The organism is Variovorax sp. AC194 (genome assembly GCF_979257995.1).
Window position 1 is genome coordinate 3,086,606 of the sequence record NZ_OZ409823.1, and the last position, 55,964, is coordinate 3,142,569.

General features: G+C 68.1%; 50 protein-coding genes (2 of these 50 running past the window's edge). 35 read left to right on the forward strand and 15 right to left on the reverse strand.

The window, feature by feature from the left end:
* On the reverse strand, positions 1–151 hold the 5' portion of the coding sequence (locus ACZYRS_RS14850; protein ID WP_463419864.1) for a tannase/feruloyl esterase family alpha/beta hydrolase. 1,553 nt of this gene lie to the left of the window's left edge; the window shows 151 of its 1,704 coding nt (coding positions 1–151); it begins with the start codon at positions 149–151; its stop codon lies off the left edge, out of view.
* A 208-nt stretch (positions 152–359) separates the two neighbouring features.
* Between ACZYRS_RS14850 and ACZYRS_RS14855 the strand changes: the two genes are divergently transcribed.
* Entirely contained in the window at positions 360–1,001 is a 642-nt protein-coding gene (locus ACZYRS_RS14855) for a TetR/AcrR family transcriptional regulator (protein ID WP_463419865.1), read from the forward strand.
* A gap of 27 nt (positions 1,002–1,028) precedes the next feature.
* Here ACZYRS_RS14855 and ACZYRS_RS14860 read toward each other — a convergent pair whose 3' ends face one another.
* Positions 1,029–2,609, reverse strand: a complete 1,581-nt coding sequence (locus ACZYRS_RS14860) for a class I adenylate-forming enzyme family protein (protein ID WP_463419866.1) — start codon at positions 2,607–2,609, stop codon at positions 1,029–1,031.
* Between the two features lie 29 nt (positions 2,610–2,638).
* Positions 2,639–3,460, reverse strand: coding sequence for an SDR family oxidoreductase (locus ACZYRS_RS14865; RefSeq protein ID WP_463419867.1), 822 nt, complete (start codon positions 3,458–3,460; stop codon positions 2,639–2,641).
* Between the two features lie 179 nt (positions 3,461–3,639).
* On the opposite strand from ACZYRS_RS14865, the gene ACZYRS_RS14870 reads away from it, so the two are divergent.
* Positions 3,640–4,332, forward strand: coding sequence for a glutathione S-transferase family protein (locus tag ACZYRS_RS14870; protein WP_463419868.1), 693 nt, complete (start codon positions 3,640–3,642; stop codon positions 4,330–4,332).
* A 91-nt stretch (positions 4,333–4,423) separates the two neighbouring features.
* On the opposite strand, the gene ACZYRS_RS14875 is transcribed toward ACZYRS_RS14870, so the two are convergent.
* Genes ACZYRS_RS14875 through ACZYRS_RS14885 form a run of 3 tightly spaced genes read right to left on the reverse strand, consistent with a single transcriptional unit; the run spans position 4,424 to position 6,734 of the window.
* Positions 4,424–5,461 carry a threonine aldolase family protein gene (locus tag ACZYRS_RS14875; protein ID WP_463419869.1) on the reverse strand — a complete coding sequence of 346 codons (1,038 nt, stop codon included), beginning with the start codon at positions 5,459–5,461 and terminating at the stop codon, positions 4,424–4,426.
* Between the two features lie 59 nt (positions 5,462–5,520).
* Positions 5,521–6,495 carry a helix-turn-helix transcriptional regulator gene (locus ACZYRS_RS14880; protein ID WP_463419870.1) on the reverse strand — a complete coding sequence of 325 codons (975 nt, stop codon included), beginning with the start codon at positions 6,493–6,495 and terminating at the stop codon, positions 5,521–5,523.
* Positions 6,438–6,734: a hypothetical protein gene (locus ACZYRS_RS14885; RefSeq protein WP_463419871.1), complete on the reverse strand. Its 297-nt coding sequence runs from the start codon at positions 6,732–6,734 to the stop codon at positions 6,438–6,440. Before ACZYRS_RS14885 ends, ACZYRS_RS14880 begins: the two co-directional genes overlap by 58 nt.
* A gap of 621 nt (positions 6,735–7,355) precedes the next feature.
* Between ACZYRS_RS14885 and ACZYRS_RS14890 the strand changes: the two genes are divergently transcribed.
* The 3 genes from ACZYRS_RS14890 (at position 7,356) to ACZYRS_RS14900 (ending at position 9,199) form a co-directional block, all read left to right on the forward strand.
* Positions 7,356–7,685, forward strand: coding sequence for a hypothetical protein (locus tag ACZYRS_RS14890; protein WP_463419872.1), 330 nt, complete (start codon positions 7,356–7,358; stop codon positions 7,683–7,685).
* 499 nt (positions 7,686–8,184) lie between these two features.
* Entirely contained in the window at positions 8,185–8,469 is a 285-nt protein-coding gene (locus tag ACZYRS_RS14895) for a hypothetical protein (protein WP_093433487.1), read from the forward strand.
* Positions 8,470–8,980: 511 nt separating this feature from the next.
* The gene (locus ACZYRS_RS14900) at positions 8,981–9,199 is read left to right on the forward strand and encodes a hypothetical protein (RefSeq protein WP_198788632.1); all 219 of its coding nucleotides are present in this window, start codon (positions 8,981–8,983) and stop codon (positions 9,197–9,199) included.
* A gap of 12 nt (positions 9,200–9,211) precedes the next feature.
* Here ACZYRS_RS14900 and ACZYRS_RS14905 read toward each other — a convergent pair whose 3' ends face one another.
* From ACZYRS_RS14905 to ACZYRS_RS14915, 3 genes are all read right to left on the reverse strand, one after another.
* A complete protein-coding gene (locus ACZYRS_RS14905; RefSeq protein ID WP_463419873.1) occupies positions 9,212–10,783 on the reverse strand; it encodes a hybrid sensor histidine kinase/response regulator in 1,572 nt (523 codons plus the stop codon).
* Positions 10,780–12,282: an ATPase domain-containing protein gene (locus ACZYRS_RS14910; protein ID WP_198788633.1), complete on the reverse strand. Its 1,503-nt coding sequence runs from the start codon at positions 12,280–12,282 to the stop codon at positions 10,780–10,782. The genes ACZYRS_RS14905 and ACZYRS_RS14910 overlap by 4 nt, the downstream gene beginning before the upstream one ends.
* Before the next feature lie 159 nt (positions 12,283–12,441).
* Positions 12,442–13,263 carry a ferritin-like domain-containing protein gene (locus tag ACZYRS_RS14915; RefSeq protein ID WP_463419874.1) on the reverse strand — a complete coding sequence of 274 codons (822 nt, stop codon included), beginning with the start codon at positions 13,261–13,263 and terminating at the stop codon, positions 12,442–12,444.
* A gap of 255 nt (positions 13,264–13,518) precedes the next feature.
* Here ACZYRS_RS14915 and alaS point away from each other — a divergent pair, with 255 nt between their 5' ends.
* From alaS to ACZYRS_RS15025, 22 genes are all read left to right on the forward strand, one after another.
* A complete protein-coding gene (alaS, locus tag ACZYRS_RS14920; protein ID WP_463419875.1) occupies positions 13,519–16,143 on the forward strand; it encodes an alanine--tRNA ligase in 2,625 nt (874 codons plus the stop codon).
* Positions 16,143–17,183, forward strand: coding sequence for a 2-dehydropantoate 2-reductase (locus ACZYRS_RS14925; protein WP_463419876.1), 1,041 nt, complete (start codon positions 16,143–16,145; stop codon positions 17,181–17,183). The genes alaS and ACZYRS_RS14925 overlap by 1 nt, the downstream gene beginning before the upstream one ends.
* Positions 17,184–17,243: 60 nt before the next feature.
* A complete protein-coding gene (locus ACZYRS_RS14930; protein ID WP_463419877.1) occupies positions 17,244–18,503 on the forward strand; it encodes a D-amino acid dehydrogenase in 1,260 nt (419 codons plus the stop codon).
* 178 nt (positions 18,504–18,681) lie between these two features.
* Complete coding sequence (locus ACZYRS_RS14935; RefSeq protein WP_463419878.1) at positions 18,682–19,668, forward strand: Bug family tripartite tricarboxylate transporter substrate binding protein; 987 nt, start codon at positions 18,682–18,684, stop codon at positions 19,666–19,668.
* Between the two features lie 6 nt (positions 19,669–19,674).
* Entirely contained in the window at positions 19,675–20,490 is an 816-nt protein-coding gene (locus ACZYRS_RS14940; RefSeq protein ID WP_463419879.1) for an SDR family oxidoreductase, read from the forward strand.
* 26 nt (positions 20,491–20,516) lie between these two features.
* On the forward strand, positions 20,517–21,065 hold the full coding sequence (locus tag ACZYRS_RS14945) for a cupin domain-containing protein (RefSeq protein WP_463419880.1): 549 nt from the start codon (positions 20,517–20,519) through the stop codon (positions 21,063–21,065).
* A gap of 7 nt (positions 21,066–21,072) precedes the next feature.
* Positions 21,073–21,945, forward strand: coding sequence for an alpha/beta fold hydrolase (locus ACZYRS_RS14950; protein ID WP_463419881.1), 873 nt, complete (start codon positions 21,073–21,075; stop codon positions 21,943–21,945).
* Positions 21,946–21,986: 41 nt separating this feature from the next.
* Positions 21,987–22,823: an IclR family transcriptional regulator gene (locus ACZYRS_RS14955; protein WP_198788642.1), complete on the forward strand. Its 837-nt coding sequence runs from the start codon at positions 21,987–21,989 to the stop codon at positions 22,821–22,823.
* Between the two features lie 11 nt (positions 22,824–22,834).
* A complete protein-coding gene (locus ACZYRS_RS14960) occupies positions 22,835–23,665 on the forward strand; it encodes an SDR family oxidoreductase (protein ID WP_463419882.1) in 831 nt (276 codons plus the stop codon).
* Positions 23,658–25,355, forward strand: a complete 1,698-nt coding sequence (locus ACZYRS_RS14965) for a thiamine pyrophosphate-binding protein (protein WP_463419883.1) — start codon at positions 23,658–23,660, stop codon at positions 25,353–25,355. Before ACZYRS_RS14960 ends, ACZYRS_RS14965 begins: the two co-directional genes overlap by 8 nt.
* Before the next feature lie 20 nt (positions 25,356–25,375).
* On the forward strand, positions 25,376–26,173 hold the full coding sequence (locus tag ACZYRS_RS14970; protein WP_463419884.1) for an aspartate dehydrogenase: 798 nt from the start codon (positions 25,376–25,378) through the stop codon (positions 26,171–26,173).
* A gap of 15 nt (positions 26,174–26,188) precedes the next feature.
* Complete coding sequence (locus ACZYRS_RS14975; protein ID WP_463419885.1) at positions 26,189–27,664, forward strand: aldehyde dehydrogenase; 1,476 nt, start codon at positions 26,189–26,191, stop codon at positions 27,662–27,664.
* A gap of 13 nt (positions 27,665–27,677) precedes the next feature.
* Positions 27,678–28,649 (forward strand): VOC family protein, encoded by a 972-nt coding sequence (locus ACZYRS_RS14980; protein ID WP_198788646.1) that lies wholly within the window; start codon positions 27,678–27,680, stop codon positions 28,647–28,649.
* A gap of 14 nt (positions 28,650–28,663) precedes the next feature.
* Positions 28,664–29,650, forward strand: coding sequence for a Bug family tripartite tricarboxylate transporter substrate binding protein (locus tag ACZYRS_RS14985; protein ID WP_463422490.1), 987 nt, complete (start codon positions 28,664–28,666; stop codon positions 29,648–29,650).
* Between the two features lie 31 nt (positions 29,651–29,681).
* Positions 29,682–30,839 carry an FAD-dependent monooxygenase gene (locus ACZYRS_RS14990; RefSeq protein ID WP_463419886.1) on the forward strand — a complete coding sequence of 386 codons (1,158 nt, stop codon included), beginning with the start codon at positions 29,682–29,684 and terminating at the stop codon, positions 30,837–30,839.
* Positions 30,840–30,870: 31 nt separating this feature from the next.
* Positions 30,871–31,092, forward strand: a complete 222-nt coding sequence (locus ACZYRS_RS14995; protein ID WP_463419887.1) for a recombinase-like helix-turn-helix domain-containing protein — start codon at positions 30,871–30,873, stop codon at positions 31,090–31,092.
* Positions 31,093–31,103: 11 nt separating this feature from the next.
* Positions 31,104–32,150 carry an aromatic ring-hydroxylating oxygenase subunit alpha gene (locus ACZYRS_RS15000; protein ID WP_198788649.1) on the forward strand — a complete coding sequence of 349 codons (1,047 nt, stop codon included), beginning with the start codon at positions 31,104–31,106 and terminating at the stop codon, positions 32,148–32,150.
* A 19-nt stretch (positions 32,151–32,169) separates the two neighbouring features.
* Positions 32,170–33,138, forward strand: a complete 969-nt coding sequence (locus ACZYRS_RS15005) for a PDR/VanB family oxidoreductase (RefSeq protein ID WP_463419888.1) — start codon at positions 32,170–32,172, stop codon at positions 33,136–33,138.
* Positions 33,139–33,183: 45 nt separating this feature from the next.
* Entirely contained in the window at positions 33,184–34,290 is a 1,107-nt protein-coding gene (locus ACZYRS_RS15010) for a porin (RefSeq protein WP_463419889.1), read from the forward strand.
* 54 nt (positions 34,291–34,344) lie between these two features.
* A complete protein-coding gene (locus ACZYRS_RS15015; protein ID WP_463419890.1) occupies positions 34,345–35,661 on the forward strand; it encodes an MFS transporter in 1,317 nt (438 codons plus the stop codon).
* 722 nt (positions 35,662–36,383) lie between these two features.
* The gene (locus ACZYRS_RS15020) at positions 36,384–38,603 is read left to right on the forward strand and encodes a M1 family metallopeptidase (protein ID WP_463419891.1); all 2,220 of its coding nucleotides are present in this window, start codon (positions 36,384–36,386) and stop codon (positions 38,601–38,603) included.
* An 81-nt stretch (positions 38,604–38,684) separates the two neighbouring features.
* Positions 38,685–39,101, forward strand: coding sequence for a hypothetical protein (locus ACZYRS_RS15025; protein ID WP_463419892.1), 417 nt, complete (start codon positions 38,685–38,687; stop codon positions 39,099–39,101).
* A 4-nt stretch (positions 39,102–39,105) separates the two neighbouring features.
* On the opposite strand, the gene ACZYRS_RS15030 is transcribed toward ACZYRS_RS15025, so the two are convergent.
* Complete coding sequence (locus tag ACZYRS_RS15030) at positions 39,106–39,837, reverse strand: transporter substrate-binding domain-containing protein (protein ID WP_463419893.1); 732 nt, start codon at positions 39,835–39,837, stop codon at positions 39,106–39,108.
* A gap of 179 nt (positions 39,838–40,016) precedes the next feature.
* Here ACZYRS_RS15030 and ACZYRS_RS15035 point away from each other — a divergent pair, with 179 nt between their 5' ends.
* From ACZYRS_RS15035 to ACZYRS_RS15050, 4 genes are all read left to right on the forward strand, one after another.
* A complete protein-coding gene (locus ACZYRS_RS15035) occupies positions 40,017–40,634 on the forward strand; it encodes a biliverdin-producing heme oxygenase (RefSeq protein ID WP_463419894.1) in 618 nt (205 codons plus the stop codon).
* A 223-nt stretch (positions 40,635–40,857) separates the two neighbouring features.
* The gene (locus ACZYRS_RS15040) at positions 40,858–43,131 is read left to right on the forward strand and encodes an ATP-binding protein (RefSeq protein ID WP_463419895.1); all 2,274 of its coding nucleotides are present in this window, start codon (positions 40,858–40,860) and stop codon (positions 43,129–43,131) included.
* Positions 43,124–43,582, forward strand: a complete 459-nt coding sequence (locus ACZYRS_RS15045; RefSeq protein WP_198789566.1) for a response regulator — start codon at positions 43,124–43,126, stop codon at positions 43,580–43,582. Before ACZYRS_RS15040 ends, ACZYRS_RS15045 begins: the two co-directional genes overlap by 8 nt.
* Complete coding sequence (locus ACZYRS_RS15050) at positions 43,575–45,890, forward strand: response regulator (protein WP_463419896.1); 2,316 nt, start codon at positions 43,575–43,577, stop codon at positions 45,888–45,890. Before ACZYRS_RS15045 ends, ACZYRS_RS15050 begins: the two co-directional genes overlap by 8 nt.
* Before the next feature lie 26 nt (positions 45,891–45,916).
* Here ACZYRS_RS15050 and ACZYRS_RS15055 read toward each other — a convergent pair whose 3' ends face one another.
* Complete coding sequence (locus tag ACZYRS_RS15055; protein WP_463419897.1) at positions 45,917–46,735, reverse strand: substrate-binding domain-containing protein; 819 nt, start codon at positions 46,733–46,735, stop codon at positions 45,917–45,919.
* A gap of 270 nt (positions 46,736–47,005) precedes the next feature.
* On the opposite strand from ACZYRS_RS15055, the gene ACZYRS_RS15060 reads away from it, so the two are divergent.
* Together ACZYRS_RS15060 and ACZYRS_RS15065 are read left to right on the forward strand one after the other, a co-directional pair.
* Positions 47,006–47,710 carry a CC0125/CC1285 family lipoprotein gene (locus ACZYRS_RS15060; RefSeq protein WP_463419898.1) on the forward strand — a complete coding sequence of 235 codons (705 nt, stop codon included), beginning with the start codon at positions 47,006–47,008 and terminating at the stop codon, positions 47,708–47,710.
* Positions 47,711–47,746: 36 nt separating this feature from the next.
* Positions 47,747–48,691, forward strand: a complete 945-nt coding sequence (locus ACZYRS_RS15065) for a S1C family serine protease (RefSeq protein WP_463419899.1) — start codon at positions 47,747–47,749, stop codon at positions 48,689–48,691.
* Between the two features lie 110 nt (positions 48,692–48,801).
* Here ACZYRS_RS15065 and ACZYRS_RS15070 read toward each other — a convergent pair whose 3' ends face one another.
* Positions 48,802–49,698, reverse strand: a complete 897-nt coding sequence (locus ACZYRS_RS15070) for a LysR family transcriptional regulator (RefSeq protein WP_463419900.1) — start codon at positions 49,696–49,698, stop codon at positions 48,802–48,804.
* A gap of 114 nt (positions 49,699–49,812) precedes the next feature.
* Here ACZYRS_RS15070 and ACZYRS_RS15075 point away from each other — a divergent pair, with 114 nt between their 5' ends.
* Positions 49,813–50,244 carry a VOC family protein gene (locus ACZYRS_RS15075; RefSeq protein ID WP_093433445.1) on the forward strand — a complete coding sequence of 144 codons (432 nt, stop codon included), beginning with the start codon at positions 49,813–49,815 and terminating at the stop codon, positions 50,242–50,244.
* Between the two features lie 30 nt (positions 50,245–50,274).
* Here the strand turns inward: ACZYRS_RS15075 and ACZYRS_RS15080 are convergent, their stop codons facing one another.
* The 3 genes from ACZYRS_RS15080 to ACZYRS_RS15090 all read right to left on the reverse strand — a co-directional run bounded on the left by ACZYRS_RS15080 (position 50,275) and on the right by ACZYRS_RS15090 (position 55,438).
* Positions 50,275–51,066, reverse strand: coding sequence for a TIGR04325 family methyltransferase (locus ACZYRS_RS15080; RefSeq protein WP_463419901.1), 792 nt, complete (start codon positions 51,064–51,066; stop codon positions 50,275–50,277).
* 63 nt (positions 51,067–51,129) lie between these two features.
* A complete protein-coding gene (locus tag ACZYRS_RS15085) occupies positions 51,130–52,068 on the reverse strand; it encodes a response regulator (protein ID WP_463419902.1) in 939 nt (312 codons plus the stop codon).
* Positions 52,031–55,438, reverse strand: coding sequence for a hybrid sensor histidine kinase/response regulator (locus ACZYRS_RS15090; protein WP_463419903.1), 3,408 nt, complete (start codon positions 55,436–55,438; stop codon positions 52,031–52,033). The genes ACZYRS_RS15085 and ACZYRS_RS15090 overlap by 38 nt, the downstream gene beginning before the upstream one ends.
* 252 nt (positions 55,439–55,690) lie before the next feature.
* On the opposite strand from ACZYRS_RS15090, the gene urtA reads away from it, so the two are divergent.
* Positions 55,691–55,964, forward strand: partial view of an urea ABC transporter substrate-binding protein gene (gene urtA / locus ACZYRS_RS15095; RefSeq protein WP_198789574.1) — the beginning only. Its footprint extends 992 nt past the window's final position; 274 of the gene's 1,266 nt are visible here — the first part of the coding sequence; it begins with the start codon at positions 55,691–55,693; the stop codon falls past the right edge of the window.

A 55,964-nucleotide genomic window follows, 5' to 3' on the forward strand; every position in this document is an offset into this window, starting at 1 on the left:
GGGGCGCCGGTGCGGGTGCGGGCGGAGGAACGATCGGCAGGAAGCCACTGCCTCCACCACCACCGCCTCCGCAGGCTTGCAGGGCCAGGCCTGCGGCCAGCAGCAGGCCCTTCGACAGCAGGGCTCGAGGTTTATGTTTTTCGTTGCGCATGGGTTGTCTCCAGTGTTTGAGTGGTGCGCCGGATGCCCGGCAAATCTCTCTCGATGTCTGCCGATCTGGCTACCGACCGGTCGGTCGGTATGAAAGCAGGGCGAGGCTAACGCATGAGCCCGAACCCAGGCAAGCGGCGAAAGCTCGGGACTAACCCCTAAGATCCACGATCGCGCCGCCTGGCGCAGGGCCTGTTCCTCTCGAACCCATGACCGTTGACCTTCCTTCTCCCCGCCCGGGCGACCAGCGCAGCCTGATCGCCCGAAGCGCCGCCGAGCTGTTCGCCCGCAAGGGCTATGCGGCGACGTCGATGAACGAGATCGCCGAGGCCAGCCACCTCTCCAAGCCCGGCCTGTACCACCACTTCAAGGACAAGGCCGAGGTGCTGCTGCACATCGCCGACGGCCATGTCTCGCGGCTGGTCGACATCGTGACGGGGGTGGAAGCGCTGGACCTCGCCGCGGAGCAGCGCCTGCCCGAGCTCATCGAGGCGTTCATGCGCGAGTACGCGGAGGCGCAGAACGAGCACCGCGTGCTCACCGAAGACGTGCGCTTCCTCGCCCCCGAGGCGCAGGCGCGCGTGCTCGACAAGGAACGCACGGTGGTGCAGGTGTTCGCCAACGCCATCGCCGCGACGCGCCCCGACCTGCACGACGCGCAGCTTCACAAGCTGCTGACGATGTTCCTCTTCGGCATGCTCAACTGGATGTTCACCTGGTTCCGGCCCGGCGGACGGTTCACCTACGAAGAGATGGCGCCGATCGCGACGCAGCTGTTCGTGAACGGCATCTCGGGCCTGGAGATCGCGCCGAAAAAGAAGACCGAGGCGACGCGCGGCAGGCGCCGGTGAAGTCGCCCTGACCGGCTGCGCGCGCGCCTATCCCTCTTCGGCCGCAAAGAGCCCTAGATGCGCGGTGCGCAGCTGGAACTTCTGCACCTTCCCCGTCGGCGTCATCGGCAGCCCGCCGACGAAGCGGACCGACTTGGGCACCTCGAAGCGGCCCAGGCGCTCCCTGCAGAACGCGAGCAGTTCGTCCTCGCCGCACGCGTCGGCCGTTGGGCGCAGCACCACGAACGCCGCGACCGCCTCGCCCCAGTGCGGATGCGGCAGCCCCACCACGGCCGCGCCGGCGACCGCGGGGTGGGCCAGCAGCACGGCTTCGAGCTTGATGCTGGAGACGTTCTCGCCGCCGGACTTGATCATGTCCTTCTTGCGGTCGAGGAACAGCATCTGCCCGTCGGCGTCGAACATGCCGATGTCGCCCGTGTGGTGCCAGCCGAAGCGGCGCGCCGCGGCGGTGGCCTTGGGGTCCTTGAGGTAACCCAGAAAGACGTTGGGGCCGCGGTGCACGATCTCTCCGACCTCGCCCGGCCCGAGCAGCCGGCCGTCGTCGTCCATCACAGCGGTCTCCACGCCCGCGACCGAAACGCCCCAGCAGTTGCCGTCCTTGTCCGGATGCTCGCTCGCGCGGTAGACCATGGTCGGCGGGTACATCTCGGTCTGGCCGGTGCCCAGGCGCACGTCGGCGCACATCTCGCGGCGCACCTCTGCGAGCAGGTTCTTCGGCATCGGCGCGAGGCCGTACATGCACATGCGCAGCGAGGAGACATCGGTGCGCGGGCGCTCGGGGTGTTTCATCAATGCATCGAACATCATCGGCAGGCACGAGAGCCAGCTGATGCGTTCGCGCGCGATCGCCGCCAGCATGGCCGCGGGGTCGAAGCCGTTGGCCAGCCAGATCGTGGCCCCCACCATCAACGCCCCCATGCTGATGGTGTGCTGCGCGCAGTGAAAAAGCGGCAGCACCGAGCCGACGACGTCGCGCTCGGTGGCTTCGAAGCTCTGCGCGCAGCTCAGCAGCGCGCCGTGGATCGCGCGGTGCGAATGCATCACACCCTTCTGCTTTCCCGTGGTGCCGCTGGTGTACATGACGAGCGCGAGGTCGTCGTCGCCCTGGTCAACGGCCAGCGGTTGCGCCGGCGGGCGCGATGCGAGCGCATCGAACTGCAGCGTGCCGGCGATGGGCTCGTGCGCGCCGATCACGACCGCGCGCAGCCCCAGCCGCTCGACCAGCGCGCGCAGCGCCGGCACCGCGAACAGCGTGGCGTCGATGAAGACGCCGCTGGCTTCGGCGTGGCTGAGCACATGTTCGATCGAGGCCGCATCGAGCTGCACATTCACCGGCACCCAGACGTTGCCCGACTTGTGGATGGCCTGGATGGCCGCGAGGTGCTCGATCGAGTTGACGCACATCGTCGCGATGCGGCGGCCGGTGAGCCCCTGGTCGCGCAGCGCCTCGCCGACGCGTTCGCTCGCCGCATCGAGCGCCGAGAAGCTGATGCGCCGCTCGCCTTGGATGACGGCGGTCTTGTCGGGGTTGCGGCGGGCGCTGCGCCGCACGATGTCGGCGAGCGAGATGCGGGCGATGCGGGTGCGTTCGGCGTCGGCTGTCTGCATGAGGGCTCCTGGAGGGCTCGCTGGCCCGGTCACGGTTCGACGAAGAAATCGATCAGCGGCTCGACGCCCGGCGTCACCAGGTACGGCGCGAAATCGGCGACGCCGGCATCGCGCAGCACCTGCTCGTCGATCAGCAACTGGCCGGTGAGCTCGCGGCTCGGGCGCGTCAGGATGTGCCACGCGGCGTCGGCCATGATGGCCGGCAGGCGCGCCTGTCCGGCCACGTCGGGCGCGGCGATGCGCAGGGCGCTGGTGGCGATCACGGTGCGCGGCCACAGCGAGTTGCTCGCGATGCCGCGCCCGCGCAGCTCCTCGGCCAGGCCGCGGCTGAGCATGCTCATCGCGTACTTCGAGGTGGTGTAGGCCGCATGGCGCGCGAACCACTTGGGGTTCATGTCCAGCGGCGGCGACAGCGTCAAGATGTGCGGATTGGCCGCTTTCTCCAGGTGCGGCAGGCAGGCCTGCGCGCACAGGTAGCTGCCCCGCGCGTTGATCTCGAACATGAGGTCGTAGCGCTTCATCGGCGTGCGCTCGACGGTCTCCAGGTGGATCGCGCTGGCGTTGTTGACCAGGATGTCGATGCCGCCGAAGCGCGCCACCGCCGCATCGACGGCGGCGCGCACCTGGGCTTCGTCGCGCACGTCGACCACCACCGCGAGCGCCTGTCCGCCGGCCGCGACGATTTCCTCGGCGGCGCTGTGGATGGTGCCGGGCAGGCGCGGATCGGGCGTTGCCGTCTTGGCCGCGACCACGATATTTGCGCCGTCGCGCGCGGCCCGCAGCGCGATGGCCTTGCCGATGCCGCGGCTCGCGCCGGTGATGAAGAGTGTTTTCGATTTCAGGGACTGCATGCAGGCTTTCGGAAATCGCGATGCGCGATCGCAGGAGCCCGCAGGCTATGCGCCGGTGCGGCAAAAGACTTGCGCAGACTGGCTGCGGCGGATGCGGCCAACGCAGCCAATCGACGCAAGGTGCCGGGGCGGGGGCGTGCGACCATCGGCGCAACTCCCGGCGTCGAGCCCTTCATTCGATGATCACGCTCTACCACTGCGCGAATGCACGCTCGTTCCGCGTCCTCTGGATGCTCGAGGAACTCGGCGCGGCCTACCGGCTGGAGATGCTCCCGTTTCCGCCGCGGGTGCTGCACCCCGCGTACCTGGAGATCAACCCGCAGGGCACGGTGCCGCTGCTGGTCGATGGCCAGACGCGCATGACCGAGTCGGCCGCGATCTGCCAGTACCTGGCCAGCCTGCACGCGCCGACCTCGCTGGACGTGGAGCGCGGCGAGGCGGGCTACGGCGACTACCTGAACTGGCTCCACTTCGGCGAGGCCTCGCTGACCTTTCCGCAGACCCTGGTGCTGCGCTACACCCTGCTGGAGCCCGAGGAGCGCCGCCAGCCCCAGGCCGCGGAGGACTACGCCCGGTTCTTCTTCGTGCGCCTGCGGGCGCTCGAACAGCGGATCGAGGCGCAGGACTTTGCGTGCGCCGGGCGCTTCACGGCAGCCGACATTTCCATTGGCTACGCCTTGCTGCTGGCCCGCGTGCTGGGCCACCACGAGCGCTTCGGGCCGGCGGTGCGGCGGTACTGGGAGCGCCTGAGTTCGCGCGCAGGTTTCGTGCGTGCGATGGCGGTGCAGGACGACGCGGCTGCGCGCCAGGGCCTTGCGCTGTTGCCGACGGCCGGCGTGGGGCTCGGGAAGCGGTCGCAGGTGCGCGAATGAGTGTGGCCATCAAACGGGCCCTGGGCAATCGCTCCGCGATGGCACTGGAGATCCTTGTCGCGGCTGGCGTGCTAGCGGCGCCGCGGCAGCGTCAGTCCGTCGCAAGACGGGACAGGAAGGCGTCGACCTGGTCCTCGGCAGTGGCCCATGAGCTGACCAGGCGAATCACCGAATGTTCTTCGTCCGGTCGGCCCCACACGTAGAACGCGAAGTCCTTCTGCAGCGCGGCGACGACGGCGTTCGGAAAAATGGGGAACACCTGGTTCGTCTCGGTCGCCGCAGCGAATCCGTAGCCGCCCGCGGCGATGCCGGCCGCCAGCCTTGCCGCCATGGCATTCGCGTGCCGCGCCATGGCGAAGAACAGATTGCCATCGCCGAACAATTCACGGAACTGGATGCCGAGCAACCGCCCCTTGGCCAGCATGCCGCCGCGCTGCTTGAGGTGAAAGGCGAAGTCCTCTGCAAGCGCCGGGTTGCACACCACGATGGCCTCGCCCAGCAGCGCGCCCACCTTGGTCCCGCCGATCCAGAACAGGTCGACCAGCGAAGCGATGTCGGCCAGCGTCGCATCGTTCCTGTGCGAAGCCAGCGCGGCCCCGAGGCGGGCGCCATCGAGAAACAGGATGAGCCCCCGCCGCCTCGCGAGCGCGGAGATGCTGCGCAATTCGGCCAGCGTGTAGACCGTGCCCGTTTCCGTCGCATTCGACAGGTAGATGAGCCGCGGCCGGGCCATGTGGGGAAAGTGCGAGTTGGTCTCGAGCGCCTCCTCGATGTTCTCGGGCGTGATCTTTCCATCGACCGCGGGAACGAGGATGAGCTTGTGTCCCGTGGCCTCGATCGCGCCGGCTTCCCGCACGACGATATGGCCGGAGCTCACGGCGATCACGGCTTCGTGCGGGCGCAGGCAACTGGAGATCGAAGCGATGTTGGCCATGGTGCCGCTGGCAACGAAGTGGATGGCGCCTTCGAACGCGCCGCCCAGGTGCGCCTTGATCCTCGATGCCGCATCGGCCGAGTAGGCGTCGTCGCCGTAGGGCGCCTGCTGCGCGAGGTTGGTCTGCGCGAGCGCGCGCAGGATGTCGGGGTGCGCGCCCTCGCTGTAGTCGTCGAGAAAACTGAAGGTGGTCATTCGGTGCCGTCGTGTGTGGGCGCCCGGCCCGGAACCGGGCGGGCATCGAGCACCGCAGGCTACCGAGCGGAACCGCGATCGCCTTGTAAAAAGTTGCCGGCAGGGCGCTGGAAGCGGGCCGGCGTCACGCTGTAGGCGTCGCTGAACGCGCGCGTGAAGTGGCTCTGGTCGAAGAAACCGACGGCGTGCGCCACGTCGGTGATCGGCATGTCGCGGTTCGTCTTGATCAGCTCGACCGCTCGCTCGAGCCGCAACCGCAGCAACCACGCATGGGGCGTCATGCCGACCGTGCGCTTGAAGAGCTTGAGAAACCGGAACCGGTCGAGGCCCAGCAAAAACGCGAGATCTTCCAGCACGACCTTGTCGCACAGGCGCGCTTCCATGAAGTCGCGCACGCGCATGAGTTGCCGCGGCGTCAACGTACCGGAGATAACCTGGGGCGATGGCTTCAGCAGCCGCGCGAACAGGGACTCGAAGAGCTCCATGACGTGCGCCTCTTGCAGCAGCGGATCGTCCGACGCGTTCCGCAGCGCGGTGTGCATGCCGATCAGTCGTTCGGCCAGCCGCGTGTCGCGCAGCACCACGGCCGCTTGCGAGGGGAAGTGGTGCTTGCCGGTGATCTCTTCGCCCAGGCCCGCCAGCAGTTCGGGAGAAAGCCGGAACGTCTGCAGCGTGTAGGCCTCGTTGGCGCCCGCGACGCCGTCGTGCACCTCGCCGGGCGGCATCAGCTGGATCGCGCCGCGGGTGAGCAACAGCGATTCGCCCTTGAACTGCTGGCGTTGCACGCCATCGGCCACGAGCGCGACGTGGCAGTCCAGGTGGTAATGGGGCTTGAAGCGAAAGGCGGAAAACCGGGCCGTGCTCAGGACAAGGCCGGGTACCTCGATCGCGCGGCTGTAATGAACCTCTTCACGCAAAGACGCGGCTCCTGCAGGTGGGCGGATTTCTCGCATGGTAGATGCAACCGCATGCAGCCCTACAGCATCGATTCGGGAATCATGAGCAACTGCCATTGCAGCTTGAAGCGCATCCATGGACTGCTCCGGGCTCGCTGTCCGTCACCCTGGCCGGCGTTGCGGCGCAGGCCCTCGAGCGCGACGGGGCTGGGCACGAAGTAGGGCGAAGAGGTGAGGATTTCGGTCTGCGCCTGCTGCGCTGCTTCGCCGAGGAGGCGGCGGCTTGTGTCGATCAGCGCGCCGCTGGCGAGCCGACGCGTTTCCGACAGGCCCCACATCAGCCGGAAGCCGCTGGCGCCCGGGGGAGCGCTGGCCATCGAGGTCGTGACGCTGCGCGGGCCTTCGTCCCGGAGGCTCGCGTATGCGAAGGATCCCGCCGCGGGACCAGGCAAAAAAATACCCGCCGAAGCGGGTTCGAGGAGCCCGTGCAGGGCGCTCTAAGGACGAAACAGAGAGCTCTTCTTTTATGCGGCCCTGTTGCGTGACAACCCCTCGATCGTCGGTGGGGTGGCTGCAATCGGCTGTAAGCCAAAATTAGGCTGTCAGCGTAGGACACACTTAAAAACGTGAAGTATTTGGCAGGCTGCAAACGTTGCTGCCCGGCCATGGCGCTCGAAGTGTCGGTCTCGTCTGACAAGACTGATCTGCGCGAAGCCCTAGATTTTGCGAACTCGCTTCGAAGTGCGAGTTCTCTGTGTGTGACAGCACCTAAAGAGATTCAACCCAGCCTGGTGCTGGGTTTTTTTTGCGCCCGACGTTCTTGGATGCGTGAATTAATGCCACTTCAAGCCATGAAGTTTGTGTAATTGTGTCCTGTTGTGCCTTATGTCGCAGGCCAGCCATTCCCAACGTGCGGATCGCTGCAGCACACTCTTCGCAACAAAAAGAGGTGTCTCATGGGAGTTATGAATGAACTGTCACCTGAGGTGGACACATTCGTGTGCCGCTTCAGCATTCCGATCCGGCTCGACGAAGAGCGGTTCCAGTATTTCCCCGTGGTCGGGGTGTTTCGCAGCATGCCGTTCGACCAGGTCGATCGATGGGTGATGCGACCCGACGGTCGGGCGCGCACCGATCGCGAGTTGGCGGCCGAAGTTCTTCTCGAACTGCGCCGGCCGCTCGGCGCCACGGGCAAGACGGCGTTGCTTCAGTTCGGCATCACCGATGTGCTCGAAGTGGATCGGGCCGCGGCCATCATCGTGGCGACGTTCCTGTCCGAGCTTCCGCGCGGCGCGCAGCGCGAACTCGAGAGCGAAGTCGTGGGCTAGGACGGGAAGGCCAACGAAAAAGCCCGCACGAGGCGGGCTTTGGAATGTGGTCGTGAACTCTCACGCGGTCCACGTTACGGCAAATGTTCAATTGCGGAAGCCACCTGTTGTTTTTCTCGTCGTAGTGACTTCGACGCGCCGGTGTGAGATTCGGCTTGCCTGGCCAGGCAACACTCAGAGTGAATCTGAGCGAGGGGCGATTGTACCAGACGACGTTTTTGTGCCCGCCAAGGAACGGAATCCGGGCCGAGCCCAAATATTTTTCGCAGGCTGCCGCTTTTGCAGGCACCGTGTTGCAGGCCACGCCAGGCAACGATCCTGAACTCTTCACACATGGTTTTCCACAACATTGTCCCCATTGAAAATGGAAAACATGACATGGCCATGTGTTAGGTAAAAACAGTTGTTGCACAAACCGGGGTAGGCGCGCGCTGACAGACTTCCCAGGGCTCGCGGGAGGAACATCTCCTGACCGCAATGTTGCGGCAAGGAGCATGAAATGACCTTCGACTTCTTGTTTCGTCCCAGCCATACCGCCTACCTCAAAAGGGCGTCGGCGTTGCTGGAAGAAGCGCAGATGGCACGCATCGAGCACCAGGCCGCCGCGGAGCATCACAGTGCACTGGCGCGGATGTACGCCGAGCGCGTTCGGCGGCTCGAGAGCGAGCTCTACCGGCAGCCGCGCGGCGCGGAACACGGGCCTGCCGATGTCTTGGCCGAGGATCGGCCGCAGTTGTATTCGCTGGATGGCACTCGCAAGCCGGGGCTGACATCAGCGACCTGAGCGCCTGCCGAAGCACGCAAGCCGGCCATCGCTATCCCGGACATGAATATTGCCAAACCTGTGGCGCGGGCAGACACGGCACCATCAAGGCTCATTCTTGGAGAGCCGCATGAAGATGTTCAGAAAAGTCGTTGGTGGGGTCATCTCGTTGGCCGGTGCCGTGGTGATCGTTGCTCAGCACTTCTGAAGGAAGGCGCCAACCCGGCGAAACGTGACGTGGTGCCCATGCGGGCAAGCCAGGAACGGACGAATGACTTTCGACACTGGCGGACGCTCCGGCATGGCAATAGCCTCGTGACCCGGATGACAGGGCAGGCGGCTGGTTTTCAGTTCGGCTTAAGGTTGGAGAACGATACTGAATCTTGACGGTCTTCCGGCGTTGGTAGAGGTTGCTTCTGCACCCGCTTTTGCACCCGCTCTTTGCAGCGGTTCCTCGAGGCTGAAGGTCGTCAAGATTTCTTTCTCCGCGCCTGATGCGATCCCTGTCGTTCATCCAGGACCTTCAAGAAGCATGCGCCACTCGCTGTTGCACTACCTCTCCACGCAGCCATTGCCCGCCACCGTCGCAGGTGCGCAGGGCATTGCCGCCGTTCAGGCCCTGTTGCAGGAGGGCTGCGTGAAGGCCATCTTTCCGCAGCCTCGCTCCCCCGAAGTCGATATGCCCGTGGCAACGGTGACCGAACTCACCCGGCTCGGCCACCGCGCATTGCGCCGGTTCAGCGGCGCCTGAAACGCCCTTCGACTAGCGCTGCGCCAGCCGCCGCAGCGCCATCGACAGTTCCTCCATATCGACGGGTTTGAGCAAGTGATGGTCGAAGCCGGCCTGGGCAATGCGCACCCTGTCGTCCGGCTGGCCCCATCCCGTCAGTGCGATCAGCGTCAGCCCGCTGTGCGCGGGGTCGGCCCGAAGCCTGCGGGCCAGTTCGCAGCCATCCATGCCGGGCATGCCGATGTCCAGGATCGCCAGCGAGGGACGAAAGCCGTCCGCCGTCTTCAGCGCTTCGGTGCCGCTGAACGCCACGGCGGTGCGCGCCCCGAGAAGGCCCAGCAGCGCCGCCAGCGATTCCGCCGCATCGCGGTTGTCATCGACGACCAGGATGCTGTGCCGCGCGATGACCGCTTCAGTGGAGGGGGCCGCGCGCTTCTCGCCCCCCGCATCGTGCGCGATCGCCAACGGCAGCGTCACCACGAATTCGCTGCCCTGGCCGAGGCCGGCGCTCTTCGCGCTGACAGTGCCCCCGTGCAGTTCCACCAGGCTCTTCACCAGCGTGAGCCCGATGCCCAGGCCCCCCTGGGCGGCCCTGGCCGTGCCGCTCACCTGCACGAACATGTCGAAGATCGACGCCAGCATGTCAGGCGGAAGGCCGGCGCCGTTGTCGAGGACGCGGACCACCGCATTCGCGCCGTCGCGCTCGACGAACACATCGATCCGGCCGCCTTCGGGCGTGTACTTGGCGGCGTTGTTCAACAGGTTGGAGAACACCTGCGTGAGCCGCACCCCGTCTCCTTCGACAGCCAATGAGGCATCTGCCGCATGCACCTGCAGCTGGTGCCGGCCGGCGTCCATCAGCGGCCGGCTGAGCTCCACGGCATCGCGGATCACCTGGTCGACCATCAGCTCGCCGAGCTGGAGTTCGATCTTTCCGCGGGTGATGCGCGACACCTCCATCAGGTCGTTCACCAGGCGCACCATGTGATCGATCTGGCGGCCCATGAGCTGGTAGTAGGGCTGCGCGGCTTCGGGCGTGAGCGGCTTGCGCGTGAGGATGGCCAGCGCCGTGCTCAGCGGCGCCATCGGGTTGCGAAGCTCGTGCGCCAGCGTGGCGAGGAATTCGGTCTTGCGCTTGTCCGCTTCGCCCAGGTCGTCCAGGATGCGGCGCAGTTCGTACTGCCGGCGCCGGGCCCGCAAGGCGCTTCGCAGCGCGCTCACCAGGGCCGCCACGCGGATCGGCCGCTCCAGCACCGTGACGTTGGCCATGCCCTCCATGGCCACGGCGATGGCGCGCGAATCGGCGCCCTGGCGGGCCAGCACCAGCACCGGCAGGTCCGACCACGGCGGCTGCGTCGACACCGCGTCGGACAGGTCGGCCGCATCGTTGCCCGAGAGCATTTCCTCGGACACGAGGATGGCGCCCGCGCCCTGGCCGATTTCCAGTACCAGTTCGTGCAGCGTGGCGCAGACCCGGGTGGCGATGCCGGCGCGCTCGAGCACGGCGGTCGCCATCACGGCGTCCTTCGAGGTGGCCGTCCTGAGCAGGACGCGCAGTTGCGTGTCTTCGTGCGTGATCGTGGCGCCTGGCGTGTTCGTCGTCACGGCCGGGTGGCGGTGACGCCATCGATGGGCACCGGAATGCCGCTCAGGATGCCCCGGAAGTGGCGCAGGGGCTCGCCCACGTGCAGCCCGCTGCCATCCATCGAGAAATCGCGGATGGTCCGCTCGTGCGCGCTGCCGCGTTTCTTGAGCACCGAGATGGCCTGCCGGACCTCGCCCTCGAATTCGAAGTAGCGCAGCAACACGACCGCGTCCGCAAGGTAGCTGGCATCGACCGGCGTCTGCATCTGCATGCCGATGAGCCCGTGCTGCGCGCCGACCAGCAGCGTGGCCACGCCGGCCTGCCCGAGGTAGGTCAGCAGTTCGTGCAGCTGCACGATGAGAAAGCGCTCATCGGGCATGGCGTTGAGATAGCCGTTGAGGCTGTCGATGACGACGACCGTTGCGGCGTGCTCGGTCACGGCCAGGCGGATCTCGTGGACCAGCTCGCCCGGAGACAGCTCGGCGGGGTCGACCTGCTTGATACGCAGGTGCCCCGACGCGAGGTAGGGCTCCAGGTCCATCCCGAGGCCGGCGCAGCGCGTGCGCAGCGTGTTGACGCTCTCGTCGAAGATGAAAAGCGCGGCGCATTCGCCCCGCCGGGCGGCGGAAACGGCGAACTGCACGGCCACCGACGATTTGCCCGTGCCCGGCGCGCCGACGAAGAGGGTGCTCGTTCCCTTCTCGAGGCCGCCCCCGAGCAGGTCGTCCAGTTCGGCGATGCCGCTGGGCATCTTGGTGAGCGGTGCGCTGGTCGCGTGCTCGGAGGCCACAAGCCGCGGAAACACCTGCAGGCCCCCGCGATGGATCTTGTAGTCGTGAAAGCCGCCGCGATAGGCCTGTCCGCGGTACTTGACTACCAGGAGGCGCCGCCGCGCCGAGCCGTAGTCGGAATTGAGCTGCTCCAGCCGCAGCACGGCGTGCGCGATGCTCTGCACCTGCAGGTCGTGCTCCGTGGCGGTCATGTCGTCCAGCAGCAGCACGGTGCATTGCCGGCCCGCGAAGAACTGCTTCAACGCCAGGATCTGCCGGCGGTACCGCAGCGACGTGCCCGACAGCAGCCGCAACTCGGACAGCGAGTCGAAGACGATGCGAGAGGGCTTGAGCGTGTCCACGTCGCTGAGGATGCGCAACGTGGTTTCGCTCAGCTCCACCTCCGAGGGGTGGAACATCGTGTACTGCTCTTCGGGGTGAAGGCTGTCCTGCGCGGGGAGCATCTCGCGCACATGGATGCCCGAGAGGTCCCAGCCGTGGGAGTTGGCCACGCCGCGCAGTTCGTTCTCGGTTTCCGAGAGCGTGACGTACAGGACCGACTCGCCCGTCCGGGCGCCCTCGAGCAGGAACTGCAGCGCGATGGTCGTCTTGCCGGCGCCCGGCGTGCCTTCCACCAGGTAAAGGCGGTTGGGCTCCAGGCCCCCGCCCAGCACATCGTCCAGCCCCGGCACGCCGATGCCCAGCAGGTTGTTTTGCCGTCCCCCGAGGCTTGATGCCTTGGCCTCCATCGTTGTTGCTCCATGAAAAATTCGGATACCAAATTCAATCATGCGAGCGCGAAAAAACCATGCAGGACAAGGCCGGAAAAACGACCCAGCCTTTGTCGGCCGGAACCGATTCTTTCCGTGATGCTCAGGGAGGGAAAAGGTGCGGAGCCGCCGAGGCGGCTAGCGCAGGAACACGTGCTGCATGAACTGCTTGATCGGGTACTGGATCACCGTCTGCACCCGGGCCGGCAGCTCCAGCGGCCGCATCAGCATCTTGAGCGTGCTGCCGGCGCTCAGGTTGGTGCGGATGGTGCTGTTCATGCGCGCACTCAACTGCTGCACATAGGCCGTGTCGTCGGCGCGATGGGGCGCCCGGGCCTTCACGACGTGGCGGATCGCGCAGTCCGCGTCCTCGCTCTTGAGTTCCAGCGTGCGCCGGCCAATGGTGCCGATCACGCGAAAGCGGCTGAGTTTCTCCTGTTCGCGATAGCGGCGGAAGAACCGGTAGAAGTGCTTGTAGTGGTTGACCTCGTCCGTCGCGATGCGGGTGGCCAGGTCGTGCAGCACCGGCTCGTCGGTGGCGCGGGCCATGGCGCGGTAGTAGGTGGCGGTGCCGGTCTCGACCACGCAGCGCGCGGTCATCTCCAGGGCCCGGGTGGGGGCGAGCAGCTCGACCTTGCAGTAGGTCGCGTACTCCTCCAGGAAGCCGCGGTAGGCCGTGTCCCACTCGAATTCGGGCCACACATGGCGCACATAGGCGCGCAGGGCCTGGCCGTGCTGCAGTTCCTCGGGCTCCCAGTGGTTGGAGAGCCAATCGGTCACTTCGTCGTCGCCGCGGAAGAAATCCACCAGGTTGTGCGTGTACAGGTCCGAGCCGCTTTCGATGAACGAGGCGGAGGTCACGAGGTAGAAAAGATTCTCGTCCGGGCGCACCTTGTCGAGCGCGATGCGCGAGAAATCGAGGTCCTCGATCTTCCAGTGTTCGGCCTCAAGACCTGCCATGCGGACTCCTTGATTCATGTTGTGCATATGAATAGGACGGGGCCCGCTGCGTTTGGTTCGGCCGCGCGGGAGCTCCAGGGCGCATATTAGCCGCGGTGCTGCGATCACGCAGTCGCCCCGGGGCCGGCCGGGCGCCATGGGCAAACCTATAATCGTTTGTTCAAGCAAATCAAGCAGTTAGGTCGGTTCAACGCAGTGGTTTCGACGAGAGGTCGCCATCGCCAGGCCGCCCTCGACAGAAGACGAAATCCAAAGATGAGCCAGCCCACATTCACGGTCGCGGACATCCGCAAGACCTTTCTCGATTTCTTCGCCTCCAAGGGCCACACGGTGGTGCCCTCCAGTTCGCTGGTGCCGGGCAATGACCCGACCCTCATGTTCACCAACTCGGGCATGGTCCAGTTCAAGGACGTGTTCCTCGGCGAAGACAAGCGCAACTACGTGCGCGCCGCCTCGGTCCAGGCGTGCCTTCGCGCCGGCGGCAAGCACAACGACCTGGAGAACGTGGGCTACACCGCGCGCCACCACACCTTCTTCGAGATGCTGGGCAACTGGAGCTTCGGCGACTACTTCAAGCGCGAATCGCTGACCTGGGCCTTCGAGCTTTTGACCAAGGTCTACAAGCTGCCGGCCGAGAAGCTCTGGGCCACCGTCTACATCGAGGACGACGAGGCCTACGACATCTGGACGAAAGAAATCGGCCTGCCCCCCGAGCGCGTCGTGCGCATCGGCGACAACAAGGGCGGGCGCTACATGTCCGACAACTTCTGGATGATGGCCGACACCGGCCCCTGCGGCCCGTGCTCCGAGATCTTCTACGACCACGGTCCCGAGATCCCCGGCGGCCCCCCCGGCAGCCCCGACGAAGACGGCGACCGCTACATCGAGATCTGGAACAACGTGTTCATGCAGTTCGACATGCAGCCCGACGGCTCGGTCAAGAAACTGCCCGCGCCCTGCGTGGACACCGGCATGGGCCTGGAGCGCTTGGCCGCGATCCTGCAGCACGTGCACAGCAACTACGAGATCGACATCTTCGACGCGCTCATCAAGGCCGCGGCCCGCGAAACGGGCGAAAAAGACCTGGGCAACAACTCGCTGCGCGTGATCGCCGACCACATCCGCGCCACCTCGTTCCTGGTGGCCGATGGCGTCATCCCCTCCAACGAAGGCCGCGGCTACGTGCAGCGCCGCATCGTGCGCCGCGCGATCCGCCACGGCTACAAGCTGGGCCAGAAGAAGCCGTTCTTCCACAAGCTCGTGCCCGACCTCGTGAAGCTCATGGGCGATGCGTACCCCAAGCTCGTGGCCGACGAGAAGCGCATCACCGACACGCTCAAGGCCGAGGAAGAGCGCTTCTTCGAGACGCTCGCCAACGGCATGGAAATCCTCGACGCGGCCCTGGCCGGCGACGCCAGGACGCTGCCGGGCGACGTCGCCTTCAAGCTGCACGACACCTACGGTTTCCCGCTCGACCTGTCGGCCGACGTGTGCCGCGAGCGCGGCGTGAGCGTCGACGAAGCGGGCTTCAACGTCGCGATGGAAAAGCAGAAGGCCGCGGGCCGTGCGGGCGGCAAGTTCAAGATGGACCGCAACGTCGAATACACCGGCGCGGGCAACACCTTCACCGGCTACGAGCACCTGGAGGAAAGCGCCAAGGTCGTCGCGCTGTACTTCGAAGGTGCGGCAGTGAACGAACTGAAGGAAGGCCAGCCCGGCATCGTCGTGCTCGACGCCACGCCCTTCTATTCGGAGAGCGGCGGCCAGGTCGGCGACCAGGGCGTGCTCAGCGCCGAAGGCGTGCAGTTCGGCGTCGAGGACACGCAGAAGATCAAGGCCGACGTGTTCGGCCACCACGGCACGCAGACCCAGGGCACGCTCAAGGTCGGCGACGCAGTGAAGGCCGCGGTCGACGGCGAACGCCGCAACGCGACCATGCGCAACCACTCGGTCACCCACCTGATGCACAAGGCCCTGCGCGAAGTGCTCGGCGACCACGTGCAGCAGAAGGGCTCGCTGGTCGATGCCGACAAGACGCGCTTCGACTTCGCGCACAACGCCCCCGTCACGCGCGACCAGATCCTGGAGATCGAGAAGCGCGTGAATGCCGAAGTCCTTGCCAACGTGGCCACGCAGGCGCGCGTGATGGACATGGAATCGGCCCAGAAGACCGGCGCGATGATGCTGTTCGGCGAGAAGTACGGCGAGACCGTGCGCGTGCTGGACATCGGCACGAGCCGCGAGCTGTGCGGCGGCACCCACGTGGGCCGCACCGGCGACATCGGCCTCTTCAAGATCGTGAGCGAAGGCGGCGTGGCCGCCGGCGTGCGCCGCATCGAAGCGGTCACGGGCGCCAATGCGCTCACCTACCTGCAGGACCTCGAATCGACCGTGCAGAGCGTGGCCGCCACGCTCAAGTCGCCGGCCGCCGAGCTGCAGGGCCGCTTGACGCAGGTGCTCGATCAGGTGAGGGCGCTGGAGCGCGAAGTGGGCTCGCTCAAGGGCAAGCTCGCATCGTCCAAGGGCGACGAACTCATCGCGCAGGCGGTGGACGTCAATGGCATCAAGGTGCTCGCGGCCAAGCTGGACGGCGCCGATGCCAAGACGCTGCGCGACACCATGGACAAGCTGAAAGACAAGCTCAAGACAGCCATCATCGTGCTGGCCGCCGTCGACGGCGACAAGGTGCAGATCGCGGCCGGCGTCACCGCCGACACCGTGGGCAAGGCCAAGGCCGGCGAGCTGGTCAACTTCGTGGCGCAGCAGGTCGGCGGCAAGGGCGGCGGCAAGGCCGACATGGCCATGGCCGGCGGCACCGATGCGGCGGGCGTGCCCGCCGCGCTGAAATCGGTTCAGGGCTGGGTCGCGGAACGCGTCTGATGACCGACGCGCTGCCCGGCGAAGAGTCTGGCACGCCACTTGGCGAGGTGCTCGTGATGGGCGCGGGCACCATCGGCTGCTACATCGGCGGCCGGCTCGCCGCGGCGGGCGTGCCCGTCACCTTCGTCGGCCGGCCCCGCGTGCTCCAGAAGCTCGCGGGCCACGGCCTTTCGCTCAGCGACCTGGACGGCGCCAAGCACCACATCCTGCCCTCGGCGCTGCGCCTGTGCGAGCAGGTGCCCGCCGGCGCCAGGCCTGCGCTGGTGCTCCTTTGCGTGAAGAGCGGCGCCACCGCCGAAGCCGCAGGTGAACTGGCCTTTGCGCTGCCCGCGGGCACCACAGTCGTCTCGCTGCAGAACGGCATCTCCAACAGCGCCGCTGCATCGCAAGCGGGACCGTCGCTCAACGTGCTGCCGGGCATGGTGCCGTACAACGTGGCCGAGATCGGCGAGGGCGCCTTCCATCGCGGCACCCCCGGCCGGCTCGCCGCGAAGGACGATGCGGCGCTGCGCCCGTGGCTCCCCGTGTTCGAGCGCGCCGGCGTGCCGCTCGACCTGCATGAAGACCTCTTGCCGGTGCAGTGGGGCAAGCTGCTGCTGAACCTCAACAACCCGGTCAATGCGCTCTCGGGCCTGCCGCTGCGCGAGGAGCTGATGCACCGCGGCTACCGCCAGTGCTTCGCGGCGCTCATCGACGAAACGCTGGGCGTGCTCGGCGTGAGCGGCATCGTGCCGGCGCAGGTGGCGGCGGTGCCGGCGCAGCGGCTCTCGAGCCTGCTGCGGCTGCCCGATTGGCTCTTTCGCATCGTCGCGGCGCGCATGCTGCGCATCGATGCGAAGGCGCGCTCCAGCATGGCCGACGACCTCGCGCTTGGCCGCCGCACCGAGATCGATGCGCTCAGCGGCGAGGTCGTGCGCCTCGCACAGGAACATGGCCTGAGCGCACCGCGCAATGCGCGCATGGTCGCGCTGCTCGAAGCCTGGCCGAACCAGCCCGAGCGCTGGCCGGCACGGCGATTGCAAGACGCTCTCGGCCTGTAGCGCTTAGCCTGTACCCTCGGGCTCTTGCGGCGCTCGGCCCACAAGAAAGAGGGAGTTCTCATGCAGGTCCTGATTCTCGGCAGCGGTGTCATCGGCACCTCGGTGGCGTACTACCTGGCACGCGCCGGCCACGAGGTGACGGTGCTGGAGCGCCAGCCGGCCCCCGCGCTCGAAACCAGCTTCGGCAACGCGGGCGAGGTGTCGCCCGGCTACTCGGCGCCCTGGGCTGGGCCCGGCGTGCCGGTGAAGGCCATCAAATGGATGCTGATGCAGCACAGTCCGCTGGTCGTCAAACCGATGCTCGATCCGGCGATGTGGCGCTGGGGCCTCTCGATGCTGCGCAACTGCACGCAGGCGCGCTACGAGCTCAACAAGGGCCGCATGGTGCGCCTGGCCGAGTACAGCCGCGATTGCCTGAAGGCCTTGCGCGCGGACACCGGCATCCAGTACGACGAGCGCATGCAGGGCACGCTGCAACTCTTTCGCACGCAGCAGCAGCTCGACGGCACCGCGAAAGACGTGGAGGTGCTCAAAGCCTCCGGCGTGCCCTACCAGGTGCTCGATCGCGACGGCTGCCTGCCCTACGAGCCCGCGCTCGCGGCGGTGAAGGAGAAGTTCGTCGGCGGCCTGCGCCTGCCGGGTGACGAGACCGGTGACTGCTTCAAGTTCACGCAGGCGCTCGCGAAGCTGGCGGAAGCCGAAGGCGTGACCTTTCGCTTCGGCGTGAACATCCAGGCCATCGAGCACGACGCCGCGAAGGGCGTGACTGCGGTGCGCACCGACCAGGGCAACTTCACCGCCGACCGCTACGTGGTCGCGCTCGGCAGCTATTCGCCCGCGCTTGTCAAGCCGCTGGGCATCGACCTGCCGGTGTACCCGGTCAAGGGCTTCTCGATCACCGTGCCGATCACCGACGCGGCCGGCGCCCCCGAATCCACCGTGATGGACGAGACCTTCAAGGTGGCTGTCACGCGCTTGGGCGACCGCATCCGCGTGGGCGGCACGGCGCAGCTCTCGGGCTTCGACCTCGCGCTCAATCCGCGCCGGCGCGACACGCTCGAACACGTCGTGACCGACCTCTTTCCCCGCGGCGGCAACGTGCGCGACGCCTCCTTCTGGACCGGCCTGCGCCCCATGACGCCCGACGGCACCCCCGTGATCGGCGCCACGCGCATCCCCAACCTGATGCTGAGCACCGGCCACGGCACACTCGGCTGGACCATGGCCGCCGGCACCGGCCGCGTGATGGCCGACCTCGTTGCCGGCAAGGCGCCCGAGATCGACATGGAAGGCCTGACCGTGGCGCGCTACGGCGGCTAGCAGGCACGACGCCATCCCCCGAGCAGGGCGGTCCGAAAGGGCCGCCCTGTTTTACGTTGGGTTGCGACATCTAGGGTTTCTACTTAGCCACGAAGTTGTCTTCGTGGCTATCCTTCGTGCGTTCCATTAATAAATCGTTGTTTCTTTAGTGAAACAAAACGCCGACCACGACGGACCCATGAAACACACACGCCGCCTCGCCATCGCCGCCGCCATGTTCCTGGCCGGCGCCTGCGCCACCGGACTTGCCTGGGCACAGAACTATCCGGCCAAGCCGATCACGCTGGTGGTCGCGTATCCGGCGGGCGGCGACACCGATGCCCTCGCGCGGCTCTTCGCCGAGAAGCTCTCGGCGCGGGTCGGGCAGCCGGTGGTGGTCGACAACCGGCCGGGCGCGAGCGGCATCATCGGCAGCGGCTACGTGTCGAAGGCGGCACCCGACGGCTACACGCTGCTGCTCGCGCCCAGCACCTTCTCGATCGCGCAGCTGGTGCTGAAGACCAACGGCGCCTCCGGCTACGACGTGCTCGCCGGCTTCACGCCGATCGTGCAGACCGGCAGCCAGCCGCTCTTCCTGGTCGCGAGCGCCGGCAGCGGCTTCGCCACCGCGAAGGACGCGGTCGCCGCGGCCAAGGGCGCCGGAAAATCGCTCTCGTACGCGAGCCCGGGCAGCGGCTCGCCGATGCACATCCTGGGCGAGATGTTCGCTCGCGCCTCGGGCACGAACCTCGCGCACGTGCCCTACAAGGGCGTGGCGCCCGCGGTCAACGACGTGCTGGGCGGCCATGTGCCGGTCACCTTCATCACGCTCGGCCCGGTGGCGCCGTACTTCGCCAACGGCAAGCTCAAGCCGCTCGCGGTGGCATCGAGCCAGCGCTCGCCGCTCGCGCCCACTGTGCCCACGCTCGCCGAGCTCGGCTACAAGGACGTCGAGGTGGTCGCCTGGAACGGCCTCTGGGGCCCGCGCAACCTCTCGCCCGAGATCGTGAAGACGCTCAACGGCCACTTCAACGAAATCCTCAAGATGCCCGACATCGTCGCGCGCATGGCCGTGCTCGGCACCACGCCGGTGGGCGGCGATGCCGACGTGCTCGGCAAGACCAACGCGGCCGACTACGCGCGCTTCGGCAAGGTCATCAAGGAGCTCGGCATCCAGGCCGACTGAACACGCATGTCCGAACTCAAAGCCATTCCCGATCCCTCGAGCCTGCAGTCGCTGCTGGCCGAACTGCCCGCCAACCTGCTGGCCGGCCGCCGCGTGCTCGTGACCGGCGGGGCGCGCGGCCTGGGCCTCGCGTTCGCGCAGTGCATCGCCGCGGCGGGCGCGAGCGTGGTGCTGGCCGACATCCTCGGCGAGCTCGCCGAAACCGAAGCGAAGGCGCTGCGCGACGCGGGCCACAAGGCGCATGCGCTCACCGTCGATTTGTCGGCGCCGGCCTCCATCGACGCCTGCGCCGCCGAGGCGATCCGCCTGCTCGGCGGCCTGGACGGCCTGGTCAACAACGCCGCCATCACCAACTCGGGCGGCCGCAACGCGCACCAGCTCGAGATCGACATGTGGGACCGCGTGATGAATGTCAACGTGCGCGGCACCTGGCTCATGGGCCGCGCCTGCCGCGCGGCGCTCGCTGCAAGCGGCCGTGGCGCGGTCGTGAATCTCGCGTCCGACACCGCGCTCTGGGGTGCACCCAACCTGCTGGCCTACGCATCGAGCAAGGGCGCGGTCATTTCCATGACGCGCTCGCTGGCGCGCGAATGGGGCGGCGACAGCATCACCGTCAACGCCGTGGCGCCGGGCCTCACGCTGGTCGAGGCGACCGAATACGTACCGATGGCGCGCCACCAGAAATACCTCGAAGGCCGCGCCATTCCGCGGGAGCAGCAGGCGGCCGATGTCTGCGGCGCCACGCTGTACCTGCTTTCCGGCCTCTCGCGCTTCGTGACGGGCCAACTGCTGGCCGTCAACGGCGGCTTTGCGATGCACTGAATTTTTCCGACGAAGGAGTAAACCCGATGAGCGATTTGTCCGAACAACAGAAGATCAACGATGCCGCCAGCACGACCCTGGCGCAGCCCGAGGGCACGAGCCTCGCGGAGTGGATGAACACCCGCATCGCGCGCTACGAGACGCGCAAGTACGACTGGGACGCGCTGAAGTTCCAGGCCGACTTCGACCCCAAGTTCCGCCGCGCGCAGATGCGCTACGTGGGCACCGGCGGCACCGGCGTCGAGAAGGACGCGAACACCGTGCCTTCGGAGCACTTCACCTTCTCCACCATGGTGATCCCGGCCGGCCACGAGGGCCCGCCGCACCTGCACACCGATGTGGAAGAGGTGTTCTTCCTCATCCGCGGCAAGCTCAAGGTCGTGATCGAGAAGGACGGCGAGCGCTTCGAAACCATCATGACCGACCGCGACCTCATCTCGGTGCCGCCGGGCGTGTACCGCGAGGAAATCAACATCGGCGACGAAGACGCGCTGATGTGCGTGATGCTCGGCGCGCAGAAGCCGATCAAGCCGACATACCCGGCCGATCACCCGCTGGCCAAGATCAAGCGCTGAGGACGAGATGAGCGACGCGATGGTCACCGACGGACTGGCGCTTCCCGCTTCCGAGCTGGCGCTGCTCGACGCCCGTTTTCCGGCACGCGGCGTGCCGGTCGGCGGCGGCGCGGTGGTGTCGGTGCGCGAGCGCGGCGCGGGGCCGGCTCTCGTGTGCCTGCACGGCATCGGCTCGGGCGCGGCGTCGTGGCTCCACGTGGCGTTGCTGCTGGCACCGCAGGCGCGCGTGATTGCGTGGGATGCGCCGGGTTACGGCGCATCGACGCCGCTGGCATCGGCTGCGCCATCCGCCGCGGACTATGCCGACCGGCTGCACGCCTTGCTCGATGCGCTCGACATCCAGTCGTGCGTGCTCGTCGGCCATTCGCTCGGCGCGATCACCGCGGCATCGGCCGCGCGCAACGGTTCGGCCTTGGCTTCGCGCATCCGCCGCTTGGTGCTGATCAGCCCGGCCGCCGGCTACGGCGCACCGTCACGCGCCGAAGCCCGCGCCAAGGTGCGCACCGAACGCCTCGCCACGCTCGACGAACTAGGCATCGCCGGCATGGCCGCGAAACGCGCGGGCCGCCTCGTCTCCGACACCGCCAGCGAACTCGCGCGCCAGTGGGTGCGCTGGAACATGGCCCGCCTGAACGACGGCGGCTACCGCCAGGCCGTCGAACTGCTATGCAACGGCGACCTCATCGCCGACCTGCCGCCCGCCATGCCGGCGCGCGTGGCCTGTGGCACGCTCGATGTCGTCACCACGCCCGAAGCCTGCGCCGAGGTCGCGCGCGGCTGCGGGGTGACGCTCGAACCCATCGAAGGCGCCGGGCACGCCAGCTACGTGGAACGGCCCGAGGCCGTCGCCGCGCTGCTGCGCGAAGCACTCGCTGCCTGAGCAGGCCACCACAAGACATCCAACGGAAACAACGAACCACCATGGCAACGAACGACAACGAAGTGATGGAAGAGGGCGCCGACCGCTACAACGTGCCCGCGCTCGAGCGGGGCCTGCGCGTGCTGTGCGAGTTCAGCCGCGAGAACCGCACGCTCTCCGCGCCCGAATTGGCGCGCCGCTTCGACCTGCCGCGCTCGACCGTCTTCCGCCTGCTCACCACGCTGGAGAACATGGGCTTCCTGGAGCGCGCCGAGGGCGGCCGCGACTACCGCCTGGGCCTCGCGGTGCTGCGCCTGGGCTTCGAATACCTCGCCTCGCTCGAACTCACGCAGCTGGGCACGCCGCTGCTCAATCGCCTCTGCGACGAGCTGCGCACGCCCTGCAACTTGGTGGTGCGCGACGGCCGCTCGATCGTCTATGTCGCCAAGGTCGCGCCGCCCACGCCGTTCGCGAGCTCGGTCACCGTGGGCACGCGCCTGCCGGCCCACGCCACGGTGCTCGGCCGCGTGCTGCTGGAAGACCTCACGCTGCCGCAACTGCGCGCGCTCTATCCCGAAGACAAGCTGGAGACCTTCTCGCCGAGCACGCCCAAGACGGTGAACGAGCTCTTCGACATGGTGCAGGCCGACCGCACGCGCGGCTATGTGCTGGGCGAAGGCTTCTTCGAATCGAACATCTCCAGCATCGCCGCGCCGGTGCGCGACCACAGCGGCCACATCGTGGCGGCGCTGGGCGCGACCATCACCTCGGACCACATCGAGGAAAGCCGCATGGACGAGATGGTGCTGCGCGTGCGCGGCGTGGCCGACGAGATCTCGGGCCTGCTGAACTACTCGCCCGCGCGCTCCAGCAAGGTGGTGCCGCTTCGCAGCGCATGACGGCCATGACGATGCCCGCACCTTCTCATTTCTTTGCCGCCGATGCATTGGCGGGCCGCGTGGCCGTGGTCACGGGCGGTTCCTCGGGCATCGGCCTTGCGACCGTCGAGCTGTTGCTCGCGAGCGGCGCCGCCGTCGCGCTGTGCGGCCGCAACGCCGAGCGGCTCGACCGCGCGGTGACCGGCCTGCGCGCGCAGTTCCCGAGCGCGAAGCTCTTCGCACAGCCTTGCGATGTGCTCGATGCCGCCGCGGTCAAGGCCTTCGCCGTCGCCAGCGAGGCCGCGCTCGGCCCGGCCTCGATGCTCGTCAACAACGCGGGGCAGGGCCGCGTCTCCACCTTCGCGGACACCGACGACGCGGCCTGGATGGACGAGCTGCACCTGAAGTTCTTCTCCGTCATCCACCCCACGCGCGCCTTCCTGCCGCAGCTCGCCGCGCAGCGCGCGGTGCTCGGCGATGCCGCCATCGTCTGCGCCAACTCGCTGCTCGCGCGCCAGCCCGAGCCGCACATGGTCGCCACCTCGGCCGCGCGCGCGGGCCTCTTGAACCTCGTGCGTTCGATGGCCACCGAATTCGCGCCGCAGGGCGTGCGCGTCAACGGCATCCTGATCGGCCTTGTCGAATCGGGCCAATGGCGCCGCCGCTTCGAGGCGCGCGAAGACAAGTCGCAAGACTGGGCCGCCTGGAGCGCCCAGCTCGCGAAGACCAAACACATCCCGCTGGGTCGCCTGGGGCTTCCGACCGAAGCCGCGCGCGCGATCCTTTTCCTCGCTTCGCCCCTCGCGTCGTACACGACGGGCAGCCACATCGATATCTCCGGAGGCCATTCCCGCCATGCATAACCCCCACAACACCGTCACTGTCGGCGCTGTCGTCGCCGCCTTCCTGGAGCAGTGCGGCGTCAAGGCAGCCTTTGGCGTGATCTCGATCCACAATATGCCGATCCTCGATGCCTTCGCGCAGCGCGGCACGATCCGCTTCATCTCCGCGCGCGGCGAGGCGGGCGCGGGCAACATGGCCGACGCCTATGCGCGCTCCACCGCGAGCCTGGGCGTGTGCATCACCAGCACCGGCCCGGCCGCGGGCAACATCGCGGGCAGCATGGTCGAGGCGCTGACCGCCGGCGCGCCGCTGCTGCACATCACCGGGCAGATCGAGACGCCGTACCTGGACAAGAGCATGTCGTACATCCACGAGGCGCCCGACCAGCTGGCCATGCTCAAGGCGGTGTCGAAGGCGGCGCTGCGCGTGCGCAGCGTGGAGACGGTGCTCGGCACCCTCAAGCGTGCGGTGCAGCTCGCGCTCACGGCGCCGACGGGCCCGGTGAGCGTGGAGATCCCGATCGACATCCAGTCGGCGCTCATCACGATGCCGGCCGACCTGTCGCCGCTGCCGGTGGAGCGTCCGGTGCCGTCCGCCGCCGCGCTCGACGCATTGGCCGCGCGCCTCGCATCCGCAAAGCGCCCGCTGCTGTGGGTGGGCGGCGGTGCGCGCCATGCCCGCACGGCAATTCAGCGCCTGCAGAAGCTGGGCTTCGGCGTGGTCACCACCACGCAGGGCCGCGGCACCGTGCCCGAAGACGACGCCGGCTCGCTCGGCGCCTACAACATCCAGAAGCCGGTCGAGGCCTTCTACCAAACCTGCGACGCGATGCTCGTGGTCGGCTCGCGCCTGCGCGGCAACGAGACGCTCAAGTACGAGCTGAAGCTCCCGCGCCCGCTGTACCGCATCGACGCCGATGCCGCCGCCGAAGGCCGCTGCTATGCCTCCGAGGCTTTCGTCTGCGGCGACTCGGCGCTGGCCCTCGAAGGCCTGGCGGATCGCCTCGAAGCCGCCGGCTACAAGGCCGATGCGCAACTGCTGGCCGACCTGCGCGCCGCGCACGACCAGGCAGTGGCCACGCTGCGCGACGGCCTTGGCCCGTATGCCGAACTCGTGCGCCGGCTGCAGTCGGCCGCGGGCCGCAAGTTCAACTGGGTGCGCGACGTGACCGTCTCCAACAGCACCTGGGGCAACCGCGAACTGCGCATCTTCGAGCCGAGCGCCGGCGTGCACGCCACGGGCGGCGGCATCGGCCAGGGCATGCCCATGGCCATCGGCGCGGCCATCGGCGCGGCGGTGACCGGCTCGGGCCGCAAGACCTTCTGCCTGGCCGGCGACGGCGGCTTCATCCTGAACCTGGGCGAACTGGCCTGCATGGTGCAGGAGAAGGCGCCGATGGTGATCGTGCTCATGAACGACAAGAGCTACGGCGTCATCAAGAACATCCAGGACGCGCAGTACGGTGGCCGCCAGTGCTACGCCGAACTGCACACGCCCGACTACGACCTGCTGTGCAAGTCGATCGCGTTGCCGCACGCTTGTGTGCGCGACCTGGCCGACCTGCCCACGCGGCTGGACGAAGCGCTCTCTGCCGACGGCCCGTTCCTGCTGGAGATCGACATGCTCTCGGTCGGCGGCTTCAAGACCAGCTTCGCCGGCCCGCCGACCAACACGGTCACGCAGATTCCCGCGCTCGGCACGGCGCAGTGAGAGCGAGCGGAGCCCCACCCATGATCGCCCCCACACGCATCGCACTCATCGGCTGCGGCGCCATCGGCACCGCTGTGCTCGAATTGCTGAGAGGCGATCCGGCGCTGCGGGTGACGGTCGTCGTCGTGCCCGTCGAGGGCATGGCCGCCGCGCAGAAGGCTGTGCCGGGCGCAGAGGTGCTGAGCATGGTGCCCGTCGCCGGCATCGACCTCGTGGTCGAAACCGCGGGCCACGCCGCCATCGAGGAGCACGTGCTCCCGGCGCTCGCGCGCGGCACGCCCTGCGTGGTGGCCTCGGTCGGTGCGCTGTCGGCCGCGGGCCTCGCTGAAAAGCTCGAAGCCGCCGCCATCGCGGGCCGCACGCAGGTGCAGCTGATTCCCGGCGCCATCGGCGCGATCGATGCGCTCGCCGCGGCCCGCATCGGCGGGCTGGACAGCGTGCGCTACACCGGCCGCAAGCCACCGAAGGCCTGGAAGGGCACGCCGGCCGAACAGGGCCGCGACCTCGACGCGCTGGCCGAGGCCACCGTGATCTTCGAAGGCAGCGCGCGCGAAGCGGCCTCGCTCTATCCGAAGAACGCCAACGTCGCGGCCACCGTCTCGCTCGCGGGGCTCGGCCTCGACAAGACACTGGTGCGCCTGATCGCCGACCCCGCCACCGCCGAGAACGTGCACACCGTCGAAGCCGAGGGTGCCTTCGGCAGCTTCGAGCTGACGATGCGCAACAAGCCGCTCGCGGCCAACCCCAAGACCTCCGCGCTGACCGTGTACAGCGCGGTGCGGGCGCTGCGCAACCGCGTCGCGCCGCTGTCCATCTGATCCCTGAGCCCTTCCATGATTTCTTCCGAACTTCTCCCGATCTGCATTGCCGGCGAATGGCGCCTGGGCGGCGGCGACGTGTATGAAAGCCTCTACCCCGCCACGGGCGAGCCGATCGCGCGCCTGAAGGCCGCGAGCCTCGCCGATGTCGAGGAGGCCATCGTCCGTGCCGACCACGCGTTCCGCACCAGCGGCTGGGCCCAGCGCCTGCCGCACGAGCGCGCCGCCGTGCTGCATCGCGTGGCGCAGCTGATCCGCCAAGAGAGCGAATCGCTCGCGCAGAAGCAGCGCCTGGACAACGGCAAGCCGATCAACGAAACCCGCAACCTCGTGGCGAGCGCCGCGGGCACCTTCCAGTTCTTCGCGGCCGCATTGGAGACGCTCGAAGAAACCATCACCCCCTCGCGCGGCGCCTTCGTCACGATGAGCGTGCACGAGCCCATGGGCGTGGTCGCGGCCATCACGCCGTGGAACTCGCCGATCGCAAGCGAAGCGCAGAAGCTCGCACCGGCGCTCGCGGCCGGCAACGCGGTGGTCGTGAAGCCCGCCGAAGTCACGCCGCTGATGGCGCTGGAACTCGCGCGCATCTGCGAAGCGGCCGGCGTGCCCAAGGGCATCGTGAGCGTGCTGCCGGGCAAGGGTTCCGTCATCGGCGACGCGATCACCAAGCACCCGCTGGTCAAGCGCGTGTCGTTCACCGGCGGCACCACCACCGGCAAGCACATCGCCCACATCGCGGCCGACAAGATGATGCCGGTGTCGCTGGAGCTGGGCGGCAAGTCGCCCACGATGGTGCTCGACGACGCGGACCTCGACCATGCAGTCAACGGCGTGCTCTACGGCATCTTCAGCTCGTCGGGCGAGTCGTGCATCGCGGGCTCGCGCCTTTTCGTCGCACGCAGCATCTACGACGAGTTCCTCACGCGGCTGGCCGAAGGCGCCAATGCGCTGCGCGTGGGCGACCCGGCGTCGGAGCAGACGCAGATGGGCCCGCTCATCACCGCGAAGCACCGCGAAGGCATCGAGCGCTATGTGGACCTGGGCGTGTCCGAAGGCGGCCGCATCCGCACGGGTGGCGTGCGCCCGCACGGCGCCGGCTACGACAGCGGCTATTTCTACAAGCCGACCATCATCGAAGGCCTGGACAACAGCGCGCGCATCAGCCAGGAAGAGATCTTCGGCCCGGTGCTCGTCGCGATGCCCTTCGACGACGAGGAGTCGCTGATCGCACAGGCCAACGACAGCGTCTATGCCCTGGCCGCAGGCGTGTGGAGCCGCGACTTCAAGCGCGCCTGGAAGCTCGGCCGCGCGGTGCAAGCCGGCACGGTCTGGGTCAACACCTACAAGCAGTTCTCCGTCTCGACGCCGTTCGGCGGCTGGCGCGACAGTGGCCTCGGCCGCGAGAAGGGGCGCGAAGGCATCTTCCAGTACATGGAGCAAAAGAGCATGTACTGGGGCACGAACGACCAACCGCTCCCGTGGGCGAACTGAAGAGGACACGACCATGAGCGTTCTAGGCATCGACCAGATCACCTACGGGGCGGACGACCTCCCCACCTGCCGCCAGTTCTTCGAGGACTGGGGCCTCGCGCTGAAGTCCGAGGCGGCCGACGAACTCGTCTTCGAGTGCCTCAACGGCTGCAAGGTCGTCGTCGCGGCGTTGGACAAGGCCAATCTGCCGCCCGCGATGGAAGAGGGCCCGACGCTGCGCGAAGTGGTGTGGGGCGTGGAAAGCGAAGCGGACCTCGACCGCTACGCCACCGCCATCGCGAAAGACCCGGCCTTCTTCGACAGCACCGTCGACGGCGCGCGCCGCATTGGCTGCATCGATCCGAACGGCCTCGCGGTGCGCCTGCAGGTCAGCCGCAAGCACGCGGTCGATGTCGACTGCGGCGCGATGAACACCTGGAACGCCAAGCTTCGCGTGAACCAGCCTGCGCCGATCTACGAGCGCGCGACGCCGATCGAAGTCGGCCACGTGGTGTTCTTCGTGAGCGATGTGGTGGGCACCAGCGCGTTCTACGCGGATCGCTTCGGCTTCGTCTCGTCCGACAGCTACCCGAACCGCGGCGCCTTCATGCGCTGCGCGGCCGAGGGCGGCCACCACGACCTGTTCCTGCTGCAGATTCCCTCGGGCAAGCGCGGGCTCAACCACGTGGCGTTCACCGTGCGCGACATCCACGAGGTGTTCGGTGGCGGCCTGCATTTCTCGCGCCGCGGCTGGGAGACGCAACTCGGACCGGGCCGGCACCCGGTGTCGTCGGCGTACTTCTGGTACTTCAAGAATCCGGCCGGCGGCCTCATCGAGTACTACGCCGACGAAGACCAGCTGACGGCCGACTGGCAGCCGCGCGAGTTCGAGCCGGGCCCGACGGTGTTCGCCGAATGGGCGGTCGATGGCGGCCTGGACGGCAACACGCGCCGCCAGAAGAACGCGGAAGGCCCGAAGGGCGCTTTCCTGACCGAGAAGAAATGACGGGCTCGATCACCATGCAACGACGTTTTTCCATTTCCCTTTTGCTCGCCGCCGTGGCCGCTGTCGCCATGCCGGCGCATGCGCAGAGCGATGCGCAGAAGCAGCTCTCCAGCGAGCGCTTCACCATCGTCTCGCCGTTCCCGCCCGGCGGTCCGGTCGATACGCTGGCGCGCGTGCTGTCCGACGGCCTTGCCAAGCGCTACGGGCAGGCCGCCGTGGTCGAGAACCTCGTGGGCGCAGCCGGCAACATCGGTATCGACAAGGTCAAGCGCGCGAAGGGCGATGGCCACACGCTGCTGGTGGTGCCGGCGGGCAACCTCACGATCAACCCGACGCTGATGCCGAACTTCCCGTTCGATATCGCGAAGGACTTCGTGCCCGTCACCATGCTCGCCAAGGCGCCCAACGTGCTGGTGGCCGCGCCGTCGTCGGGCATCAAGAGCGCCAAGGAGTTGGTGGCGATGGCCAAGGCCAAGCCCAACACGCTGTCGTATGCATCGCCCGGCGTGGGCAGCGGCCTGCACCTTGCGGGCGAACTCTTCAAGCAGCAGGCCGGCATCGACCTGCTGCACGTGCCCTACAAGGGCACGGCGCCCGCGCTCAACGACGTGCTCGGCGGCTCGGTGCCGCTGATGTTCAGCAACCTGCCCGCGACCATGCCCTTCATCAAGAACGGCAAGCTCATCGCGCTGGGCGTGACCGAGGCCACGCGCAGCGCGGCCGCGCCGGACATCCCCACGCTCGCGGAGCAGGGCATCCAGGGCGTGACCGTGACCTCGTGGTACGGCCTCCTCGCGCCCAAGGGCACCCCGCCCGCGGTGGTCGAGCAGCTTGCGAAAGATGCGGCCGACATGCTGGCCCAGCCCGACGTGCGCGAGCGCCTGAAGGTGCAAGGCATGACCGATGCGGCGATGAAGCCTTCGGAATTCGCCGCGCACATCCGCGAAGAAACAGCCGTGTGGGCGCGAATCATCAAGGCCCGCAACATCGTGGCCGAGTGAGCCGCATGCAGGAACAAGCAGAGAGACATCCATGAAGACAAGCGAATCCACCATCGGCATCGTCGGTGCCGGCATCGGCGGCCTGGTGGCTGCCATTGCGCTGCGGCGCGCGGGGCACGACGTGGTCGTGTTCGAGCAAGCCAAGCAGTTCGCCCGCGTCGGTGCCGACATCAACCTCACGCCCAACGCGGTGCGCGCACTCGATGGCCTCGGCGTCGGCGAGGCGGCCCGCGTGACGGCGGCGCGCCCGTCGCACCGCATCAGCCGCACCTACGACACCGGCGAGGAAACCTCGCGCCTGGAGATGGCCGATTCGGCGGAAGAACGCTACGGCGCGCCGCAGCTCACCATCCACCGCGCCGACCTGCTGGCCGCATTGGCCGACATGTTTCCGGCCGAGCGCGTCGCCCTGGGCAAGCGCGCAGAAAAGATCGCGGCGGACGAGGAGGGCGTGACCCTCTCGTTCACCGACGGCACCAGCGCCCGCGTCGGCGTGCTGCTCGGCGCCGACGGCATCCACTCGTGCGTGCGCACCGCGATGTTCGGGGCCGAGAGCCCGCGCTTCACCGGCATCGTCGCCTACCGCGCCGTGGTGCCCGCAGAGCGCGTGGCCGGCGTGCCGAACCTCGGCGCCTTCACCAAGTGGTGGGGGCCGAACCCGCAGAGCCAGATCGTCACTTTCCCGCTGAACCGCGGCAAGGACATCTTCATCTTCGCGACCACGCCGCAGGACACCTGGCACCTCGAATCGTGGACCGCGCCCGGCAGCGTCGATGAGCTTCGCGAGCAATACGTGGCCTACCACCCCGAGGCGCGCGCCTTGCTCGATGCCTGCGACACGGTGCTCAAGACCGCGCTGTACGAACGCGACCCGATGCCCGCATGGGCCGAGGGCCGCATGGCGCTGCTCGGCGATGCCGCGCACCCGATGCTGCCCTTCATGGCGCAGGGCGCGGGCATGGCGATCGAAGACGCGGTCGTGCTGTCGCGGCACCTCGAAGGCGTTTCGATGGCGGATGCCGTCGATGCGCTCAAGGCCTATGAGAAAGCCCGCATCGAGCGCGCCAGCCAGGTGCAGCTCGGCTCGCGCGGCAACAACTGGCTGCGCGAAGGCGGCAATGCGGACTGGGTCTACGGCTACGACGCCTGGGCCGTGCCGCTCGGCGCGCCTGTCGCAGTCACCGCCTGATTTCATTTCACCTCATCCCCGGAGGCCCACGATGCAACAAGACCGCTATCTCCAACCGCACCAGGCGCGCCAGCGCCCCGCGACCACTTACGAAGACCTGCTGGGCGACGTGATCGAACGCGCCTTCGCCGACGGCATCCAAGACCTGGGCAGCCTCGTGCAGCGCCTGAACGACAGCGGCCTCGCCACCCCCGGCGGCCAGCCCTGGACCGAGGCGCTGTACCGCAAGGAAATGGCCACGCTGGCCGCCTGAGGAGAACCATCATGACCATCGCCATCACCCCCGTTCCCGCCGATCCGGTCGATCACCTGCTGGAGATCGGCCTCAAGGACCTCTGGTACCCGATCTGCCCCTCGCACTTCATCAAGGAGAACCCCATCTCGCTGCGGCGCCTCGGGCGCAAGCTCGCGCTGTGGCGCGACGGCGAAGGCGTGCTGCATGCGCTGGAAGACCGCTGCCCGCACCGCGGTGCGCCGCTGTCGCAGGGCGTGGTGCTGGGCGACCGGCTCTCGTGCCCGTACCACGGCGTCGAGGTGCGCCATGACGGCGTCGTCACGCGCGTGCCCGGCAGCCCCGGCTGCAAGCTCGAAGGCTCGCAGGCCACGCGCCACTTCCATGTGCAGGAGCGCGCGGGCGCCGTGTTCCTCTACAACTCGAAAGAGTCGGTCGACATTCCGCCGCCGCTGGTGCTGCCCGAGCAACTGACCGACGACGCGGAGTACGGCAGCTTCCTCTGCTACACCGAGTGGAAGGGCGACTACCGCTACGTGCTGGACAACGTGATGGACCCGATGCACGGCACCTACCTGCACAAGCAGTCGCACTCGATGGCAGAGGGCGATTCGTCGGCGAAGTTCGGCATCCGCCCGACCGACATCGGCTTCGTGTTCGAGAAGGAAGGCCAGCGCAACGTCAACTTCGACTGGACCGAGTGGGCCGACACGGGCATCCACTGGATGCGCCTGGAAATTCCATACCCCAAGACCGGCGGCCCCGGCGGCAACTTCATCATCATCGGCGCCTTCTCGCCGATGGCCAACGGCATGACGGCCACCTTCTTCTGGCGCGTGCGCAAGCTGCCGAAGGGCTGGGAGCGCGACACCTGGCGCTTCCTCTACAAGAACCGCCTGGAGGCCCGCCACTGGCATGTGCTGGAGCAGGACCGCGTGATGCTGGAAGAGATGGAGCCCGACGCGAACCAGCACGAGAACCTGTACCAGCACGACCTGGGCATCGTCCGCCTGCGCCGCCACATGCGCAACCTCGCTGTGGCGCAATTGGCCGAAGCCACCGAAGCCGCCACGGCCTGACCGGGAAGCGAGCACGCCCATGTCTTCTCCCACGCTGAACGCCCTCGTGCACACGATGCGCTACGAGGCCGACGGCATCGTCAGTGTCGAGTTCCGGCCGGCCACGCCTGCCGTGGACTTTCCGCCCTTCGAGGCCGGCTCCCACATCGACCTGCACCTGCCCAACGGGCTGGTGCGCAGCTACTCGCTGTGCAATCCATCGAGCGACCGCCAGCGCTATGTGGTCGGTGTGCTCAACGACCGCAAGAGCCGCGGCGGTTCGCGCTATGTGCACCAGCAGTTGCGCGTGGGCATGACGCTGCCGATCTCGGCGCCGCGCAACAACTTCAAGCTGCAGGAAGGTGCCGAGCGCTCGGTGCTCGTGGCCGGCGGCATCGGCGTGACGCCCATCTGGTGCATGCTGCAGCGGCTCGTGGCGATCGGCCAGCCGGTGGAAGTCCTGTACTGCGCGCGCACCCGCAAGGAGGCCGCGTTCTGCGAGGCCATCGAGGCGCTCGCGAAAGAGAAGGGAGTGCAGCTCACCTGGCACTTCGACGAGGAGAAGGGTGCACCGCCCGACCTCGCGGCGCTGCTGGCCGGCAAGGGCGCCGCGAGCCACTACTACTGCTGCGGCCCGACGCCGATGCTCGATGCATTCGAGAAGACATGCGAGCAGCTCGGCTACGCCAACGCGCACATCGAGCGTTTCGCCGCGGTGCATGTGGAGGCAGCCAACACCACGCAGGGCTGCGTCGTGCAGTGCGCCAAGAGCGGCAAGAGCGTCGAGGTGCCGGCGGGCAAATCGATTCTCGACAGCCTCATCGACGCCGGCCTCAACCCCGACCACAGCTGCAAGGAAGGCGTGTGCGGCGCGTGTGAAACAGCAGTGCTCGAAGGCGAAGTCGAGCACCACGACGGCATCCTCACCAAGATCGAACGTGCGTCCAACAAGACCATGATGATCTGCGTCTCTCGCTGCAAGGGCGAGCGGCTGGTGCTCGATATCTGAGGCCGACCACCCTCGACGGCCAGAAAAACCACCCCGAAAAATCCGATGAAAAAGTACTTGATCGCGCTGGCCTCCGCCAGCGTGGCTGGCGGAGCGCTGGCCCAATCTTCCCTCACGCTCTTCGGCGTGGTCGATGCAGCCGTCACCTACACGCGCGGCAGCGGCGACGGCTCGGCCCACAAGACGCAGCTGTCCAACAGCGGCAACATGTTCAGCCGCCTGGGCTTTCGCGGCACCGAAGACCTGGGCGGCGGCTACTCGGCCAACTTCTGGCTCGAGATGGGGCTGCAGAACGACAGCGCGATGGGCTTTCCGTCGAACTCGAACAACCAGGCGAGCGGCAACGGCACCGCGGGCGTGCTGAGCTTCAACCGCCGCTCGACCGTGAGCCTCGCGGGCCCCTTCGGCGAGCTGCGCCTGGGCCGCGACTACGTGCCCGCGTTCTGGAACACCGCGATCTTCGACCCCTTCGGCACGGGCAGCGGCATCGGCGCCAACCAGATCTATTTCTCGGGCCTGGGCGGCCTGGTCGCGCCGACGGGCACGCGCGCATCGAACAGCGTCGGCTACCTGTTGCCGGCCTCGCTCGGCGGCTTCTACGGGCAGGTGATGTACGCGATGGGCGAGAACGACTCGAACTCGGTGCTGCCGGGCACGCTGAAGTCCAACGAGCATGACGGCAACCACACGGGCCTGCGCTTCGGTTACCAGAGCGGGGGCCTGAACATCGCCATCGCCACCGGCAAGACGCGCTATGCGAGCGGCGACCTGCGCGTGACGAACCTCGGCGCGGCGTACACCTTCGGTCCGTCGCTCATGAACCTCAAGCTCACGAGCGAGCTGTACACCGAGTCGAAGGGCTCGACCGATGCCAAGGGCGCGCTCATCGGTTTCCAGCTGCCCATCGGCGTGGGGGAGATCAAGGCCTCGTATGCGCGCTACAAGCTGGAGCCGTTCGGCGCCGCGGTGAAGCCCACCTCGTCGAAGCTGGCCATCGGCTACGTGCACAACCTCTCCAAGCGCACGGCGCTCTACGCGACCATCGCGCGCATCAGCAACAGCAACGGTGCCGCGCAGGCGCTCTCGGGCGCGATCACCGCGCCGAACCGTGCCTCCAGCGGCACCGAGTTCGGCATGCGCCACATGTTCTAGGACCCGGTCCACGCGCCATCACCGCCGTCACGGCACAACAGCAGAGCAACACCCATGCAGAGCAAAAACTTTCGTTGGTACGGCGTCGTCACGCTGTTCGTGATCGTCGCGATCTCGTACGTGGACCGCATCAACATCGCGGTGCTGATCACCGATGCCGCGTTCCTGAACCACGTGGGCCTCGCGGCGAACGACCGCGTGAGCCAGGGCCTGCTGGCGACGGCGTTCATGCTGGGCTATGGCGTGTCGGCCTTCGTGCTCACGCCGTTCTGCTCGGCGCTCTTCGGCGTGCGGCGCAGCCTGGTCTATGGGCTGGTTCTCTGGGGCGTCGTGACGTGGGCCTCGCCGATGTTCGACAGCTACGGCCTCCTGCTGGCCTCGCGCATCCTGCTGGGCGTGTCGGAGGGACCGCTGTTCTCGCTGGCCTCGTCGTACATCAAGGCGCATTTCCACAGCCACGAGAACGGCAAGCCCAATGCGCTCGTGAACATGGGCACGGGCCTCGGCCTGGCCGTCGGCTATCCGCTGGTCGGCTACCTGCTCGCGCAGTTCCAGTGGGACACCTCGTTCCATGTGCTGGGCATCATGAACATCGCGCTGGGCATTCCGCTGGTGCTCGCGTTCGTGCGCATGCCACCCGGCAAGGAAGACGCGGTGCGGCCTTCGTCGATCGGCGAAGCGATGGCGCGCGTGGGCGCGATCGTGAAGGGCGCGCTGCAGACGCGGCACCTGTTCCTCATCACCTTGCTCACCTCGGCGGCGCTCGCGTACCTCTGGGGCAGCAGCAACTGGCTGCCCACGTACCTGCACGAGGCGCGCGGCTTCTCGCTGCGCGAGATGGGCTGGCTCGCATCGCTGCCGCAGTACGCCACGGTGCTCGCCGTGCTCGTGAGCGGCGTCGTCATCGACAGGATCGAACGCGCGCACGTGCCCTTCATCTTCATGGGCGCGAGCGTGGGCGTGGCGCTGTCGGTGCTGATGGCCATCAACGCGCGCGATCCGTATGCCGCGGCCTGCTGCCTCGTCGCGGCCAACTTCTTCTGGGGACTGCAGAGCCCCGCGATCCCGAGCACGATCCAGTATTGCTCCCGGCCCGAGCACACCGCGAGCGCGTTCGGCGTAACCAACGGGGCAGGGAGCCTCGTCGCGGGCTTCATGCCGGCGTTGATGGGCGGCGTGATCAGCGCGGTGTCGCACGGCGCATCTTCATCGGGCACGGCCACCGCATCGGCCGCCTCCGCATCGGGCTTCTTCGCGGGCTTCGCGTTGCTCATCGGCACGCAGGTCGTGGTGTTCGGCTGCGGCTTCGTGCTGTGGCTGCGCGAACGCACGCGCGTGGCTTCGAGCGTTGCGCATTCACAGGTTTTGTAGCGCCTGTATCGCTTTGAGGCGCGGAGTGTGGCTGCATCGTCACATCCGATGCCTACGAGTTTTCGTGTCGATGCAGCGTGTGTGCCGCATCCGCAGAACCATCTTCGTATCGCACGACATGCATCGAATGCAGTGACTCCATTCGTCGTATCGCGCACGAACATTTTGAGAGCGAAAAGTTCCGCGAGTCGTTGAGAGATCGCAGTCGATCAGCTACAACTGAGCGCATTCAATGGACGAGGGAATGCGCGTGATATCAACGACAAGAGCCGCAAGAATTCTGATCCTGACGAGCACAGCGCGTGTCGTTCCTGCAATGCGTGAACGACTGACGCCAGTGACACGGACGACGCGAACGACGCGACCGTCACTGACGATGCGCGGGCACTAAGGCACACACCCGCCTCAAGGCCCGATCCCCCGCATCCCATCCACCCGCGCATCGACGGGAATGGAAGCCATCACCCCCCGCATCCTGGGGCCGCCCGCATAGCTTGCGGTGGGGCCTGGCGTTGCACGTTCGTCCGTTCGTTCGTGTCGTGCCGGCCAAGAAAAATTCCGGTGGTTCCGTGTGGTCCTGACGAACGTCTCGTTCGCCGGGAGGGTGCGGTGCTGCCTGTTCGCAGCGTCAGTTGTTCTTCCATCACCGCGCGTGTCCGCGCATCGCCGGCTACCCGCCGGTGCATGCAAGGCCGGCGCAATGTCCTTACCAGAAGGCGATCATGAAAAAACTCAATTACTCCCTCGTGAATCATCTTGCCATCACCGCAGTGACCCTTGCCGTCATCACGGCTTGCGGCGGCGGAGGAGACAGTGGTCCTTCGTTCGGCGGCGGCAGTGGTGTCGGTCTTTCGAGCCCGATCACCTCCGGCCCCGCATCCGACAGCGCGGCCAAGACACCGGACGACAGCGTGCCCGCACCGGCCGCGGTCGCTGCGGTCGACAAGTCCGCCAGGCCGATGGAACTGCCCGACACCGTCTGGCCGAGCAACTACAAGCTGTGGTTCCGCCCCGATGCGGCGCTCAAGACCTTCGTGGGCCGCGGCGACGTGGAGATCGAGGTGCTCAAGCCCGTCGATGCGATCGTGGTGGCCGCGCACAACCTGAACTTCGCCAAGGGCCGCACCACGCTGCGCAAGGTCTCGAACCCGGGCGAGGCGATTCCGCTGATCCCCACGCCGCAGACGCTCGGCGACTTCGTGCAGCTGCGTTTGAACGACGGCCAGATCGCCAAGGGCAAGTACCTGCTGCACATGGAGTGGGACGGCAAGATCCAATTCTCAGATGCGGAGTACTGCCCGCCCGCCGAAGTGGCGCGCAACCCGTTCTGCTCGGCCGCGACCGGCATCTTCAAGGTGGGCCTCTCCACGCCCGAAGGCGTGAGCAGCGATGCCATCGTGACGCAGGGCGAAACCAACTACGCGCGCCAGTGGTTCCCGGGCTGGGACGAGCCGGCCTTCCGCCACACCTTCGAGATCTCGGCCGAGGTGCCGGGCGACTGGAAGACGGTCTCCAACGGCGCGCAGAAGTCGGCGGTGAAACTGCCCGACGGCTACCAGCAGGTGTCGTTCGAGAAGACGCCCTCGATGCCGATGTACCTCACGTTCTTCGGCGGCGGCAAGTTCGACATCCTGGCCGACACCTTCAAGAACCCGCTGGACGGCACCGACATGCCGCTGCGCTGGTTCACGCCGCCGGGCCGCTCGGACTGGGCCAAGTTCGCGATGGAGTGGACCAAGGTGTCGATGGACTACTACTACAAGTACACCGGCATCCCGCTGCCCTTCAAGAAGTTCGACACCGTGGCTGCCAACGACAGCTACAACAACAAGCCCAACACCGGCTTCGGCGGCATGGAGAACTGGGGCTCGATCTTCGAGTTCGCCGACGCGGTGCTGACCAAGCCCGGCGACACGCCCACGCTGTACTCGGTGACGGTGGTGACGCACGAGGTGGCGCACCAGTGGTTCGGTGACCTGGTCACGCTGGACTGGTGGGACAACGTGTGGCTCAACGAGTCGTTCGCGCGCTGGTTCGAGCGGCGCACCACGATCAAATTCCACCCCGAGTACTACAGCTTCTCGGACTACGTGCTGGACAAGCACAACGTGATCGTGGCCGACCTGAAGAACACCGCCGTGCCCGTGCAGCGCAACCTGAACGACGCGGGTTCGTTCGGCTTCATCAGCCCGTCGATCTTCGTCTACAACAAGGGCAGCCACGTGCTGGAAACCATCCAGAACTACATCGGCGAAGAGGCGATGCAGAAGGGCTTGCAGATCTACCTGAAGGACTACGCGTACGGCAACGTCACGCCCTCGCGGCTGTGGAGTTCTCTCGAGAAGGCCACCGACAAGAAGGTGAGCGACATCGGCGACAGCCTCATCCGCCAGACGGGCATTCCGCTCCTGACGGTGGATGCGCAATGCGCCGGCGACCGCACCTACGTGAACATCAGCCAGGAGGCGTTCCCCAACCAGAACCAGTTCCCGGCCTCGACGTGGACCATCCCCGTCACGCTGGCGTACGGCGATGCGATGGAGCAACGCAAGACCGTCGTGATGTCCAACAACGCGGTGCAGCTGGAACTGCCGGGTTGCACGGCGGTGCTGACCGGGCCGACCGGGCAGGACTACTACGTGAGCAACTACAGCGCGCAGTCGTGGAGCGACCTGCTGGCCAAGGTGCAGAACCTGGCGGCCAACAAGCCGCTCCTGCTGAACATCGAGCGCGATGCGTTCCGGCTGTTGAGCGTGGGCCGCATCACGCAGGCGCAGTACGACCAGATCAAGGGCGTGCTGAACCTGCCGGCGCCGGTGCTCGCGAAGACGCAGTTGAGCCAGCAGAAGATGGCGGCGGTGGATGCGGGCGAGAAGGAGGAGTACCCGCACGCACTGCGCTTCCAGGGCAGCCTGAAGCTGCGCGAGAACGACAAGCGCTGACCTTCGCGACCTGTGCGTGATGCCGGCCGGGCGTGCCTTCGCGGGCGCGTCCGGCGGCTCACGCCTCACACCATGAACATCATGAAAAACCTATTCAAGTACATCGTGGCAGGCGCCTGCGTCTCGCTGCTGGCGGGCTGCGGCGCGGGTGGCTCAGGTGGTGGCCCCGAGGCCGAGCTGGTCGGCGTCTACGCCATCAAGACGAACGGCGCGCTCAAGGAGGTCGTGAAGATCGAGCGCCAGGGCGGCCGCTACATCATGCGCGACAAGGTGCGCACGCCCGAGTGGAGCGAACCCAAGATGCAGATGCAGCCGGTGACGCGCGAGCGCTGGAACAGGATCACCACGGACGGCGAGAACACGCAGTTCGTCGGCGTCTCGAGCGACCAGCTCGCGATCTTCAAGGTGCCGCCGGGCTGGCAGAAGGACAGCTTCAAGACCGAGACCGGCTACTTCCTGTTCTATTCGCAGGGGCCGGTGGAGGCCTACAAGCTCTGACGGACTAAGGCGCGACGATCGCGCCTTCGATGCGGTGGCGTTTCAGCGTATCGGCGACGAAGCCGCTTGCCTTCATCTCTTCGACGAAGGCGGCGAGCAGCGCCTGCGCGTCGGCGCCGCGGCTGGCCGGCGTGCCCATCGCCTGCTGGATCACCATGAAGCGGCCCGGCAGCACGCGCACGCCCGGTGCGCGCGCTGCCTCGCCCTCGAGCAACTGGCGAATGCCCGCTGCCACTTCGACTTCGCCCGATCGCAACGCGGCCAGCGCGGGGCCGGCGCCTTGCAAGCGGACGATCTCGGCGTGCTGGATTTCGCGCGTGAGGAACAGGTCGTAGGCGCTGCCCGAGCCGACCGAGATGCGATGGCCTTGCGCATCGACCTGCGCGTTGTCGTTCAGTGCCGCTGATTCGCGCACGAGGTAGCTGCCCTCGATCAGCACGTAGGGCGCGGTGAAGCGCAGGCCTTCGCTGCGTGCGGGGTCGATCGCGAAGAAGCCGATGTCGGCCTTCTCGTTCTTCACCGCATCGACCGAGGCCGCGGCCTTCTCGAACACCACGAGCTCGATGCCCACGCCCAGGCGCCTGGCGAACTCGCGCGCGAGGTCGATCGACACGCCCACCGGCTCGCCGCTGGCGGCGTCCTTGTTGGCGAGGATCGGGTTGCCGAGGTTGATCGAGGCGCGCAGCGTGCCGTTGGGCGCGAAGGCGGAAACGAGGGCGGGGGAGGGCTGGGTCATGGCATCCGTTCGTCTGGGGGGAGGGAAGGAAGGAGGGCGGGAGTCAGGCCAGTTTACGAGCGAGCCGGCCGGAATTCCTACTGCGGGAAGGGAAGCGCGCCCACCGGCGCCGCGCGGCGGTCGCGTACGCTTCGTTCGAGCTTTTTCATTCCTTCCACACCGCAGTTTTCGACCGTTTCATGACGACCAATCCGCCCGCCATCGCCGACGTATTGCGACCGCTGCGTGCTGCCACCCACGCGCTGCACGAGGCGCTGGACAGCCAACTTCCGATTGCGCGCGCCGATGCCTCGCTGGCCGACTACGCAGCCCACCTGCGTGCGCTGCGCCCCTGGCTGCAGGCCGTGCGCGCGGCACTCGCCGCCCCGGGCGTGCCGGGCCTGGACCGCCTGGCCCGGCGCACGGACCGCCGCCTTGCCGCGCTCGCGCTCGATCTGGACGATCTCGGTGCGCCCTCCGCCGGCGCGCACGGCACGGCTCGCGAGAGCGTCGATGCGATGCCCGCCGCATTGTCGGAAGAAGCCGCCCGCGATCCCGCCTTCGCCTGGGGCCTGGCCTATGTGGTCGAAGGCTCGCAGCTCGGCGGCATGGCCATGCACAAGCGGCTCGCCCCGCGCCTGGCGCCGCATCCGATGCGCTACTTCCAGCCGGCCGATGCGCCGGACGGACCGGCGGCGCAGTGGAAGGATTTCGTCGCGCAGCTGGGCGCCGCGCTGGCCGATCCGGCCGCCGTCGAAGCGGCCCGCCGCGGCGCAACGGCCGGGTTCCGCAGCCTCATGCCCCGCTTCGGCCTGTAGGAAACGGCCGACGAGACACAGCAGAACGCACAGGCATGATCCCCGCGATCCGTTTTTTACCGAAGAGCCGGCGCGGCGCCATCCGTGCCCTTGCTGACCGTCGCGGCTTTTTGGCCTGCTCGGTCATCGTCGTTCCTTCTGCCGATTCGTTACCTCACGCCCCTCACGCCCCTCACGCCGCCCTCGCTTCCCGCGCCTCCCGCGCCTTCCCCGCCGCCTGATCGTGCCCCAGCCCCACACGCTTTCCCCCACCCCCCATGCCTTGCGGCCGCCCGAGGTCGACCTGTCGTCCTGCGACCTCGAGCCCATCCGCGTGCCCGGATCGATCCAGCCGCACGGCCGCATGCTCGTGCTGCAGCCCGGCTCGCTCGAACTCGTCGCCTGGAGCGACAACTGGCCGGGCGGCGAGCTCGCCGCCGCGCAGGACACCGCGCGCAGCCTTTCGCTGCCCGCGCTGCAGCCCGGCGCCACGCCCGTTTCGCTGGGCGCGCTGCGGGTGGCGGACCACACCTTCGACGTGGCCGCGCACCGCAGCGAACGCCACCTGTTCTTGGAGTTCGAGAAGGCGCGGCCGACCGCCGGCAACGAGGCGCCGATCTACTCGCTCGGGCGCGTGTTCCTGCCCAAGCTGCAGCGGGCCGACACGCTGGAGCGGCTCGCGCAGCTGGCCGCCGCGGAAATGAAGCGCCTGACCGGCTTCGGCCGCTGCCTGGTCTACCGCTTCGACGCGGCCGGCCATGGCGAGGTGCTGGCCGAGGAGGCCGACCCGGGCTACGACAGCTACACCGGCCACCGCTTTCCGGCCTCCGACATTCCGCAGCAGGCGCGCGCGCTCTACCTGGTGAACCACTTCCGGCTCATCGCCGATGCCACCTACACGCCGGTGCCGCTGCGCGCGGCCGACCCGGCGCTCACCGCGGCCGACCTGGACCTCTCGCAGGCGCAGCTGCGCAGCGTCTCGCCGATCCACCTGGAGTACATGCGCAACATGGGCACGCTCGCATCGATGTCGGTGTCGATCGTGATCGACGGCCGGCTCTGGGGGCTCATCTCGTGCCACGACCACCAGCCGCGCTTCCTGGACACGGGCACCCGCCTGGCCTGCGAGCACCTGGGCCACCTGCTGTCGCTGCAGATCCAGTCCAAGGAAAGCAATGTCGCGGTGGCCGAGCGGCTGGAGCTGCGCCAGCTCACGCTGCAGATCGTCTCGCACCTGGCGGACAGCGACGCCACCTTGCAGCGGTTGGTGTCGGAGTCCTCGCTCATGCTGCGGCTCGCGCGCGCCACCGGCGCGGCCGTGGTGCTGGACGACGAGGTCTGGAGCGTGGGCGACGTGCCCGCGCGCGCCCACGTGCAGGAGCTGGCCAGCTGGATCGCCGGGCTCGGCGTGGAGGTCTACGAGAGCAGCGAGCTGCCCGCGCATTTCGCGCCCGCCGTCGAGTTCCGCGGCGTGGCGGCGGGCGTGCTCGCCATCTCGATCTCGCAGGTGCACCGCCACCTCATCCTGTGGTTCCGGCCCGAGATCGTGCAGACGATCCAGTGGGCCGGCGATCCGCAGAAGCCCAAGGCCGCGGCGAGCGGCCGCATCCATCCGCGGTTGAGCTTCTCCAGTTGGGCCGAGGAGGTGCGCGGCCGGTCGGCGGCCTGGTCGCCGGCCGAGGTCGGCGCGGCGGCCGAGTTGCGCCAGGCGCTCATCGGCGTGGTGCTGCGCCGCGCCGAGGAGCTTGCGGCCGTGGCCACCGAACTGGGCCGCGTGAACAAGGAGCTGGAAGCCTTCTCGTACACCGTGTCGCACGACCTGCGCGCGCCGATGCGCCATATCGCGGGCTACGTCGACCTGGTCGCGCAGACCGAGGGCAAGCAGCTGAGCGAGCGCGCCCACCGGTACCTGGGCCACGTGAAGGACGCGGCCGCGTTCGCCGGGCAGATGGTCGATGCGCTGCTGGACTTCTCGCGCATGGGCCGCGCCGCGCTCAAGCAGCGCATGGTCGACACCGATTCGCTGGTCGAGGGGCTCGTGCGCGAGCTGGTGCGGCTGGAGCCGGCACGCCGCATCGAATGGCAGGTCGATGCCGGCCTGCCCGTGCTCTACGCCGACCCGCTGCTCTTGCAGGTGGCGGTGCGCAACCTGCTGGCCAATGCGGTGAAGTACTCGCGCACGCGCGATCCGCAGCGCATCGCGGTGCGTGCCGTTCGCAACGACCTGGGCATTGGCCTGGAGGTGCAGGACAACGGCGTGGGCTTCCAGATGAAGTACGTCGACAAGCTGTTCGGCGTGTTCCAGCGGCTGCACCAGGCCGAGGAATTCGAGGGCACGGGCATCGGCCTGGCCAACGTGAAGCGGATCGTGGAGCGCCATGGCGGCACGGTCTGGGCGAAGGGAGCGATGGGCGAGGGCGCGACCTTCGGCTTCATCCTGCCCAACCGGGGAACCGGTAACAACAGCAACGACAACGCGGCGGGCACGCCGCCAGACAACGGAGAAGGACATGCTTAAGCCGATCCTGCTCGTCGAAGACGACAAGCGAGACCTGGAACTCACCCTCATCGCGCTGGAACGCAGCCAGCTGGCGAACGACGTCATCGTGCTGCGCGACGGCGCACAGGCGCTGGACTACCTGCGCCGCGAGGGCGAATACGCCGCGCGCGCCGAGGGCAACCCGGCCGTGATCCTCTTGGACCTGAAGCTGCCCAAGGTGACCGGCCTGGAGGTGCTGCAGGCGGTGCGCGCCGACGCCGGGCTGCGCAGCATTCCGGTGGTGATGCTCACCTCCTCGCAGGAAGAGTCGGACGTGCTGCGCAGCTACGAGCTGGGCGTGAACGCGTATGTGGTCAAGCCGGTGGCGTTCGACCAGTTCGTCTCGGCCATCGCCGAACTCGGGGTCTTCTGGGCGGTGCTCAACGAGCCGCCGCCCGGTTCGCTGAAGGCGACGCGCAGACATGAATAGCCCGGGCGTCGAGCGCGTGCCGGACGGGAAGGACGCGGCGGTTGCCGCGGCCGCGGGTGCCGCTGCCGCTATGGGCGCCATGACCGCCATGGATGGCGCGGATGGCGCGGGTGGCGTGGGCGGCATCGCGGTCATGGATGCCGCAACGCCCGGCGCGGTCGAGGTCCTGATCCTGGAAGACTCGCGCTTCGACGTCGAACTGCTGGGCGAGGCGCTCTCCGCGGCGCTGCCCGGTGCGCGAACGCATGTGGTGCGCGACGAGCGCGGCTTCGTCGCGGCGCTGGGCGAGCGGCGCCATGCGCTCATCCTCTCGGACTACGAGCTGCCGGGGTTCTCGGGCGAAGAGGCGCTGGAGATCGCGCGGCGCCTGGCACCCGAGACGCCCTTCATCTTCGTCTCGGGCGTCATCGGCGAGGACAACGCGGTCGAGCTCTTGAAGCGCGGCGCGACCGACTACGTGAGCAAGGGGCGCCTGGCGCGCCTGCCGGTGGTGCTGGAGCGCGCGCTGACGGAAGCCGCCGACCGCCGCGCCAAGCGCGTGGCGCAGTTCCAGCTGCAGGTGGCCAACGAGACTTTCCGCGAAGCCGAGTCGCGCCGGCTCGCGCTGATGGAGCTGGGCGACCGCATCCGCGACATCGACGAGCCGGCGGAAATCGCCTACGTGGCCTCGGCCATGCTGGGTGAGCGCCTGCGCGTGGACCGCGCGGGGTACGGCCTGGTGGACAAGGCGGCCGAGACGATCTCGATCGACCGCGACTGGACCGCGCCCGGCGTCGCGAGCCTGGCGGGCGTGCTGCACTTTCGCGACTACGGCTCCTACATCGAGGACCTGCTGCGCGGCGTGACGGTGGCCTTCGCCGATGCGCGCACCGATCCGCGCACCCGCGACACCGCCGATGCGCTGGACGCCATCACCGCGCGCGCGGTGGTCAACATGCCGCTCACCGAGCGCGGCGGGCTGGTCGGGCTGCTGTACCTGAACCACGGGCAGGCGCGCGAATGGACGCGCGACGAGCTCGACTTCGTGCGCGAGACCGGCGACCGCGTGCGCTCGGCCATCGCGCGGCGCGAGGCGCAGATCGAGTTGCAGGCCTTTGCCGAATCGCTGGAGCGGCAGGTGGAAGAGCGCGCCGCCGAGCTGGAGGCCGCGCGGGAGCAACTGCGCCAGAGCCAGAAGCTCGAAGCCGTGGGCCAGCTCACCGGCGGGCTCGCGCACGACTTCAACAACCTCCTGGCGGCCATCAGCGGCAGCCTGGAGCTGATGCGCCGGCGCGCCATCGACGGCCAGCCGGCCGACCTGGAGCGCTACATCGGCGTGGCGCAGGGCGCGGTCAAGCGCGCGGCCGCGCTCACGCACCGGCTGCTCGCGTTCTCGCGGCGCCAGACGCTGGAGCCCAAGCCGCTGAACGCCAACCGGCTGGTCGCCGACATGGAAGAGCTGCTGCGCCGCACGCTGGGCCCGCAGATCGCGCTGGAGGTGGTTGCGGCCGTGGGGCTGTGGAACGTGCATGCCGACCCGAGCCAGCTGGAGAACGCGCTGTTGAACCTGTGCATCAACGCGCGCGACGCGATGCCCGAGGGCGGCAAGCTGGTGATCGAGACCGCCAACCGCTGGGTCGATGCGCGCACCGCGAGCGAACGCGACATGCCCATGGGCCAGTACGTGTCGCTCACCGTGAGCGACAACGGCGTGGGCATGACACCCGAGGTGGTGGCGCGCGCCTTCGACCCCTTCTTCACCACCAAGCCGATCGGCATGGGCACGGGCCTGGGCCTGTCGATGATCTACGGCTTCGCCAAGCAGTCGGGCGGGCAGGTGCGCATCTATTCGGAGCCGGGCAACGGCACCTCGGTGAGCCTGTACCTGCCGCGCCACGATGAGCAGGAAGAAGCCGCGAGCGAACCGGCCGAGGCCACGCTCGCGCCGCGCGCCGACCAGGGCGACACGGTGCTGGTGGTGGACGACGAGCCCGCGCTGCGCATGATCATCGTGGAGGTGATGCGCAGCCTGGGCTACGCCACGCTGGAGGCCGGCGACGGCGCGGGCGCGCTGCGCATCCTGCAGTCGCGCCAGCGCATCGACCTGCTGGTGAGCGACGTGGGCCTGCCCGGCGGCATGAACGGGCGGCAGGTGGCCGATGCGGCGCGCACCGCGCGACCGGGGCTCAAGGTGCTCTTCATCACCGGCTATGCAGAGAACGCGGTGCTCAGCCACGGCCACCTGGACCGCGGCATGCACGTGATGACCAAGCCCTTCGAGATGGACGTGCTCGCGCGGCGGGTGAAGGCGCTGATCGAGTCGCCCTGAGGCTCGCGCTGGGGCTGCGGCGTGCCTCAGCGCGCTGTCAGCGGCTCCAGCCCGGTCTTGGCGATGGCGGGCGCGGCGGCCGGCGAGTTGAGATAGCGGATCAGCTGCCGCGCCGCATCGGGCTGCTTCGATGCGGTCGCGATGCCGGCCGAGAACACCGTGTTCTGCTGCACCTCGGCGGGCAGCGGGCCGATGTAGTCGATGCCCGCGACCGGCAGCAGCTCGCTCACCTGCTGCAGGCCCAGCGCCGCATCGCCGCGCGCGACGACGGTGCCCACGCGCTCGCTCAGGATGCGCTTGCTCTTGGGCAAAACCCGGTCCTCGATGCCGAGCTTCTTGAGCAGCTCGGTCTCGTAGTAGGTGCCGCTCGCGCTCGCCGAATAGGCGATCGACGGCGCCGCGATCAACGTGCGCTTGAGCGCCTCGACCGTGCCGATGTCGGGCCTCGGCGCGCCCTTGCGCACCGCGAAGCCGATGGCCGAGCGCACGAGGTCGACCTGGCTGCCCGGCACCACTTTGCCTTTGGCGACGAGGTCGTCGAGCGCCGGGCGCGCGAGGATCACCACGTCGGCCGGCTCGTTGCGTGCGAGGCGGCTCGGAATCGAGTCCTGCGCGTTGCCCATCGAGGCGCCGTAGGCCGTCTTCACCGTGCGGCCGCTGCTGCGTTCGAACGCCGGGCGCAGGTCGTTGTACGCGGCGGTGAAGCCGCCCGAGGTCATGACGTGGATGTCGCCGCCCGCGGCCGGCTTGGTGTCGTTGCCGAAGCTGCCGCAGCCGGCGAGCGCGAGGGCCGCGACGAGGGGGAGTGCTGCGCGGCGGGTGAGGGAGGAAAGAACGGGGTTCACGGTGTCTCCTGGAAAAAGGGGCGGGTGGCAGCGTGGCCGCTGCTCGTCGTTGCCATCGTAGAGGCCGGGGCTGTCAATCCGCCTTCATCGATTCTGGGGTTACTACCGACGCGGGCGGGGCGGGGATGCCGTGTGACGGGTTTCTGCGGTTTTGCAACGGCGGCCGGAGTTTCCGTTGCACCGGTCGGAGGCGGACCGAAGCTGTCGTTGTGCTTTCACGTCGATGTTTGTATCGTCGTGTTGGTTTCCCACTTGAACAAGAAGAAGATGATGAAGCTGCACGTACGAATCTCGCTCAGGACCATGGCCGCGCTCGCAGCCGTCGCGGCCGCCAGCCTCCTGACCGCCTGCACCACGGTGTACCAGCCCAAGGGGGCCACCGGCGGCTACACCGACACGCGCCTCGCCGACAACAGCTACATCGTCGAGTTCTCGGGCAACGGCAACACCTCCAAGGAGGCCGTGTGGAACTACTGGCTCTACCGGTGCGCGGACCTGACGGTGCAAAAGGGCTACGCCTACTTCATCGCGCTGCCCAAGGCCAGCGCCTCCGCACCCGATGACCAGCCGGACTTTCGCCTGGCGCAAGACGAGACGGATGCGCCCGAGTGGATCGAGCTCAAGGGCGGCGGCGGGGGCGGCAGCGGCGGCTACCGGGCTCCGACCTACATCTACGTGCCCGGCGGTGGCGGAACCATCACCACCTGGACCAGCAAGGCCACGATCCTGATGTTCAAGACCTCGACCGAGCCCGGTGCGCGCTACTCTCTGCGCGCGAACGCGGTGATGAACGCGCTCAAGCCCTTCGTCACCAGCCAGGGCCGAAGCGGCGCGCTGACCGCGGAAGAAATCGTCCGGCGCGCAGTGACCTTTCCCGATCCGGTGACCGAAGTGCAGCCCGCCTCGGTGCCGTGGTCGGGCGGCGGTGCAGGGCGCGTCGAGATGAGGGATCTCAGTGGGCTGCTGCCGAAGTAGCCGGGCAGGGCGTTCATCTTTCTGGCGGAACCTCCAATGAAAACAACAACGACACGCCTGGCTGCGGCCGCGGCTTTCTGCACCTTGTTGCCCGGCCTTGCGAGCGCGCTGACGCCCGAGGAGATCTTCCGGAAGGTCTCGCCCGCCGTGTGGGTCGTGGTGCCGCGCGACGACCAGGGGCGCGCGCTCGGCAGCGGCAGCGCCGTCGTCGTGGGCCCCGGCCGCCTCGTCACCAACTGCCATGTGCTTCGCAGGGCCGTGTCGGTCACGCTGCGGCGCGAGCGCGAAGAGCTGCCCGCGAGCCTCGAGTTTCCGGACCCGGAGCGCGACCTCTGCCAGCTCAAGGCGGACGGCCTGCCGTCGTCCGCAACGGCACCGGCCGTCGTGCCCACGGCCGCCTTGCAGGTCGGGCAGAAGGCGTTTGCGATCGGTGCACCGCGCGGGTTGGAGCAGACCCTGAGCGACGGCCTGGTTTCCGCGCTGCGGCGCAATGCCGCGGGCGAGGTGGAGTACATCCAGGCCACGGCGCCGATCTCGCCGGGCTCCAGCGGCGGCGGACTTTTCGATGACCAGGCGCGGCTGATCGGCATCACCACCGCCGCGATCGGCGGCAGCGCGCAGAACCTGAATTTCGCGCGGCCCGCCCAGTGGATCGGCGAAGTGCCCGCGCGCGGTCGCCTTGCCATGGCCGAGTACCGGCGCACAGAGAGGCCCATCGTTCCGGCTGCAGCGGCACCGGCCGCGGAACCGGCACCGGTGGCCGTGGCGATACCCGTATCGCCACAGGCCGAGCTGCAACCGGTGGGCCAGAACGCGATGGATGCCGAACGACTGGCCAGGGCACAGCGCTGCACCACCGATCCGCGCGCGGCGCTGGTCGGCAAGGGCGCGGGCGTGGAGACCTACACCGTCGCCTGCACGGACGGCTATGCGCTTCTGGTGAAGTGCGAGGCCGGCCGCTGCGAAGAACTCAGGCAGTGACTGCGCCGGCCCATCGGGCCCCCGCGTGGGGCGGCTCACGCGCGGCGCGCTCCTCTCGACGAGGCCGCAACCGACGCGGTGTTCCGGATGATGTTTCCTTTCGGATGCGATCAAGCTTTCTTCGGCCGCCCCGTGCGTGAGCTTCGTACCGCTTCCTGCAGGCATTGCGCCAGCTGCGCGACCACGGGCGGACTGGCGCGCGGCTTGCGCTGCAGCAGCCCGACCTCGCGGTGGAACGTGTGCGCGCCGAGCGACAGCGTGCGCACGCCCGGTGGCAGCGGCAGATGGGCCTCGACCAGCGGGACGAGGCCCACGCCCAGTCCCTTGGCCGCCATGTGGATGAGGCCGGATATCTCGTCCACCTCGATGGAGTCGCTCACCTGCAGCCCCTCGCGCCGGAGGAACCGCTCGACCATCCGCCCGCCGAACGAGGCGCGGTCGTAGCGAAGGAACGGCTGTTCCTGCAGCAGCGTGCGCCAGTTTTTTCCAGGCACATCGGCCGGCACGATCAGCACATAGGGCTCCTGCACCAGCGGCTGCCAGGCCAGGTCGGGAAGAAGGCCGAAGGGCGGCCGGATCATCACCGCCGCATCGATGCCGCCCGCGTCCAGGTCGTCCATGAGCCGCATCGATACGCCGGGCGAGACGTGCACGCGCAGCAGCGGCAGGCTCTGGCGCAGCCGCGCGAGCGCCCGTGCAAGCAGCGTCGGCTGCGCCGAGGCGATGGCGCCGATGCGCAGCAGCCCGCGGTTGGTGGCGTCGTCGGGCAGGTCGCCGAGCCTGGCGTAGAGCGTGCAGATTTCCTCCGCGCGCGCGAGCGTCGTTTCGCCCGCTGCGTTCAGCGTGGCGGAGCGCCCCGTGCGGTCGAAGAGCGCGAAGCCCAGGCTCTCTTCGAGGCGCTTGATCTGGCTGCTCACCGCCGATTGCGTGAGGCCGATGCGCTCGCCCGCCGCGGCGAAGGTGCCGTGGCGGCAGACGGTGATGAAGGTCTTGAGTTCGTCGATCATGGGGATTAATCGAAATTATTGATGCTCAGAGAAGAAATATATCGTTTTCGGTAATGCAGCCGATTGCTTAGAGTCCGGGCAGGCCAGATTCCCTCAACACCACGACGACGCCCCATGAGCACCCAGGAAACACGCATCCCGTTCCATCTCGCATTCCCCGTGCGCGACATCGCCGAAGCCCGCGCGTTCTACGGCGAACTGCTCGGATGTCCCGAGGGCCGCAGCGCACCCCAGTGGGTCGATTTCGATTTCTACGGCCACCAGATCGTGGCCCACCTCGCGCCCGACGAATGCGGCCACAAGGCCTTGAGCGCGGTGGACGGCCACGACGTGCCCGTGCGGCACTTCGGCGCCATTCTTCCGATGGACAAGTGGCAGGCCATGGCCGACAAGCTCGTGGCGCGCCAGACGAAGTTCGTGATCGAGCCCTACATCCGCTTCAAGGGCGAGCCGGGCGAGCAGGCGACGATGTTCTTTCTCGACCCCTCGGGCAACGCGATCGAGATGAAGTCGTTCGCGAACCTGGATTCGCTGTTCGCGGTCTGAGGCACACAGCGTCCGGTTGCCGGACGCGCTTCAGATCAGGTCGAAGCACCCGCCCGCGTAGTAGGTCTTGTCGCCGCCGTCGACAAAGGGCACTTCGATCGGCTTGCCCTCGTTGCGCCAGGCATCGCGCTTGCGGTAGCCCGAGCGGGTGAGCATGGCCAGCAGTTCGTCGTAGTGCTCGATGCGGTAGGGGCACACCGCCACGCCGATGCTGTTGAGCGTGAAGAGCGTGCGTTCGGGGTGCACGGCCGTCGTGTTCAGCACGATGCGCCGCGGCTTGGCCGCAAGCGACGACAGGATCTCGTCGATGCGCACCGGCAGGTACTGCAGGCTGCCCGAGGCGTACAGCACATCGCAGCCGCTCGCGTCGCGGTAGTCGGTGGTGAAGGCGAGCTGCTCGGTGGCCTCGCGCTGCACGGCCAGCGCGCGGCCGCTCTCGACCACGCTGGGCACGTCGCACACGGTCCATTGCAGGTTCGCGGGGTAGCTCAGCACGCGGCGGAACGCGTAGTACTTGATGCCGATGTGGCCGCCGAGATCGAAGATGCGCGCCAGGCCCGCGTCGATCGAGCGGCCGAGCCAGAACAGGCCCGGGTAGTCGTAGAAATAGATCTGCGGGCTGTAGAGGCTGGCGGCCTCGGCGTGGTCGTAGCCCACGGCCTTGGACGCGGGCGCGCCGGCCTCGGCCGCGGCGAAGCTCTCGAACGATCCCATGAACAGGTTCTCGTCCTGGTTGTTCAGGAACTTGTGCCGGTAGGCGCTTTCGGGGGAAGAGAACGGGAGCAGTTTCGAGAGCATCTTGATCTCCGGTGATGCGGTCATTCTGCAGACCAATGCTTGCGTATTCAATGACCGGAAAACCCGGGGGGTGGGTACCTACCCCCCTCAGGCCAGTTGTCCGCTCGCCAGCGCGGCCGCAGCCGCGCGCGTCTCCACGCCCAGCTTCTCGAAGATGTGTTCCAGGTGCTTGTTCACCGTGCGCGGGCTGGTGCCCAGGATCTCGCCGATGTCGCGGTTGGTCTTGCCCTTGGCGAGCCACGACAGCACCTCGGTCTCGCGCGGCGTGAGGGCGGCTTCGGCCAGCCGCGCCGAAGAAGTACCCGCGGCACCCCCGGCACCCCCGGCGCCATCGCGCTGCATCGCGAACAGGAGCATCGTCTCGCCGAGCGCCGCCGCCCCCAGGTTGCGCACCGACAGCCGCATGCCCGTCGCCGTGCCGACGGCGATCGCCGCGCCCGCCACGAGCGCCGCCTCGAGCGACTGCGGCAGCAGCCCGGGCGAGACGGGCTCTTCGAGCGCATGCAGCCACAGCGCCGCCTGCGGCGAGCGCCATGCGATGCGCCCGCGCGTGTCCACGAACACCACGCCCATGCCGGCCACGTCGACCGCATCGCGCGCCATGCGGGTGATGCGGGCGTTGCGCGCATGCGTGTGCAGGCGCGCGAGCACCTCCTGCGCGCGGATGGGCTTGACCACGTAGTCGACGCCGCCGCACTCGAATCCTTCGACCACGTGCGCGGTTTCCGAGAGGCCCGTCATGAACAGCACCGGAATGTGCGCGAGCGCCGGGTTGGCCTTGATGCGCCGGCAGGTCTCGAAGCCCGAGAGGCCGGGCATCAAGCCGTCGAGCAAGATTGCATCGGGCACCACCAGTTCGAGCCGCTGCAGCGCGGCCTCGCCGTCGGCCGCCACGAGCACGGTGTAGCCGCTGGCCTCCAGCGTGTCGCACAGCATGCCCAGGCTGCTGGGGGCGTCGTCCACCACCAGCACCACGGGGCGTTCGGATTCAGGACGAAAGGACGGGGCCGAGGGGAGTGTCTGCATCTTCTGCCAGTGCGTTGCGGAGGTTGTCCAGGTCGAAGCGCGTGACCAAGCCGCGCAGCCAGGTGCAGGTCGCGGCCGCCGCGGGCGATGCGGCGGCCAGCCGGTCGAGCGCCGTCTGCAGGCCGCGCACGTGGCCCATCTGCACGAGGCGCATGAGCTCGGCGCGGTCGTCTTCCGACAGCACGAGCCGCGGTGGGCGCGGCGCGCTTTCTTCGTCGCTCGCGGGCGGCATCGCGTCGGCGGCCGTCAGCCATTCGAGGCCCAGGTGCCGCTCCAGCGTGGCGATAAGCACCGACTCGATCACCGGCTTGCCGACGAAGGCCTGGCATCCCGCGGCGCGCAGGCGCTCGGCCTGGTTCTCGAACATGTTGGCCGAGACGATGATGATCGGGATGCTCTCGAAGCCCGTGGCGCGCACCGAGGTGGCGGTCTGCCACCCGTCCATCTCGTCCATCGTGAGGTCCAGCAGGATCGCCGAGGGCAGCTCTTCGCGCAGGCTGTCCAGGCACTCGGTGCCGCTGGCGGCCTCGCGGATCTCGAAGCCCAGCGGCATGAGCATGCCGGCGAGCATCTGCCGCTGCACGGGCTGGTCGTCCACCACGAGCAGCGTGCGGCGCGCGCCGATGTAGCCCGACACCGGCTGCCGCAGGGCACCGCCCTTGGCCTGCGGGCCGGGGTCGGCCACTTCGCGCAGGTACACGCGTACGCTGAAGGTGCTGCCCGCGGGCGAGGTGTGGGCCATCACCAGTTCGCCGCCCATCAGCGAGGTGAGCAGGGCGGTGATCGTCAAGCCCAGCCCCGTGCCCGGCTCGCCGCGCCGGCGCCCCGCGGCCCCGCGCTCGAAGGGCTCGAAGATGCGCAGGTGGTCCTGCGGCGCGACGCCGATGCCGGTGTCGACCACGTCGAAGCGCAGCACCTCGCGCCGCGCATCGACATGCAGCGTGACGGTGCCGCTGTCGGTGAAGCGCACCGCGTTCGTCAGCAGGTTGATGAGGATCTGCCGCAGCCACTTGGCATCGGCATGCACCCAGGCCGGCAGTTGCCCCGCGTGCGTGCAGACGAAGGCCAGGCCCTTGCTCTCCGCCTGCGGCCGCACCATGTGCACGAGCTGGTCGAGAAAGGCCGGCAGCGCGAGCGGCGCCGGCTCCAGCTGCAGGCGCCCGGCCTCGATGCGCGCGAGGTCGAGCAGGCCGTCGATGAGCCCGAGCATGTGCTCGCCGCTGCGGTGGATGGTCTGCACGGCCTCGCGCGGCGGCGCGGCGGCATCGCCCTTGAGCAGGATCTGCGAATAGCCCAGGATGCTGTTGAGCGGCGTGCGCAGCTCGTGCGTCATGCCCGCGACGTAGCGCGTCTTGGCCTGGTTGGCGGCCTCGGCGGCTTCCTTGGCGGTCTGCAGCGCGGCGTCGGTGCGGCGGTGGGCTTCGATCTCCAGCGCGAGCAGGTTGTTGTGGCGGTTCGATTCCTCCTGCGCCATCTGCCGGCTCTCGCTGCCCAGCACCACCCACCACGCGGCCACCGCGGCTACCACCGAGAGCAGCGCGAACACCTTGAGGAAGGCGGTGGCGAGCGTCGGGTCGCTGGTGCCCGCGATGGCCTCCTGCGCATAGACCACGCCGACCACCGTGGCCAGCAGCGCGATCAGCGAGGTGGCGATCAGCAGGTAGTGCGCCACGCGGAAATTGAGCCGCGCCGACAGCGCCGGCGGCAGCAGCGCCTGCAGCCAGCCGCTCATCTGCTCGGCCGCGCGCGAGTCGGTCTTGCAGCGGTCGTGGCAGCGCGATTCGAGCGTGCAGCACAGCGAGCAGATCGGCGCGCTGTAGGCGGGGCAGTGCGCCATGTCCTCGGACTCGAAGCTGTTGTCGCACACCGAGCACTTCACGCTCTGGCCCGGTGCCCAGCGGTCGATGTCGGTGCGCGCGAGGTAGTAGCGGCCGCGCGTCTTCCAGGCGAGCAGCGGCGAAACGGCCATGGCCGTGGCCAGCGCGATGAAGGGCGAGAAGGCCTTCGCCCACTGGCCCAGCGCGCCCGAGTACGCGAGCATCGCGAGCGCCGCGGCCACCAGCATCGCGACGAGGCCCACGGGGTTGATGTCGTACAGGTGAGCGCGCTTGAATTCGATGGTCTTCGGGCTCCAGCCCAGCGGCTTGTTGATGACCAGGTCGGCCACCAGCGCGCCGACCCAGGCGATGGCGATGTTGCTGTAGAAGCCCAGCACGTGCTCCAGCGCGGCGAACACGCCCAGCGCCATCAGCAGGATCGCGATGACCACGTTGAACACCAGCCACACCACGCGCCCCGGGTGGCTGTGCGTGAGCCGCGCGAAGAAGTTCGACCACGCGAGCGAGCCCGCATAGGCGTTGGTGAGGTTGATCTTCATCTGCGAGACGACCACGAAGAGCACCGTCACGCCCAGAATCCACGCCGGATCGCGCAGCACGTACGCAAAGCCCGTGAGGTACATCTGCGTCGGCTCGATCGCATGCGCGGCCGGTATCTCGTGCTGCAGCGCGAGGAACGCGAGAAAGGCGCCGCCCATCATCTTGAGCATGCCGGGCACGATCCAGCCCGGCCCCGCGACCAGCACCGCGGTCCACCAGCGGCCGCGGTTGGCGGCGGTCTTCTCGGGCAAAAAGCGCAGGTAGTCGACCTGCTCGCCGATCTGCACCACGAGCGAGAAGGCCACGGTGGCGGCCGCGCCGAACATCAGCGGATCGAAGCCGCTGCTGTCGGAGGTGCGGCCCACGAGGCCCGTGAAGTCTGCGTACAGCTCGGGCTTTTTCACGAGCACCGCGACGAAGGGGCAGACGAAAAGCACGATCCATATCGGCTGCGTCCACAGCTGCAGCCCCGAGATGAGCGTGATGCCGCGCGCCACCAGCGGAATGATCACGATGGACGACACCAGGTACAGCAGCCACAGCGGCCAGTCCAGGTACATCTGCAGCGCCAGCGCGAGGATGGCCGCCTCCAGCGCGAAGAAGATGAAGGTGAAGCTCGCGTAGATCAGCGAGGTGAGCGTGGAGCCCAGGTAGCCGAAGCCCGCGCCGCGCGTGAGCAGGTCCATGTCCACGCCGTGGCGCGCCGCGTAGTACGAGATCGGCAGGCCCGTGAGAAAGGTGATGAGCCCCACCACCAGGATGGCCCACAGCGCGTTCGAGAAGCCGTAGCTCAGCGCGATCGCCCCGCCGATGGCCTCCAGCGCCAGGAACGAGGTGGCGCCGAACGCCGCGTTGGCCACCCGGAACTCCGACCACTTGCGAAAGCTGCGCGGCGTGTAGCGCAGCGCGTAGTCCTCCAGCGTCTCGTTCGCGACCCAGGCGTTGTAGTCGCGGCGGATGCGAAAGATCTTCTGTCCGGAGACGGATGTCATGGCGGGTTCTCGCGGCGGCGGTGGCATGGGCAGGTACAGCAAGAAGCGCTCCCTGTGCCGCTTGCCACCGACGGACCACCGATGTCTGGCTCGGGAGTCTGCGGGCAGGGCGGGTTCGCGCCGCTACGTTGAATGACGTATTCGCGGGAAGGGAACTGATTTCTAAAGTACCAGCCATGGTGCTCGGGGCACCGTCCGATGCACTGCGATGGTGCGCGGCCACCTCATTTTTCAACCTGCCTGGAGTTCCTGATGCCGCGTGATTCCGATCCCTCTCTCGATGCCCTGGCCTTGCGCCGCCGCCGCCTGCTGCAGGGCGCCGCTGCCCTGCCCGTGATGGGCCTCTCCGGCCTGAGCTTCGGCCAGTCGCAGTTCCCCACCGCCAAGGTCAACACCACCAAGCTCGCGGTGACCGACACCGAAGTCACGGTGGGCCAGCTGCATTCGTCCACCGGCACGATGGCCATCTCGGAGACCGGCTCCATCCAGGCCGAGCAACTGGCCATCGACCAGATCAACGCCATGG

What these genes read in the sequence shown, in the direction of transcription:
- ACZYRS_RS14855 (WP_463419865.1), top strand. Translation starts at nt 360, where the DNA reads ATGACCGTTGACCTTCCTTCTCCCCGCCCGGGCGACCAGCGCAGCCTG.
- ACZYRS_RS14860 (WP_463419866.1), bottom strand. Translation starts at nt 2,609, where the DNA reads ATGCAGACAGCCGACGCCGAACGCACCCGCATCGCCCGCATCTCGCTC.
- ACZYRS_RS14865 (WP_463419867.1), bottom strand. Translation starts at nt 3,460, where the DNA reads ATGCAGTCCCTGAAATCGAAAACACTCTTCATCACCGGCGCGAGCCGC.
- ACZYRS_RS14870 (WP_463419868.1), top strand. Translation starts at nt 3,640, where the DNA reads ATGATCACGCTCTACCACTGCGCGAATGCACGCTCGTTCCGCGTCCTC.
- ACZYRS_RS14875 (WP_463419869.1), bottom strand. Translation starts at nt 5,461, where the DNA reads ATGACCACCTTCAGTTTTCTCGACGACTACAGCGAGGGCGCGCACCCC.
- ACZYRS_RS14880 (WP_463419870.1), bottom strand. Translation starts at nt 6,495, where the DNA reads ATGGATGCGCTTCAAGCTGCAATGGCAGTTGCTCATGATTCCCGAATC.
- ACZYRS_RS14885 (WP_463419871.1), bottom strand. Translation starts at nt 6,734, where the DNA reads ATGGCCAGCGCTCCCCCGGGCGCCAGCGGCTTCCGGCTGATGTGGGGC.
- ACZYRS_RS14895 (WP_093433487.1), top strand. Translation starts at nt 8,185, where the DNA reads ATGACCTTCGACTTCTTGTTTCGTCCCAGCCATACCGCCTACCTCAAA.
- ACZYRS_RS14900 (WP_198788632.1), top strand. Translation starts at nt 8,981, where the DNA reads ATGCGCCACTCGCTGTTGCACTACCTCTCCACGCAGCCATTGCCCGCC.
- ACZYRS_RS14910 (WP_198788633.1), bottom strand. Translation starts at nt 12,282, where the DNA reads ATGGAGGCCAAGGCATCAAGCCTCGGGGGACGGCAAAACAACCTGCTG.
- ACZYRS_RS14915 (WP_463419874.1), bottom strand. Translation starts at nt 13,263, where the DNA reads ATGGCAGGTCTTGAGGCCGAACACTGGAAGATCGAGGACCTCGATTTC.
- alaS (WP_463419875.1), top strand. Translation starts at nt 13,519, where the DNA reads ATGAGCCAGCCCACATTCACGGTCGCGGACATCCGCAAGACCTTTCTC.
- ACZYRS_RS14925 (WP_463419876.1), top strand. Translation starts at nt 16,143, where the DNA reads ATGACCGACGCGCTGCCCGGCGAAGAGTCTGGCACGCCACTTGGCGAG.
- ACZYRS_RS14930 (WP_463419877.1), top strand. Translation starts at nt 17,244, where the DNA reads ATGCAGGTCCTGATTCTCGGCAGCGGTGTCATCGGCACCTCGGTGGCG.
- ACZYRS_RS14935 (WP_463419878.1), top strand. Translation starts at nt 18,682, where the DNA reads ATGAAACACACACGCCGCCTCGCCATCGCCGCCGCCATGTTCCTGGCC.
- ACZYRS_RS14940 (WP_463419879.1), top strand. Translation starts at nt 19,675, where the DNA reads ATGTCCGAACTCAAAGCCATTCCCGATCCCTCGAGCCTGCAGTCGCTG.
- ACZYRS_RS14945 (WP_463419880.1), top strand. Translation starts at nt 20,517, where the DNA reads ATGAGCGATTTGTCCGAACAACAGAAGATCAACGATGCCGCCAGCACG.
- ACZYRS_RS14950 (WP_463419881.1), top strand. Translation starts at nt 21,073, where the DNA reads ATGAGCGACGCGATGGTCACCGACGGACTGGCGCTTCCCGCTTCCGAG.
- ACZYRS_RS14955 (WP_198788642.1), top strand. Translation starts at nt 21,987, where the DNA reads ATGGCAACGAACGACAACGAAGTGATGGAAGAGGGCGCCGACCGCTAC.
- ACZYRS_RS14960 (WP_463419882.1), top strand. Translation starts at nt 22,835, where the DNA reads ATGCCCGCACCTTCTCATTTCTTTGCCGCCGATGCATTGGCGGGCCGC.
- ACZYRS_RS14965 (WP_463419883.1), top strand. Translation starts at nt 23,658, where the DNA reads ATGCATAACCCCCACAACACCGTCACTGTCGGCGCTGTCGTCGCCGCC.
- ACZYRS_RS14970 (WP_463419884.1), top strand. Translation starts at nt 25,376, where the DNA reads ATGATCGCCCCCACACGCATCGCACTCATCGGCTGCGGCGCCATCGGC.
- ACZYRS_RS14975 (WP_463419885.1), top strand. Translation starts at nt 26,189, where the DNA reads ATGATTTCTTCCGAACTTCTCCCGATCTGCATTGCCGGCGAATGGCGC.
- ACZYRS_RS14980 (WP_198788646.1), top strand. Translation starts at nt 27,678, where the DNA reads ATGAGCGTTCTAGGCATCGACCAGATCACCTACGGGGCGGACGACCTC.
- ACZYRS_RS14985 (WP_463422490.1), top strand. Translation starts at nt 28,664, where the DNA reads ATGCAACGACGTTTTTCCATTTCCCTTTTGCTCGCCGCCGTGGCCGCT.
- ACZYRS_RS14990 (WP_463419886.1), top strand. Translation starts at nt 29,682, where the DNA reads ATGAAGACAAGCGAATCCACCATCGGCATCGTCGGTGCCGGCATCGGC.
- ACZYRS_RS14995 (WP_463419887.1), top strand. Translation starts at nt 30,871, where the DNA reads ATGCAACAAGACCGCTATCTCCAACCGCACCAGGCGCGCCAGCGCCCC.
- ACZYRS_RS15000 (WP_198788649.1), top strand. Translation starts at nt 31,104, where the DNA reads ATGACCATCGCCATCACCCCCGTTCCCGCCGATCCGGTCGATCACCTG.
- ACZYRS_RS15005 (WP_463419888.1), top strand. Translation starts at nt 32,170, where the DNA reads ATGTCTTCTCCCACGCTGAACGCCCTCGTGCACACGATGCGCTACGAG.
- ACZYRS_RS15010 (WP_463419889.1), top strand. Translation starts at nt 33,184, where the DNA reads ATGAAAAAGTACTTGATCGCGCTGGCCTCCGCCAGCGTGGCTGGCGGA.
- ACZYRS_RS15015 (WP_463419890.1), top strand. Translation starts at nt 34,345, where the DNA reads ATGCAGAGCAAAAACTTTCGTTGGTACGGCGTCGTCACGCTGTTCGTG.
- ACZYRS_RS15020 (WP_463419891.1), top strand. Translation starts at nt 36,384, where the DNA reads ATGAAAAAACTCAATTACTCCCTCGTGAATCATCTTGCCATCACCGCA.
- ACZYRS_RS15025 (WP_463419892.1), top strand. Translation starts at nt 38,685, where the DNA reads ATGAAAAACCTATTCAAGTACATCGTGGCAGGCGCCTGCGTCTCGCTG.
- ACZYRS_RS15030 (WP_463419893.1), bottom strand. Translation starts at nt 39,837, where the DNA reads ATGACCCAGCCCTCCCCCGCCCTCGTTTCCGCCTTCGCGCCCAACGGC.
- ACZYRS_RS15035 (WP_463419894.1), top strand. Translation starts at nt 40,017, where the DNA reads ATGACGACCAATCCGCCCGCCATCGCCGACGTATTGCGACCGCTGCGT.
- ACZYRS_RS15045 (WP_198789566.1), top strand. Translation starts at nt 43,124, where the DNA reads ATGCTTAAGCCGATCCTGCTCGTCGAAGACGACAAGCGAGACCTGGAA.
- ACZYRS_RS15050 (WP_463419896.1), top strand. Translation starts at nt 43,575, where the DNA reads ATGAATAGCCCGGGCGTCGAGCGCGTGCCGGACGGGAAGGACGCGGCG.
- ACZYRS_RS15060 (WP_463419898.1), top strand. Translation starts at nt 47,006, where the DNA reads ATGAAGCTGCACGTACGAATCTCGCTCAGGACCATGGCCGCGCTCGCA.
- ACZYRS_RS15065 (WP_463419899.1), top strand. Translation starts at nt 47,747, where the DNA reads ATGAAAACAACAACGACACGCCTGGCTGCGGCCGCGGCTTTCTGCACC.
- ACZYRS_RS15070 (WP_463419900.1), bottom strand. Translation starts at nt 49,698, where the DNA reads ATGATCGACGAACTCAAGACCTTCATCACCGTCTGCCGCCACGGCACC.
- ACZYRS_RS15075 (WP_093433445.1), top strand. Translation starts at nt 49,813, where the DNA reads ATGAGCACCCAGGAAACACGCATCCCGTTCCATCTCGCATTCCCCGTG.
- ACZYRS_RS15080 (WP_463419901.1), bottom strand. Translation starts at nt 51,066, where the DNA reads ATGACCGCATCACCGGAGATCAAGATGCTCTCGAAACTGCTCCCGTTC.
- ACZYRS_RS15085 (WP_463419902.1), bottom strand. Translation starts at nt 52,068, where the DNA reads ATGCAGACACTCCCCTCGGCCCCGTCCTTTCGTCCTGAATCCGAACGC.
- ACZYRS_RS15090 (WP_463419903.1), bottom strand. Translation starts at nt 55,438, where the DNA reads ATGACATCCGTCTCCGGACAGAAGATCTTTCGCATCCGCCGCGACTAC.